A 57,671-nucleotide genomic window follows, 5' to 3' on the forward strand; every position below is an offset into this window, starting at 1 on the left:
GCGGTCGGTGTGCTCGTTGGCGGGCTCGGGTACCGCAAGCTGGTCGAGCGGGACGTCTTTCATCTTGTAGCTGGTATCGAGCGTGGCGATGACCGGATTCATGCCATAGCCGTCGGCCAGCGCGTGATGGACCGAGATGAACAGGAAGAATCGGTCCGGGCGGTCGACCACCGCGGCCAGCCGGGCGGGCCGATCCGGCCGCTCCGGCGCGCCGACCTCGCGCCACAGCCACTCCTGGGCCGCGGCCTCGGGATCCGGCGCACCGGTCAGATCGACGACCTCTACCTTCGGGATATCGTTCGAAATCCATTGGCGGAACTCACCGTTCTCGAACGCGAAGCGCAGTCGCAGCGCATCGTCGCTCATCAGGGCCCGCTGCCAGCACGCCTGCAGGCGCGCGATATCCAGCGGCTCATCCATGCGCAGGCTATAGGTCTGTTGTGCGACGGGTTCCGGCGCCAGCCGGAAGGCCAAGCCGAGTACATCACGCTGATACGCGCTGACCGGCCATGCGTCGATGGATCTTTCGGGGGTTGCGCTGGTTTCGGACGTCACAGTCACTCCTATCGCGACGGTCGCGGCACATACCGTGCGCAAACCTGTCCAGGACCCACCCCTGTTGACGCCGAACGCAAAGCTGTTACCACATATATCCAGTTTTCAGATAGCGCGAACTACCGACATCGCCATCGATGCCGGTACTTCGCGGTCGTCTGTGGGCGGGCTGACCCTTTCGAGCGACCTGCAAGCGGTCGCTGCTGGCCCGCGCTGTCAGATCACCGACAGCAGGGCACGCACACTCTCATCGGCGAGACGCTCGGCGCGCTCACGAGACACCGCGGGCTCGACATAGCCGACGTTGAACGACAATTCGCCGTGCGTGGCATTGGCGGTGGCCATGATGAAACCACTCACCGACATGCCCGAGACGAATTGCGCGCCCGACAGCTGCCAGGAGCCGATCTTGTCCGGGAACGTATAGCGGCCCAGGTAGGTCATACACAGATGGCCGGGACCGCGGGTGTCCATCAGCTTGACCGTGGATGCGCTGGCGGCCACCGACTTCGGCGCGGCGACCTGCAACAGATTCATGGCCGCGAGGTGGTCGCGGCGGTCCATCCGCGCGCCGTACTCGCGCTCGATCTCGCTGGCGATCTGCCACAGCGAGGACCACGGCGCGTACTTCGCCGGGGTCGCGATCATGCCCTGATAGGTTCCGACCTCGGTATCGGCGACCGCGCCGTCGAGATGACCGCGAAAGTTCACCGAACTGCCGACGGTGTACCAGGATTCCTTGTAGGTGCCCGACTCCCGGGCGGCCGCGATGAGCAGCGCCGCGGACAGCGCGGCCTGCAGGCCGACGCCGTTGCGCGCACAACCGGCGGTCAGCACGTCGAGCTGATCGGCGTCGAGGCTGCGGTGCACGACCCGGCTGCGCCGCCGCGCGGGCGGGGCCAGTTCGGTCGGCTCCAGTCGGCGCGGACGCTTCAGCTGCGACTTCTGATCGCGCAGCAGCGATCCCACGGTGCGGCCGAAGCCCTTGGCGCCCTGGAACTTGGCCGGGAACAGCGCCTCCGGCCCCGGCCGCACCGGTGCGGGTTCGAGTTCGACGCCCTCGCCCGCGGCGACCTGGAGCACCTGCTTGGCCACCGACATCGCGCTCTCGCCGTCGGCGATCGCGTAATGCAGGGTGACGATCAGATCGCTGGTCTCGTCGGTGGAATTGGCGATCAGCACGGCACGCGCGAGCGGGCCGCAGTGCCAGTCGAATGGCTCACGCAGTTCGACCTCGTCGACCTCGGTCAGCCAGGTGTCCGGATCCGCGCCATCGACCAGACGCAACGGAATCGGCGTCGGCACCGGCACGAAACGCGGTGCGGTGCCGTCGGGTTCGGCCGCCACCGCGACGCCGAGCAGCGGATGCCGCCGCTGCACCTCGTCCAGACCGGTCCGGACCTGCTCGGCGGTGATCGAGCCGTGCACCCGCACCCGGGCCAGAATGTGCAGCGGCGCAAGCTGATCGGCGATCCAGTGCCAGCGCTCCACCGGGGACAGCTGACGCGGCAGCCGCGCGGTCGGTCCCTCCAGCGGCGGGAACGACATCGGCTTGCCCAATTCGCGCAGGAAGAATTCGGTGGGTGCGTGCCGGAAGTAGGTGTCGCGCACCTTCACCAGCTTGGGATCGGTCGTCTGCTCGATCTTGCCGAGCGACCACGAGCCGTTGACGAACATGGCGGTCCGCTCGGCGCGCACCTGCTCGTAACGACGCAGGCCCGCAACGGGATCCAGCGAGGTCTTCAGCGTGTGGGCGAGCACGACCGCATCCTCGATCGCCGAGTTGGCCCCCTGGCCGAGGCTGGGCAGCATGGGGTGCGCGGCGTCACCGAGCAGGGTGACCCGGCCGCGGCCCCAGCCCGCGAGCGGCGGGCGATCCTGGCACGGCACGGCGAGCACATCGGCCCATTCGGTCTGGTCGATGCACGCGCGCACCTCCGGCGCCCAGTCGGCGTAGAGCCGCTGCAGATCTTCCTTGGTCCCTTGCCAATTGGCGGCCTCGTCGCCCGGCATGGTCATGGTGCCCCACCAGTAGACCCGGCCGTGGCCGATGTCGTGGATGCCGAAACGCATTCCGGTGCCCCAGTAGTGGGCGGAGTAGCCGCGCGGCACGGCCGGGTGTTCGAACGGGATGCAGGCCAGCCAGGCGACGAAATCGCCGGGGCGCGGTTCGGCGCGGCCGTGCAGTTGGGCGCGGACCATGGAGTGGATGCCGTCGGCGCCGATCAGCAGATCGCCCTCGGCTACGCGGCCGTCGGCGAATTCGACGCGCACGTGCTCACCGTCGTCGATGAACCGAGTCGCCTGTGCGCCAACATGAGTCGGGGTGTCGCCGATCGCGCGCAGCAGCACCGCGTGCAGGTCCTTGCGGTGCAGCGCGACGCTCGCCGCGCCGAGGCGGTCGTCCTGGCGGTGCACCGGGAGCACGCGAATGGGGGTGCCGTCGGGGTTGTTGAAGCGGAAGGTCTCGACCTTGCCGCCGCGCTCGAACAGTTCCTCTTCGATGCCGAGGCCGATCGCGCGCAGCGCCTTGATGCCGTTGGCCTGCACCGAAAGTCCGAATCCTTGGCCGCGCAGTTCGGGGGCCGCCTCATACAGTTCGACCGCGAAGCCCGCCTGTCGCAATGCGGCGGCCGTGGTGAGCCCTCCGATCCCCGCACCGAGCACGACAACCTTGACCGGACTACTCATTCGAACCTGCGCTTCCATCGACCCACTCGACAGCACAGGACGCCTTCATCTTTCGAAGCGGCCACCGAGCCACACTGCTCGCCGGCTCTCATCCCCCCGAGCAGCCCTGTTCGAAGACCATAGTCATCCCCGACCAGACAGGCGGGGCGGGATGCCTGTGCCTGACCGCCCCGAAGCCTACCGCTAAGACCGTGTCTGAAACGTTACTGAGTGAGATTCGCCCCAAAGGGCGGGTTTCGGCAGGCTAAATCTGTTGCGATGCGCCATAATTCGCGGTTCGCGGAAACATACGGATTGGTCGGATGCCCGAATTCCTCAGAGGTAGGAGGTGTCATTGACCAAGCGAACCGACGAGCCGCCGTCGGGATAGAACTCCGCGATCGACAGCGATGCCAGGTCCAGATGCAGTCGATACAGCAGCGACGGGCCGACGCCGAGCGCCAGCTGCAGCAGGGTCTTGATGGGGGTCACATGGCTGACCACAACGATGTTCTGGCCCGGGTACAGCGCGACCAGATCACGGCGGGCCGCCTCGACTCGTTCACGGACCTGGTCGAAGCTCTCGCCGTTCGGCGCGAATATCGAGGGGTCACCGAGCCAGCGGGCGTGTAGTTCCGGATCCCGTTGCGCCGCTTCCAGGAAGGTGAGCCCTTCCCAGTCGCCGAAGTCGGTCTCGATGAGGCCGTCGAGGACCCGCATGGGCACGTCGAGTGCGGTCGCGGCGGCCTCGGCCGTCTCGCGGGCGCGGCCGAGCGGTGAGGTGACCACGGCGGAGATGCCGCCCTTCGCGGCGAGCATCTTCGCGGCGCGGGCGGCTTGTTCGCGACCGAGGTCGGTGAGCGGCGGGTTGCCGCGGCCGGAATAGCGACGCTCCAGCGAGAGGGCGGTTTGGCCGTGACGCAGCAGCAGCAAGCGGGTCGGGCGGCCGGTCGCGCCGGTCCAGCCGGGGGGCTTTTCGGCGGCGGTCGGCGTGTCGCGTTCGGTGGCTCGAGCATTCGACGCGGTCGCATCCCTGGCTTCGTCGATCCAGCTCGGCAGTTGCTGTTCGTCGCCACGCGCTGAGGTCGGCTGCTCATCGGTCCAGCCGAGCAGTTGTTCTTCGGCCTCGCGGACCTCCTCCGCCAGGCTGGCGGCGGCCGCGCCGGCATCGAGCAGTTGCCGTTCGGCGGCATGCACCTCGCCGATCAGCGTCGCGTCGTCCATCGCCTCGTTGGCCAGTCGATCCGCACGCGAATTCTGTTCGCGCGGAATCCAGGTGAAGCTCACGCTGTCGAAACCGGCGACCAGCCTGCGTGCCCGGTCGGCGAGCGGAATCATGGCCGCGTGCTTGACCTTCCAGCGACCCGACATCTGCTCGACGACCAGCTTGGAGTCCATCCGCACCGCGACCGTGCGCGCGCCCAATTCGGCCGCCGCTTCCAAACCCGCGATGAGCCCGCGATATTCGGCGACATTATTGGTGCTGATGCCGATGTATTCCTTGCGCTCGGCGAGCACACGGGTGTGATCGGCGGCGAAGACGACCGCGCCGTAACCGGCCGGGCCCGGATTGCCCCGGGAGCCGCCGTCGGCCTCGACGATCACCTCGCGTTCGGTCATAGTTCCCCTTGCCTCATTCGACCTGCCGCCGGGAGCGGCGAACCCGAACCGGCGCGAGTACTGATACCCGCGCCGGGAACGTCACAAACCCGACTCTTTGGTTCGCACCAGGATCGCGCCGCATTCCGGGCAGCGCACGATCACATCGGGGGCGGTCTTGGCGATCCGCGCGATCTCGCCACGGTCCAGTTCGATCCGGCACGCACCGCATCGGCGCGCCTGCAACAGCGCCGCGCCCACGCCGTGCTGGGTGCGCTGACGGTCGTAGATGCTCAGCAGTTCGGCCGGGAACAGTGCGACCAAACCCTTGCGATCGGTATCGCAACGGCCCTGTGCCACATCGAGATCCGCCAGCGCCTCATCGCGCAGGCGCTGCGCGTCGGCGAGGCCCTGTTCGGTCTTGGTGAGCCGCGCACCCGCGTGATCGTGGTCGGAGGCCGACGCCTCGCGGCGCTCCATCACCTCCAGCAGCTCGTCCTCGAGCACCGAACGGCGCCGTTCCAAACTGCCCAGCTCGTGCTGAATCTCCGAAAGCTGTTTGGCGCCCACCGAGCCGGCGGTCAACATGCCGCGGTCGCGCTCCTCGCGCTTGCGCACCGCCTCGACCTCGCCCTCGAGCTTGCGAATATCGCGGTCGAGATCGTCCAACATGATCTCGACCGCCACCGCCGCATCCTTGTGCGCATTCCGCTCGGCCTCCAGCCGCGCCACCTCCTGCTGCTCGGGCAGCACGGTGCGCCGATGCGCGATCCGCGTCAGTTCGGCGTCGACGGCGGCGAGCTGAAGCAGCTTGGCCTGGACAGGTGGTTCGACATTCAACGCGGACAAACTCCTGGGCGCTATGGACGGATGGGGGCACGCGAACGCCGCGATGCCAGTGTTCAACCGTACCTCGGATGGCCCGCGATTCGGTCCCAGGACCTCGTTTCCTTCTGTTGGCGGCGTTTGCGTTGTCGCCGGTTCCCATGCCGGACCTGGTTCGACTGGTTCCCTGCATGGACGCCGCCGTCGCAGGTCGTGGCATGTTGGCGATGCCGAGATCCACTCCGCGGACCCCCGGTCGGGTCGGTGCGCTCCGGTTCAGCGATGTCGCAGGTCGCGGGCCGGCGCGGACTTTCACCACCGCCCTGAACGGGGCGGATGCACTAGCGCGGTAGCGACAGGGAAGACGTCGTATTCGGTCTCCGCATCAGCTTCCCTGTGCGCGGGGTTTGATGGCGTCGCGGGAAATGAAGACGTCGTAGGTGCCGGGGGTGGCGATCGCGGCGTTGCCGTAGGCGGAGCGGACGAAGGGGTCGGTCCACCATTTGTGGGTGCGCATATCGTTGAAGAAGTCTTGGTCGTCGCCATTGACGAAGATCTGGTTCTGGGTGGTGGCGACGCCGTCGAGGCGCTGGCCGTAGAGCCGGGTCACCTTGTATCCGGAGTGGAACCCGAGCGCGTTCACCCAGGGCTCCAACTCGACGATATTGGCCTGCAACACCCACAGATCACCCTCGACCTGATATTTCTCGTGCTTGTCGGGATGGTGCTCGTCGCCGTAGAGGGTGAGGTCGACCTCGAGCCGATGATCTTGGCCCGCAACCTGACTCACCACCACATGTGCCGCCTTGATCTCCCCGCTCAACCCGAGGAAGGTCTGCATGAGCGTCACGACCCACAGCAGCAGCACGGCGACGACGAGCAGCCCTAGTCCGCCCGCCCCGCGCCCGATCAAAACCCGCAATCCGACCTTGCGCACCATCACGAGCGCCGATATCAGCAACGCGACCGCGACCAGGATGATCAGCATCAGCCCGATCTGCACGATCCCGAAGTCCACCGGGAAATCCATGCGCTAGTTGTACCCCGCTCAGGTAGGTCGACTCACCCGAACCGGACACCCCTCCCACCAACAATCACGACACGCCCCGAACACGCCGCCGCAGTGCACACTTCGGGCGCGTGCCACCACCGCGGCCGATCTCCCTACTCGTCAGGTGTGCCAGCACCGAGCCCTTTGGTACGCGCTATCCCGACCACCGAGCCGCCCAGCGGCACGCGGGCGGTTACACGGTGGCGCTGATCGTCCAGGGATCGGTGCGCACGATGCAGACGCGGGTTTCGAGGTCGGGTAGCGCGGTCTGCACTACCGACTGCGCCTGTGCGCACCAAGGGAATTCGGTTGCCCAATGGGCGGCGTCGACTACGGCCGGGCCGCCGCGGCGCAGGTGTTCGTCGACGGGGTGGTGGCGCAGGTCGGAGGTGACGTAGGCGTCCACGCCGAGGCGCGCCGCGGTATCCAGGTAGGAATCGCCCGCGCCGCCGCAGACGGCGACGGTTCGGATCACGCGGTCCGGGTCACCGGCCGCACGCACGCCCCAGGTCGTCGCGGGCAACGCGGCGGCAACCCGAGAGGTGAACTCGCGCAAGGACTCCGGTTCGGGCAGGGTGCCGACCCGACCGATGCCGAGCCCGGATGGCAGCGCCGCGCGCTCGGTGACGTGGTAGGCGGGAGCTTCATAGGGATGGGCGGCCCGCAACGCCGCCAGCACGGCCGCACGCGCCGAGGGGGGCGCTATCACCTCGAGTCGATCCTCGTCGACCCGCTGCAATTCCCCGATCGACCCGACCGCCGGATTCGCCCCCGCCACCGGACGGAACTGCCCGACTGCCGGTACGCGCAGAGCGCAGTCACGATAGGTTCCGCTACCGCCGGCACCGGCCGCGAACAGCGCCGCCAGCACCGCATCGGTATGCGAGCGCGGCACCTGCACCACCCAATTGTCCACGGCGGCTACCGGTTTCGAATCCATCGGCCCGGTGACGGTGAGCCCGAGCGCCGCGGCAAGCGCATCGGAGACCCCGGGATCAGCGGAGTCCGCATTGGTATGCGCCGCGAACAGCGCACATCCGGACCGGATCAGCCGATGCAGCAGAGCACCTTTGGGCGTATCGGCCGCGACGCTGTCGACCCCGCGCAACAGCAGCGGATGATGCACCACCAAAGCCTGTGCCCGCCAAGCGATCGCCTCATCCACGACCGCGGCGGTGGCATCCACCGCGAACAACACCCGGGTCACCTCATCCCCCGGATCCCCGCACACCAACCCCACCGAATCCCACGACTCCGCCAACTTCGGCGGATAAGCCGCGTCGAGCACACCGATCAGTTCCGCCAGCGTCGTCACGACCCGCCTACCTCCACTCCATCGATGTCCCAATGACTTTCAACCGCACCGCGCGCACCGGCCATCGTTCGCCGATCGCCCTCATTCGCTGCCCGGCGCTGCACCATCCACCCGAACCGGCCGCAGCGACCAGCCGATCGACCTCAGCTCCCCCGGCTATGGGCCGGGTAATGCTCCCTGCGCAATGACAACCCGTCGGGGCCGACATCAGACCCCCGCCGCACGAATACCCGCGACCAATCGATCGACTTCGGCTGCACCACGGACGGCGACGCGCAGGTGGTCGGGTCCGAGTCCGGGGAACGTGTCCGCGCGGCGGACCGCAATTCCCTGCTCCGCCAAGTGCTTTCGCAGGAGCTCACCATCGGGTACGCGCAGTAGCAAGAACGGACCGTCGGCGGGCGTGTGGACTTGCACACCCAGTGCGGTCAGTCGTTCGATCATCGAATCCCGGTCGACGGCAATCGCCTGCGCTCGCTGCTGCGCGGCGGCGACCGCGCTCGGCTCGGCGGTCGCGGTGATCGCCTCGAGTTGCAGCGTCCCGAGGGGCCAGTGCGCGCGACCGTGATTCAGCCGGGCCAGCACGTCGGGTGCGCCGAGGAAGTAGCCGCAGCGCAGACCCGCCAGGGCCCAGGTTTTGGTGAGGCTGCGCAGGACGAGGATGTCCGGGGCGGTCGAGGCGGCCAGTGATTGTGGTTCGCCGCACATCGCGTCGGCGAAGGCCTCGTCGACCACGATGATCCGGCCGGGCCTGCGCAACGCGCGGATGGTGTCGGCGGGGTGCAGGACCGAGGTCGGATTGGTCGGGTTGCCGAGCACGACCAGGTCGGCCGCGCCGGGCACGAGCGCCGGGTCGAGCGTGTACGGCGGTTCGAGTACGACGCGGGCGACCGGGATATCCGCCTCCCGCAATGCCAGTTCCGGTTCGGTGAACGACGGATGCACCACCGCGGCCAGCCGGGGCGAAAGTCGAGGCAGCATCGCGAAACCTTCGGCCGCACCGGCCAGCAGCAGCACCTGCGCGACGGTGCGACCGTGCCGGGCCGCCACCGCGGTACGCGCGGCGAGTTCGTCGGCCGCGCTCGGGTACCTGCCGAGGTCGTCGAGTCGGGCGACCAGCCGGTCGCGCAGCCAATCCGGCGGGGCACTGCCCTGCACATTGACCGCGAAATCGAGCATGCCGGGATGCGCGTCGACGTCACCGTGGTGACGCAGTTTCGCGTGATCGACCCGTTCATCCGGCACGAGAAAACACCCTACGTGGCGGCCCATCGGGGCGACCGGCCAGAATGGCTGTCGTGGGTGAGCTGCACGTGTCCTTCGTCTGTACCGGCAACATCTGCCGATCGCCGATGGCGGAGAAGATGTTCGCGGTACATCTGTACCGCGAGGGGCTCGCGGACCGCGTGCGGGTCAGCAGCGCGGGCACCGACGGCTGGCACGCCGGACAGGACGCCGACGCCCGCACCAACGCGACACTGCGCCGCCACGGCTACCCGACCGGTCACGTCGCCGCAAAGTTCGGCAACCAACACCGCGACGCCGACCTCCTGGTCGCCCTCGACTCCGGCCACGAACGCCGACTAGCCATGCTCGGCATCCCGACGGACCGCCGCCGCCTGCTACGCAGCTTCGACCCGAACGCCGACTCCACCGACGTCCCCGACCCCTACTACGGCGACACCGCCGACTTCGACCTCGTCCACGACCAGATCGCCGCCGCCATCCCCGGGTTGTTGGACTGGGTCCGAGCCACCCTCGCCGCCCACAACGGCGACTCCCCGCGCAGCCAAGGGGCCGACCCGTTCGGCGACGCCGCGCGGACCCGGATTGCCGCGCCCGGCGACGAACCGAGCACGCCCCGCGGAGCACACCAGACCGAGCGCGAACCAGACCGGTCAGTCTCGTACGACCCGGTCCACGACGGACGCCCGTGATGCGCCGCCTGACCTTCCTCCTGCGCCCGAGCTGGCTCATCCTGGCCGTTCTCGTGGCGGCCTTCGCCTACCTCTGCTTCACCGTGCTCGCACCGTGGCAGCTCGGCAAGAACACCACCACCTCGCATCGCAACCAGCTGATCGCCGATTCGGTGGACGCCGCCCCGATCGACATCACCACGGTCCTGGACGACCAGGGCACCGACTCGCACTCCGAATGGCGGCGCGTCACCGCGACCGGCAGCTATATGCCGAACTCGACGGTGCTGGTCCGCCTGCGCCACCTCGACGGCGCCCCCGGCTACTCGGTGCTCGCCACCTTCAAGCTCGACGACGGCCGGATCCTGCTCGTCGACCGCGGCCTCGTCGCGGCGGTCGACGGATCCCGTCCACCGCAGATTCCGGACCCGCCCACCGGACCGCAGCGGATCGAGGCCCGAATCCGGATGTCCGAGGGTGTCACCCCCGGCAAGGATCCGCTGGTCCAGGACGGCTACCGCCAGGTGTACTCGCTGGACACCACCCAGGAAATGGCCGTCCTGCAAGAGCCGTTGACCGTCATCCCCACCGGCGAACGCGGCGGCTACCTGCAACTCAGCGAAAACCAGCCCGGCGCATTCACCCCCACTCCCCTCCCCCAACTCGACGCGGGCCCCTACCTCTCCTACGGCCTGCAATGGTTGGCCTTCGGCATCATGGCTCCCCTCGGCCTCGGCTACTTCGTCTACGCCGAAATCCGCGAACGCCGCAAGGAGAGGAACTCGGCCACCCCGGAACCGACGCCAACCGAAACCCCAACCCCCGCGCCGACTTCCACCAACGAACAACGTCTGGCCGACCGCTACGGCGGCACCCGCTAACCCTCGGGTCCATCAGCAATCACGCACCGGCCGAGACCGCTCCACGGTAGGTCGTGGATCGCCCGAGTTCGGCGCAATATTCGGCCGCGGCGACCCGGTTTCCGTCGATAGCCGCGATCGCACCGAGCAGGGGCATGGATACCAGGATCAGCGACGCAGAATCGACCAAAGGGCGGTCGTCAGAACAGCTCCCACTTGGACTGCCTCCGACATGCGTACGGCCCGACGAAGATCCGCCACCCCGGGCGCCGGGCCGTCACCGAGGGTGGGGCGCAGTTCGGTGCCGTAGCGGTACTGGGTGCGGCCGCCGAGGCGGACGCCGAGCGCACCCGCCATGGACGCCTCGACGACGCCCGCATTCGGACTGGGATGTCTGGACGCGTCTCGTTGCCAGGCCCGCAGTGCGTCCGCCGAGCGGCCGCCGACCATGGGAGCCAAGGCCGCGGTGAGCATGCCGGTGATCCGGGCGGGCAACAGATTCGCGAGATCGTCCACCCGGGCGGCGGCCCAGCCGAAGCGGCGATAGCGGTCGTTGCGGTAGCCGATCATCGCGTCCAACGTGTTGACCGCGCGATATCCGAGCAGCCCCGGCGCCCCGGCGACCGCACCCCACACCAGCGGGGCGACCGTCGCATCGGAGGTGTTCTCCGCGATGGATTCCAATGCGGCGCGGGCCAATCCGTCCGCATCGAGCACCTCGGGATCGCGCCCGCACAGCGCGGGCAGCAGCGCCCGCGCGCCCGCCAGATCGCCGGACTCCAGCCGGTCGGCCATCTCCTGCCCGGTACGCGCCAGGCTGCGTCCACCGAGCACCGTCCAGGTCGCCAGCGCCGTGGTCACCACCCCGCCACGCCGAAGCCCGATCCCGACCGCCGTCGCCGCGCCAACGAGCACCGCCGCGTGCACCACCCCCGCCGACCGTCGATCGGCATAGGTCACACACTCCAGCGCACTTGCCGCCGAACCGAATCCCGCCACCGGATGCCACCGGCGCGGATCACCGAACGCGCGATCGAGCACAAAGCCGAGCACCAGCCCGGCAGCGGTCGAGGTCCCCGTTTGCACCCGGCGAGGGTAGCGGGTCCGCCCTGATGTCACACTCGCCAGCCCTGCGTCGTCATCCTGGTGACGACCCATAAACTCGCCCCCGAGGGGGCCGGACGACCGAATGGCGAGACCAGTGACAGCAGAACAGCCCTCCTCTGAACCGATCGACCAAGCCGAGTTGGCTCGGCGTTTCGAGGAGCACCGGCCATATCTGCGCAGGCTCGCCTACAGCACGCTCGGCAGCCTCACCGACGCCGACGATGTGGTGCAAGACGCATGGCTGCGGTTGCAGCGCCAGTACGAGGCCGGGACCGCGGGCGAGATCGAGAATCTGCGCGCCTGGCTGTCCACCGTCACCGGCCGCCTCGCCCTCGATCACCTCGGCTCGGCCCGTGCCCGCCGCGAACAGTATGTCGGCGAATGGCTGCCCGAGCCGGAGGTCACCAACTGGGACGACCCGGCCGACCGGATCACCCAGGACGAGCGCGTCACCACGGCGCTGCTGGTCGTGCTGGAATCCCTTTCGCCCGCCGAGCGCACCGCGTTCGTGCTGCAGGATGTGTTCGGCATGAGCGGCCCCGAAGTCGCCGAGGTCGTCGGCCGCACCCCGGCGGCCGTGCGGCAGCTCGCCTCCCGCGCCCGCAAGCGCGTCGAGGATGGGACGCCGCGCTTCCCCGCCTCACCCGACGAGCAAGAGAAGGTCGTATCCGCCTTCGCGGTCGCCTGGCGTTCCGGTGATCTCAGCGCACTGCTCGGCGTGCTCGACGAGAACGTCAGTCTCACCGCCGACGGCGGCGGCAAGGTCCCCGCCATCCGCCAGGCCGTGCGCGGCGCCGAACTCATCGCGAAGATGCTGCTCGGCTGGTACCACGCACCATCCGCGGCGGGCGCCTGGGGCCGCGCGGTCCTGGTCAACGGTGCGCCCGGTCTGGTCGTCTTCGACGGCGCCCACACCGGCGTCTTCTCTTTCGTCGTCGACAACGGCCGCATCGTCGCCATCAATATCGTCCGCAACCCGGACAAACTGCACGACCTCCCCATCGAAGGCGCCCCCGACTGGTACCTCGGGCCGAACACCGAATAGCCCCACGCGGCCCGCACATTTCGATGTGCGGGCCGTCCCCGCAGACAGTGTCCGACACCTCTGCACCGGGTACCAACTCCAGCACGCCTCGGACCACCCATTGCACCTTCTCGCCCGAGCCACCGAGCGACGCCCCGGCCACTCGGCACACCTCTTCTCGCAGCCGCAAGCCCGTTTAGGCGGTGTGAGCCAGCGCAGAAGGCGTGTAGACGATCCCGCCCCCCGAAGTCACCGAGTTGCCCGCAGCACCGGTCCCAATGCTCAGGCAGGCGCTCCAGCCGCCGACTCCGCACGCTGGATATCGCCCCCAGACCGATTGCGTCGCAACATAATGAGCCACAACCCGCGAGCGAGGACAACGCTCACGCCCGCCAGCGCGGCGATGCCGAGGAACACCACGAGAGCCGGCCATACGTAGGCCACCTGCAGGAAGGTCGCGGCTCGACCGCGGAAGACGAGGGCCGCGAGTTGCGGCAGCACGGCCAGGATTCCGATCGGGGCCAGGTAGGGCAACTGCCGGAGTGCGATCAACCACGGGGGTCGGGCAGATTGCCGTTCGGCCCAGCGGCGCGATCGCACAACACAGAGCACACCGAGACCGAGAGTCACGAGCGTCAACGGCGCCATCCCCCAGTCCGCCCAAATCCCCCAGGGACGGTGCACATCCGGCGTCTCGCCGCGGGTCAGCTCGACCAAACCCTGCGCGATGATCCCGGGATCATCCTCGAGCGACATGCCGGTATTCGCAATGACGGCGATCCCATACCCCGTATCGGGCAACAGAACCTCATCGGCGGTATAGGTGAACCAATCGCCATTGTGCGAGAGCTGCACCCCGTGATCGGATTGCGCACGCCGCCAACCCATTCCGTAGTCGTCGTCGCCGATCCGGGATGGTGTGTGCATCTCGGTCACCGCCGCCGCGGATACCACCTGGCGCCCGTCGGGCGCTAGGCCGCCGTTGTTCTGAGTGATCAGCCACCTGGCCATATCGGCGGCCGTGGTGATCACGCCCTGGCTACCGCCGACGAACCAGTCGGGCTCGGCCATCGGTATCGCGAACCCGTACGCCCGAATGTATCCATGCGTCACGTCTTCGGCCGCACGCGACGTATCCACTGTCGCACTGTCCCGCATCCCGATGGGGCCGAACACATTCCGCCGCAGATAGTCCGCGAACGCTTCCCCACTGACCACCTCGACCAAGCGCGCGGCCACCTGATAGTTCGGGTTGTGATAGTTGAATCGCGTCCCCGGCTCGGCGGCCGATTTCGCCGTCCGCAGTCGCTCGACCGCCCCGGCCAGCGAATCCGCCTGCGGCCGCCGCAGATCGGGAAATGCGGTATCCGACATGCCCGATGTCTGATTCAGCAACTGCCGCACCGTGATCCGGTCACCGCGCGGATCGGCGAGCCGAAAGTCGGTGAGGTACTGACGCACTGGCGCATCGAGACGCACCTTCCCGGCATCGACCAACTGCATCACGGCCAACGCCGTCATGGATTTACTCACCGAAGCGATCGGCATTCTCGTCGTCGCGGCGACCGCCGAACCGGTGGAATCGTGACCATACCCCGCGACGTACACCACCTGATCCCCATGCGTAATGGCGATCGAAGCCCCCGGCAACCGGGTTCGCGAAAGGTATTCGGACATATACCGGTCCACCGCGGCCGGATCGACGCCCATCGGCGTCGCGACCGCCGCACCGGCGTACGGCAACAGCGTCAGGAGCAAGGCGATCACCATTGCGCAGGCTCGCCGCGGGTTGGTCACCGATGTCGCCCTTCTCACTGCGAGTCCGCGTCAGCCCGCCAACCCTACTGGTTTCGGCATCGAATACCCGTGCGCCGCCGCAACCTCCGCCGATAACAACCGCCCCTTATCCGCGGTAACCCCCTGCGCGAGATCGGGATTCGCGGTGCACGCCGCGCGCCACCCGTCATCGGCGATCGCACGCACATACGGCAGGGTGGCATTGATGAGCGCGACGGTCGCGGTGTGCGGCACCGCACCCGGCATATTCGTCACGCAGTAGAACAGCGAGTTCCGCACGCGGAAGGTGGGATTCGCGTGCGTGGTCGGATGCGAACCGGCGAAGCATCCGCCCTGGTCGATGGCGATATCCACCAGCACCGACCCCGGCCGCATGGCACCGACCAATTCCTCGGAAACCAGCTTCGGCGCCCGCGCACCCGGCACCAGCACCGATCCGATGACGAGATCGGCCCCCAGCACCGCCCGCTCGATCTCGACCGCATTCGAGGCGAGCGTCGCGATCCGCCCGTGGAACCGCGCGTCGAGGTCGCGTAGTCGCGCCGAATTCGTATCCAGCACAGTGACTTTCGCACCCATCCCGGCCGCGACCACGGCCGCGTTCGTCCCGGCGACACCACCGCCGAGCACCACCACATCGGCCGGACACACTCCGGGCACGCCGCCGAGCAGCACCCCGGCACCGCCGAGCGGCGACATCAGGTGATACGCGCCGACCTGCGTCCCGAGCCGGCCCGCGACCTCACTCATCGGTGCGAGCAGCGGCAGCGACCCATCCGCCGCCCGCACCGTCTCATACGCGATCGCGGTGATTCCCGACCGCAGAATCGCATCGGTGCACTCCCGCGACGCGGCCAGGTGCAGGTAGGTGAACAGCACCTGCTCGCGCCGCATCCGCGGATACTCCTGGGCGATCGGTTCCTTGACCTTCAGAATCAGCTCGCCCTCGCGCCACACCTGATCGGCGTCGGGCACCATCCGAGCACCCGCGGCGACGTAATCGGCATCCGGAAAACCCGACCCCACCCCGGCGCCGGTCTGCATCAGCACCTCGTGCCCGTGCCGCACCAGTTCCCCGGCGCCGGCCGGGTTCAGCGCCACCCGATACTCCTGCTCCTTGACCTCCCGCGGAACTCCGATCCTCATATCGCCATCGTGGACCACGGATCGGAGCTTCGCCATGAACGTCGCGATATCGAGGGCGTTCTCCTGCGCGGCTATACCGCGAACGGCTGACCCAATCGCGGGATCCGCAGCTGATCGGCGCGCCCGGCGTACTCGAAGGTGCGGGCCAGATAATCCAGCGGCTCGGTGAAGTGGTGCCAGCCCTCGCCGTGCACGGCGACGATCACCGCATCACCGAGCAATTCGGCGGCCTCGAGCGCGCTGCGTCCGTTCAGCGTCAGATCGGTATCGCCGAACCGCCCGACATTCGCGCCACCGACGTTCAGGATGGCGATATCGATCCGCCCGATCCGCTGCACGATCTGCTCGACCAGCGCGACCGAGGCATTGTCCCCGGAGACGTACACGGTCGGCTGATCGTCGGCCTGCAGCACGAATCCGGTCACCACCCCCGTCTGCGGCTCGCACCCTTCGGGTCCGTGCAATGCGGGCACACCGGTCACGCGCACGTCGCCCACGGTGACGGTCTCCCAGTTCTCGAGCCCCCGAACACCTTTGATGCGCCCGGCCGCATCCGGTGTCGAGAACACGGTCGGCACGGTCGTCAGGAATTCGCGGCCGGAGTTGTCGAGATTGTCCGAGTGCTGATCATGCGAGAGCAGTACTACGTCGACCGTTCCCACCTGGTCCACCGACACCGCGGGACCGGTCAGCTTGTGCAGTGTGATCGGGCCCGGGTAGTCGCCAGGAGCGTCGAAGGTCGGGTCGGTCAGCCACGTCAGGTTGCCGTACCGGAAGCGCAGGGTGGGCCCGCCGATGTGCAGGGCTTCGACAGTGGTGCGTTCGATCGTCTCGGTCATGCGATCAATATTGCTGGTCGCGATATCGCGATCAAAAGTGGCCCGCGAGCCGCCTAGCGATAAGATCGGGCCATGCGCACCGTCGCCGTTCTCGCCTTCGATGGCGTCATACCCTTCCATCTGTCCGTGCCGACGCTGGTCTTCGGCCGCGTGGGCGTCGAGGGCAGCCCCGACTACCGGGTCGAGGTGTGCGCCGAGCGACCCGGCACCCTGCGGACGCCAGCCGGATTCGACATCGTCGTCGAAACCGGACTCGACGCCTTCGAGCGCGCCGAGCTGGTGGTGATCCCGAGTTGGCTGCGTGGCATGGGCATCTCGGACGACCTGCGCGACGCACTGCATCGGGCGCACGCCAGGGGCGCCCGCATAGTCGGCCTGTGCCTCGGCTCCTTCGCGGTGGCGGCGAGCGGCCTGGCCGACGGCCGGGAAATCACCACCCACTGGGCCGCGGCCGACGAGCTCGCCGCCGCCTACCCCGCGGTCCGGGTCCGCGCCGATACGCTCTGGTCGGATCTCGGCGATATCGTCACCTCCGCGGGCGTCGCCGCCGCACTCGACTGCTGCCTGCACCTGGTGCGCGCCGACTTGGGCAGCCGAGCCGCCACCGAATTGGCCAGGTCGCTGGTGACCGCGCCGCACCGCAGCGGATCCCAGGCCCAGTACATTCCGGTGGCCGTGCCCGACGCCGCCGATGACGATCCGATCGAACGCGCAATGGTCTGGGCGCGAACGAATCTCGGCGAACCGATCGATCTGGACGGCTGGGCCCGCGTCGCCCACATGTCGCGGCGCACCTTCACCCGCCGCTTCCGCGATCGCACCGGCGGCAGTCCGCAGCAATGGCTGCTGCACCAGCGCACCGACCGGGCCAGACTGCTGCTGGAATCCACCACCGACACCATGGATCGCATCGCCGCCGAGACCGGCTTCGGCACCGCGGTCAGCCTGCGCCACCACTTCCACCGCATCCTCGGCACCAGCCCGGCCGCACACCGCGCGCTGTTCGCGGGGACGCCCGCGGTGCCGCCGATCGGCGTCGTCTAGGTTTTCGGCATGAGGATCGAGGTAAGCGGACACACGCCGGAGATCGACGAGACCGCGTGGGTCGCACCGAACGCGACCGTGATCGGGCGCGTGCGACTCGCCGCCGAGGTGAGCATTTGGTACAGCGCGGTACTGCGCGGCGATCTCGAGGCGATCAGTGTCGGCGCGCGCACCAACATTCAGGACGGCTGCGTGCTGCACGCCGACCCCGGCTTCCCGCTCACCGTCGGCACCGGAGTCTCGGTGGGGCACAATGCGATCCTGCACGGCTGTACGGTGGGCGACGATGTGCTCGTCGGCATGGGCGCCACGGTGCTCAATGGCGCGGTCATCGGCGCGGGCAGCCTGATCGCCGCCAATGCGCTGATTCCCGAGGGCGCACAGATTCCGCCCGGCTCATTGGTCGCGGGCGTGCCGGGCAAGGTGCGCCGGGAATTGAGCGAGGCCGAACAGGACGGCATCCGACTCAATGGCGCTGTGTACCTTCACAACATGGCCAACCACCGGGTCGCCAAGCAAGTGTGAGACAGGCCACACTGATCAAATGACCAGTCTGATTCGCTGATAACATTCTGCCAGCGTGCCCGGCGTCCCGGGCTCTCCCGCCGACACAGCTGTCGAGTGGCCAGTTACGCGGAGGGTGGGTCCGCCGGGATGGTGGCCGCGCAGCGTACAGGCAGGAGGTATCACGGTGGCGTACGTGCAGCAGAGCATGCACCGGCCATTGGGGCGGATCAGCGTGGCCGATATCGCGGCCCAGCCCGGCGGGGTCGAGGCGCTACAGCGACGGGTGCACGAGTTGCGCTCCAGCGGCGTGGATTTCGCGGCGAACGCGATCGAGCAAGAGATGGCGGCCCTGGATCTGCCGAGACAGTAAATTCACTTCGACCCTCCGGACACAGCAGTCCTGTCGGTCTCTGGTGCCGATCCCCGGCCGAACCGTCGCGACCCGGTGAAATAATGAACGCCCATCACCCGCACCGTCGCGACGCCAAGGCACCATCGGCGTCCCGAGCCGACCACTGGAGATTCGATGCCGACCGTCCCGCCCATCCTCCAGCGCATCCTGGAAAAGCCCGTCAGCGACGGTGAGAAGCTGCTGGAAAGCGCGCTGTCGGCGTTTCTGGACTTCGGCATCAAACGCACCAGCATGGGCGAGATCGCCCGGCGCGCCGGGATCAGCCCGGCCACCCTGTATCGCCGATTCGAATCGAAGAACGAATTGGTCGAGGCGGTCAGCGTGCGTGAGGCTCAGCGTTTCGTCGCCGAGATCGATAAGCGGGTGCAGAAGGTCGAGGGCGTCGAGGAACAACTGGTCGAGATCTTCGTCGCGGTGATCACCGAGATCGCGGGCAACGAACTATTGCGCAGGCTGCTGCGCACCGAACCCGACCTCATTCTGCCCCGGCTCACCACCGATGCCGGACCGATCATCGCGGTCGGACGCACCTATCTGGCGGAGAAGCTGCGTGAACTTCGCAGCGGCGCGGACGACGACTTCGACTTCGACCTCGTCGCCGAGATCATGGCGCGGCTGGCGCTCTCACTCGCGCTGACGCCCGATGGGCTCATTCCGATCGATGATGTGGCGGCCGGTCGTGATTTCGCGCGGCGCACCCTGCTGCCGATGGTCGGCGTCCGCACCACCGCATGACAATTCCGAACTCAACGCATTTCGAACATCCGCGTGCCGAACGCGGCCGCCACCCACTCATCCAGCAGCCGTAGCGAATTCGCGTCCGGTGCCCGCCCGCCGTCGACGAATTCCCGTACCAGCTCGACCACCCCGCCCGCCCGCATCGTCGTCGGATCCGGCAGCGGCAACCGCGACACATACTGGGTGATCCACCGCCGCCTACCCGAATACAGCCGATTCCCGCACACCGCATCGTAGAACCGCAGGCCCAACGCCGAATTCGCCACGCCCATCAGCAAATACGCCAGCCGCTCGGCCGCACCGTCCACGCCGAGATCGGCCAGCGACATCCAATAGCAGTCCCCGTTCACCACGGCTCCGGACCGATCCAACGCGAACCTCGGCCGCTCACTGATATCGGGAAATACCACCTTCGGCACCCGCCACAGATGCGGCCGCTGCGGCACCCAGATCTCGAACCACTCCCTGCCACTGTCGGCCAGATACTTCCGACCGGCCAACGTCTTGCGATGTGTCTCCAAATACGCTGCGGCCCCAGGAAACTCCCGCAGATCAACCGGCATCCGCGTGGCTTGTGCCGTGTCATACGGATACAGCACCCGGGTGTCGCGCTCCCGCGCGATCCGCCACGGATCGACATCCTGATGGGTGATCAAATCGAACAACAACTCCCCCTCCGGCCGCGGCCGCACCTGCGCCCACCGATCGGAAATGAACACCCGATCCGCGGTCGTCTTGATCCCCACCCGAATCCGCCCCACCTGACCGAATGTTCGCCAGGTCCCCGCCTCCACCTCCGCCAACCACCGGTCGACCTCCGGCCGAGACATTCGCCAAGCGCCCTTGTCCGCAGCCGACAGCGCTCCTGCGAACCCATCCGTGTCACGACCCGCCACTGCCGGATCGCCCGTCGCCAAGGTACCCACCTCTACCGCGAACGTGCGCCCACCGTGATCGACACAGTGACTGCGTTCGGCCGCCAGGGCCTCGAAGAGGTCTGTCCCACTGAGGATTTCGGCACCATCGACTTCATAGGCCGACACGTAGCGGCAGCTCGCCCTTGATGAGGTGCGGGTGGCGATGGTGACCGCGGGCAGCACCGCCGCCTCGAACAGCTTCGTGTCACCGAGGTCGTACAGTTCGACTGGAGCCAGCTCGGTGAGCAGCAGGCTGCGTATGTTCGCACCCGCCTTGGTGGTGAGAAACCGGTTGGCACACAACAACCCGAGCACCCCGCCCGAGCGCAGCAGCCGCGGCGCGACGGCGACGAACGGATGGGTGAGGTCGATGCGCCCCTGCAACCCGAACTGCTTGCTGAGCAACTGCGCGGTCGGCCCACCCAACTGCTGAGTCCGCACATACGGCGGATTGGTGATGATCGCATCGAACGATCCGGCCGCGATCCCCGCCGATTCGGTCAAGAAATCCCCGATATGCCATTCGACCCCAACCCCCGCCCCCGCCGCCCGCTCCCGCGCCATCGCCACCCCGGCCGGATCCAGGTCATATCCCACCAACTCCACCCGCACCCCCGGCAATACCTCACCCGCCACCCGATTCACCGCAAGCAGCAGTTCACCGTCCCCACAAGCCGGGTCGAGCACCCGCAACACCCCACCCGGCATCCCGGCACTCGAGGCTCCAACAGTTGACGTCGTAGCGCCCGCCACCGCCATCTCCGGCAGGCCCGCGCTCAGCGCACCGACCACCCCTGCACCCGCCACCGCGACATCCGGCGGGACGCTCGACCCCCGAGCACCGCCCACCCCCGGACCCGACGTCACCCCCGCACCGCCAGGCACATGCTCGAGCAGCCGCTGCGCGAGGAAGTGCGCCAAAGCGGGTGGCGTGTAGTGCCTACCGTGCCGTTTGCGGTCGCGCGCGGCAGGGTCCCCGGGATTCATGCCTGGGATTCTGCCTCGTCATGGCGCAGCCGCGGCGGTAACGCGGTCGACCGGTTCCCGCGTCGTCGTGAGCGGGCGCGCCGTGCGACGGCCGGAGAAGCGGCGCATGAGTGGTTCGTCGACCCATCGGTAGATCGCCGCGGCCGCCGCCGTCGCGACGATCAGGCTCAATCCGGCGAACCCGAGCCAGCCCAGCGGGCCGAACTGCCCGCCGCCGATGAAAAGCCGGGTGATCAGCACCATCACCGGGAACTGGATCAGATAGAACGCGAAGGAGATATTGCCGAGCCACACCATTCGCGGCGAGGCGTTCAGTCCGCGCATACCGGCCAGGTCCCGCGCCGCGAGCGTCGCGACCACCGCGGTCATCGGCGCCAGTAGCAGTGCTGACATTTTGTAATTGACCGGTACCACCCAGGTGGCGGCGAACGCGGCGGTCAAGGCCAGCAGCGGCCAGGTCAACCGCGTATTGCGCCAACGCCCCTCCAGCACCAGCCGCGCCGCGAGCACGCCGAGGAAGAATTCGGGCAACCGCGACACCGGAAATGTATAACTGAGCCAATAGGCCGGGGCGACAGGGATATCCGGCTGCGCGAACCACGCCGGTGACGCGTGCAGCTCGAAGAACGGCGACACATCCCCCGGAACCAGCCGTGGCGCAAAGGCATTCGCGATGCCCTTGGGTCCGGGCACCCACAGGAAGTACGCGGTATGCAGCGCGAGGATCAGCACGAGCAGCCCCGCCATCGCCCACCACACCCGATCGCCGCGAATGCGTCGCACCCATGGCAACGCGAGCGGAAAACTCAGGTAGAACAGCATTTCCGCGCCCAGCGACCAGGACGGCACATTGAGCCCACCGACCGTCGTCCACTTCGGCACCCAGGTGTGGATCAGCAACACATTCGGCACCCACACCACCAATCGCGAAAGCGGCACACTCGCTATCACGATGAATGCCACCGTCGCCACCAGATGCGTCGGATAGATCTTCAACACCCGCCGCCAATAGAACCGCGGCACCGAATTCCCCGGCCGGAACGACCAATAGATGATGAATCCGGAGAGCACGAAGAAGAACGTGACCCCGGCCGCGCCCAACTGCATCGGCATCACCTGATGGATGTGCCGGAACAGCTCGGACTTCTGAAACGGGTAGACGGGCAGAAATACCAAGGCGTGCAACAGGAATACCGCGAACGCGGCCCACCACCGCGCCCCGGTCAACGATGGCAACGCGGGCCGCTGCTCGGTCACTTGCCGTACCGCTCGTACAACGCTCCCGCGATCACCGAATCACCGTGCGCCGAGGGATGAAACGGAATCCCGACCAGATCCGCACGCGGATCGAGCGCACCGTTCAACCACGGCTGCGCCGAACACAATCCGTGCCCGGCGGTCTGCGCCCTGGAATCGAAGAACTCTATCCCGAGCTGCGCCGCCGCCTCCCGCTGCGCCGCATCGATGCGATCGAGATACTCGACCAGCGCCGCACCCCTCGGTTGCACGTACTGCCCGACGCCGAGCACGCTGATACAGGTGAAATCCTGTCCGGACGGGAACAATTCGGGATAGCCGACGAGCACGATCTTCGCGTGTGGCGCGTAATAGCGCAGATATTCGACCACCTCGCGGATGCGCCGGGCATAGTCACCGCCGGACACGGCCCGATAATCGGTGATCCGACCCTGTTCGGCCGCCTCGAGTCCGCATCCGTCGGCGAGGTTGAATACGCACGGCAGCAGCGAGGTCCACAGCGTGGTCCCGCTCGCGCCCCAGTTGTCGTTGAGCCCGAATTGCAACGCGATCAACTTGGTTCGCGGACCGAACGCCCCCGCCTTATCGGCATCGATCGCCTCTTGAACCAGCGAATATCCCCGAGCGGTCTCGATCGCCGCGCCGGAGCACGATGCGTCGACGAAGTCGGAACTACCCGCGACTCCCATCAGTCGACTCAGCTGCGTCGGCCACGAGGCCGGTCCGCGCAGACACTCCTTCGCATCCACTTCCCACCGGAAACCGTTGGCGGCGAAGGAATCCCCGAGCACCACCAAGGCGCTGCCGGGTGCGGCCGCCGGGGCCGCTTGTGCTGCCGCGGGCGCCCCGGCCGCAACCGCGACGGTCGCCGTAATCGCCCCGAGCCACTGGGCGCCACGGCGAGAGAGCTTGCTGCTCAAGACGATCCCTTCGCTGTCAGTAGCCCGCGCGCGGTTCGAATCCGGGTGCGGTCAACGTTGGTGCGGGTTTGGCCGGTTCGGGCTGCGGGGCGGTCTGAGCGGCGGGGGGCGCTTGCGGTGCCGGTACTGCTTGCGGTTGCGGTGCGGGCGGGGCTATTGATGTCACTTCCGGCGCCGGTACCGCCTGCGGAGCGGGGGCGGGCGGCTCGGGCGCGTTGGTCGACTGCGCGGCCGCACTGGTCGGCGCGGCCGTACTGGTCGGCGCGGTGGTCGGGGTGTGATCGCCATGCGATTCGGTCCCGCTACTGCATCCGGTGGCGCCGAAAAACACCACACCGCAGGCGAACACGGTGGCGAGACAAACCTTCAACACGTTCCCCGTTCTAGAGATCAGGAGCAATAGCATTTCACTCCAGGCCGGAGACTACAAGGCGACTCCGACCCGCATGGCATCTTTCACCGAATTGCCCGAGCAACCCGAGCCCCCACTTTCGACGTCTGGCGCACTGCGTATCTCACTGTGAGCCAAACAATTTGGCGATACCGCCGGATCGAACGCGGCGAGCCCATCCGCACTGCCAGTTCCAAAACGAGACCATAGCTGCTAGCGTTCAGTCTCGAAATAAGACCAGATCCGAGAGGTGCCTCATGAGCCCGACCAGCCTGCAGACCGACGAGTTCACGACCTTGAGCCGCATCCTCGACGACCGGTGGACCTGCCGACAGTTCACGACCGATCAGATCCCCCGCGATACCATCGAGGCCCTACTGCGACTGGCCCAGCGCACCCCCTCCTGGTGCAACACCCAGCCCTGGCAGGTCGTCCTCACCGAGGGCGCGGGCACCGACCGTTTCCGCAAGGAACTCCTCGAACACGTCGCAACCGCGACACCGGAACCGGATTTCGCATTTCCCGCGCAGTACACCGGCGCCTATCGCGATCGCCGACGCGAATGCGGGCTGCAACTCTACGACAGCGTCGGCATCGTGAAGGGCGACCACGCTGGCACCACGCGCCAGGCACTGCGCAACTTCGAACTCTTCGACGCCCCACACGTCGCGATCATCACCACCGAGGCCGACCTCGGCGTCTACGGCGCCGTCGACTGCGGCCTCTACATCGGCACCTTCCTATTGGCCGCCCAGAGCCTGGGCCTCGGCGCCGCACCCCAAGCCGCCCTCGCCTCCTACTCCCCCTTCCTGCGCACCTACTTCGACCTCCCCGAGCACCGCCGAGTGGTCGCCGCGATCTCCTTCGGCTATCCGAACCCCGATCACCCGGTCAACACCTTCCGCACCTCCCGCGAAGACCTCGACCGGGTCGCGACCTGGCACAACGCCTGATCCTGCGCGACGCGGGCGAAACCACCCGGCACGCCGGCCGGCTATCGACGGCGAGCGGCCGCGCGGCGCTAGGGTGTCGGGACGAATCGGGGGTGGATTCGGCAGCCCCTGCCGTTGATCGCACAGCACAGGAGGTCAGCTCTATGCGTTCCATCAGTGCACTCTCGACAGTCCTAGCGGCCGCCGCACTAGTGCTCGGCCTGGCGTCCTGCGGCAAGTCGGACAACACCAACGCCAAGGCCACGAGCACGACCGCTGGCGCGACAACCACCACCTCCGCCGCCACAACCACCACATCCCTCGGACCCGTCACCACCTCCCCCGCGCCGATCACCACCACCGCGGCGGCCCCCGAACCCACCTCGATCTCCTGCGGCATCGGGCCCTTCGGCCTAGGGGTCTTCGCCATCACCACCAACGGCGCCGCCGCCTGCCCCACCGCCCTCGCGGTCGCCAACGCCTATGCCCTCCAATCGGATCTGTGGGACCCCGCCGTCGTCCTCCCCATCACCGTCGGCACCACCGTCTGGGACTGCCAGGAGCGCATCGGCGTCCCCAACCCGTACCAGGAGTGCGTCAGCCGCGACAACCCGGCCGAAAAGACCCGCCTCACTTCGTAACTGACTGCCACGTAGTGCGAGCCTCGCACAGAGTGCAACCTGTGCGAGGCCCCCATTCGGTCTGCGGCAGCCCGATCACGCAGGCAGGCAATCCGGTATCGACGGCGTTGAGCCGCGACGAGCTCAGCCCGCCGCACGCTCACTTTCGGAAACCTCGGTCAACCCCGGACCCGGCTCCGGCGTCACGTCCCGAGCGGTGAGTTCGCTTCCACAGCAATCACATTCGAGCGATACATGCGCCTCACCGGTGCACCCACGATGCCGGTACGCGACCGGCGGCCCATCGGGCGCCATATACGCATCGCCCCAGTCCCGGATCGCCATCAGGATCGGGTAGATATCGTGCCCCTTTGGCGTCAGCCGATACTCCTCGTGCGCACCGACAGCCGCCTTCTGTTTGACCAGGATCCCGTGTTCGATCAGCCGGTCGAGCCGATCCTGGAGCCGACTCCGGGAGATGCCCAGCGCGGTTTGGAAGGCGTTGAAGCGCCGGACACCCGCGAACGCGTACTTCAGGATCACCAAGGTCCAGCGGTCGCCCAGAATCACCAGCGGCCGCGTGATCGAACACGGCTCATCGGCAAGTTCCTCGTAGCGCACCTGTCGATGCTACCGAGCGGCCGAGACCCGGCGGCGGCTTTCCCACCGCTGCCACTCAGCGCGCCTCGGCCGAGTAGGCGATCATCGGATCGGCGTCTTCCAGCATCGGCACCTGTTCCCCGTTCAGTACCTTGCGCATCCGCTCCGAATCCAACTGTCCCTCCCACTTCGCCACCACGAATGTCGCAACGCAATTGCCGAGCAAATTCACCGTGACCCGCATCGAATCCATCAGCCGATCCGCCCCGAGCAAGAGCGCGACCGCCGCCACCGGAATCGACCCGTGCCCGATCGCGGTGATCGTCGCGGAGAGCGCGAGGAATGACGAACCCGGCACCCCCGCCATCCCCTTCGAGGTCAACATCAGCACCCCGACCGCCGTGATCTGCTCCCCGAGACTCAGATCGACACCGAGCGCCTGCGCCAAGAACAGCACGCAGATGGACAAATACAGCGTCGCACCATCGAGATTGAACGAATATCCGGTCGGTATCACCAGCCCGGTGGTGGCCCGCGAACATCCGGCCTCGGTCAACTTGATCATGATCCGCGGCAGCACCACCTCGGTCGACGCGGTGCCGAGCGCCAGGAACAGTTCGTCCTTGATGTATCTGACGAGCTTCCACAGACTCACGCCCGCGAAAACCCGCACCACCACCGCGAGCACCAGCAGGAACAGCACCGCCGCCCCATAACAGCAGGCGATCAGCTTGCCGTAACTGCTGAGCGCGGAAAGCCCGTACTGCCCAACGATGTAGGCCATCGCCCCGAACGCACCCAGCGGCGCCAATTTCATGATCCAGCCGATGATCGTGAAGAAGATCTTCCCGATGTGATCGACGACCTCCAGAATCACCGACGGGCCATTCTTACCCACCCCGCCGGCTACCGTCCCCGAGTGCCCGCCGAACTTCGCCAGCGCCAACCCGAACAGCACCGCGAAGAACAACACCTGCAACAGCGCATTCTCCGCGAATGCCGAAATCACCGACGCGGGAATGATATTCAGCAAAAAGTCGACTGCGTGAGGCAACTCACCGTTCTTGGTGGTCTTCGCGATCTTCTCCGCACCGGTCGCCAAGGTCTGCGCGTCGACATGAAAACCCGAACCCGGCTGCACCAGATTGCCCACCAGCAAACCGAAGAGCAGCGCGAAGGTCGTGATCACCTCGAAGTAGATCAGCGCCTTCACCCCGATCCGCCCCACCGCCCTCATATCGCCGACATGGGCGATGCCGAGCACCACCGTGCAGAAGATGATCGGCGCGATCACCATCTTGATCAGCTTGATGAATCCATCGGCCAGTGGTTTGAGATCCGCACCGAAGTCGGGCCACAGCTTGCCGACCAGAATTCCGGCCACGATCGCCACCAGCAATTGCAGGAATAGCGACCGGTACCAAGGCGGTTTGCGCACAAGGTCGGTCGCTGCGGTGGTTTCGATCGTCACGCTCATGGGCGCAAAGTACGAGCAACGCGTATCGCCGAAGTTTCAACGATATTGCTGGGCGGAAAGCCGATCGATATATACCCGTCGCCCCAGGTCGCACGCCTAGAACAATACGAACGAAAAACGGGCCCCGGGAAAATCCCGAGGCCCGCTTCCGCCATCGGCTTTACAGCGGAATGTTCTTGTGGTGGCTCTTGCGCACCGGCGCGGCGGCAAGGGCGGCCGCGATGGTGCTGCGGGTCTTGGCCGGGTCGATGACCTCGTCCACCACACCGATCGCGATGGCGCGCTCGACACCACCGGCGATGCGCTCGTGCTCGACGGTCAACCGCTCGTGCAGCGCCTCACGCTCTTCCTCCGGCGCGGCCGCGAGGGCCTTCTTGTGCAGGATGCCGACCGCGGCCTTGGCACCCATCACGGCGACCTCGGAACCGGGCCAGGCGTACACCGCCGTCGCACCCAGCGAGCGGGCGTTCATCGCGATGTAGGCGCCACCGTAGATCTTGCGGGTCACCAGCGTCACCCGCGGCACCCGCGCCTCGGCGAAGGCGTGCAGCAGCTTCGCGCCACGGCGCACCACACCCTCCCACTCCATGCTGACACCGGGCAGATACCCGGGCACATCGGTGAGCACCACCAGCGGAATACCGAACGCGTCGCACAACCGCACGAAACGCGCGGCCTTCTCCGCACTTTCGGAGTTCAGGCACCCACCCAGCCGGATCGGGTTGTTGGCCAGCACACCCACCGTGCGCCCGCCGAGCCGACCCAGACCGGTGACGATGCTGCGCGCGTAACCGGCCTGCAGCTCCTCGAACGAGGACTCACCGTCGACGTTGTCGAGCAACTCGTGCACGATCGGCTTCACGTCGTAGGCACGCTTGGCCGACTCCGGCATCATCGCCTTCAGATCGACATCGCCGTGCGCGGCCGCGACCAGATCGAACTCACCCTGCTCGGCGAACATCGACACCAGACGACGACCACGATGCAGCGCATCGGCCTCGTCGGTGGCCACGATGTGGGTCACACCGGACTTCTTGCCGTGGGTCTCCGGACCACCCAGGGTCGCCATGTCGACCTGCTCACCGGTCACACTGCGCACCACATCCGGACCGGTCACGAAGACCCGGCCCTCGGGCGCCATGATCACGATATCGGTCAGCGCCGGACCGTAGGCGGCGCCACCGGCGGCGAAGCCGAGCACCACCGAGATCTGGGGCACCAGACCCGACGCGCGGACCATCGCCTCGAAGACGAGCCCGACCGCGTGCAAGGCCTCGACACCCTCGGCCAGACGAGCACCACCGGAATGCCAGATACCGACCACCGGGATCGCGGAATCGATGGCGGTGTCGATCGCGTCGACGATGTGCTTGCAACCCTCCACGCCCATCGCGCCGCCCATGACGGTGGCGTCCGAGCAATAGGCCACGGTCCGGACACCATCGACCTCACCGATCGCGGCGAGCACACCGGACTTATCCCGCGGATGTAGCGGTAGAACGGTTCCGGGGTCGAAGAAGCGTTGGAGTCGACCGAGCGGATCACGCGGATCGGTCGCAGTTTCTGGTTGAAACGCGGGAGCCATGATTGTCATCGCGTTTTCTCCTCACCTCAAGGACGTGCGCCGCTACCGCGGCTGCGTATGTAGAACGGCCGGTGGGGTCGGCACTTTCCGTTGGCCGACCCCACCGGGGTTCGTTGTGCGGTCTGCTCGGTCAAGCCCGGAGGAGGCAGCGCGTAACCACAGAGGGCTCCGCACAGACCAAATCAGATATCGGGCAGCTATGCCCGACCGAAGGCGAGCGCCACATTGTGCCCACCGAAACCGAACGAGTTATTGATCGCGTACTCGATCTCCTGGCGGCGAGCTTCGCCGTGCACCACATCCAGATCGATTTCCGGATCCTGGTTCTCCAGGTTCAGCGTCGGCGGCACGATGCCGTCGCGGATGCTGAGCACGGTCAGCACCGATTCGAGCGCACCGACGGCGCCGATCGAGTGCCCCAGTGCGGACTTCGGCGCGTACACCGAAGCATGGTTACCCACGGCCTTGTTGATCGCGTTCGCTTCGGCGGTATCGCCGATCGGAGTCGCGGTCGCGTGCGCGTTGATGTGGGTGATGTCCTTCGGCGTCAGACCCGCGGTCTGCATCGCCCGCGTCATCGCCCGCGCGGCACCGTCACCCGTGGGGTCGGGTGCGACCAGGTGGAAGCCGTCGGAGGTGATGCCGGCGCCGAGCAGCCGCGCGTGGATCGTCGCACCACGTGCCTTGGCATGCTCCTCGGTCTCGATGACCATCAGCGCACCGGCCTCACCGAAGACGAAACCGTCGCGATCCTTGTCGAACGGACGCGAGGCACCCTTCGGGTCATCGTTGCGGGTGCTCATCGCGCGCATCATGGTGAACGCCGCGATCGGCACCGCGTCGATGAAACCCTCCACGCCACCGGTGACGACCATATCGGCGTCACCCATGACGATCATTCGCCATGCATTGGCGATGGCCTCGGAGCCCGACGAGCACGCCGAGACCGGAGTGACCACTCCTGCCCTGGCCTTCAATTCGAGACCGACGACGGCCGACGGGCCATTCGGCATGACCATCTGAACGGCCAACGGCGAAATCTTGCGATAGCCGCCGTTCTTCAGCTTGTCGACCGAGTCGATGAGGGCGTCGCCGCCACCGAGCCCGGTGCCGATCGCCACACCCAGACGCTCCGGGTCGACATCGGGGGTGCCCGCGTTCTGCCAGACCTCACGACCGAGAACGGTCGCGAGCTGCTCGACGTAGGCCATGCGCCGACATTCGACCCGGCTCAGCAGGGTATCGGGCCGCACCTTCAGGTGACCGCCGATGCGGACCGGAAGGTCGTACTCCTCGACGAAGGAATCCTCGAGAACGTCGATACCGCTCTCGCCGTTGAGAAGTCCCTTCCACGTCGCATCGACATCACCAGCGATCGACGTGGTCGCCGCCAGGCTTGTAACGACGACGTTGGGGAAGTTCCCGTTCAAGGTGGAAGGAGTGGTCACAGTGTCGGCCCTACTCGGCGTCGAACTTGGCCTTGAGCTCCGCGGCCGCCTCAGCGTTCTCGGCCTCGAGCTTCTGGATGTAGGCGACAGCGTCGCCGACCGTCTTCAGGCTGGCCAGATCCTCGTCCGGGATCTTCACGCCGTACTTGTCCTCGGTCTGCACCGCGATCTCGACCATGGACAGCGAGTCGATGTCCAGGTCATCGACGAAGGACTTCTCGATCGTCACCTCGGAGGGCTCGATACCCGTCACCTCTTCGATGATCTTGCCGAGCTCCTCGACGATTTGTTCCTGGGTCAGAGCGGCCACTTCGTGGCTCCCTTCTTATCTACTTTGCAGGGCTTCACTGTTGTTTTTCGAGTCGAGTCAGCCGATGGTTACCGTCTGCTCGGTCACGATCGTGCGTATTTCTTTGCACGGCCGCGGGGGAAAGCTAGCCGGAGATGGTGAGCCCGGCCAACGCGGGGAGGTCTTCGGGGGTCTTCAGGGCCAGGGTTGGCGTACCCTTCAGTTCCCGTTTTGCGATACCGACGAGCGTGCCCGCCGGCGGCAGCTCCGCCACGGCCGAAACCGCCGCTTGCCGCGCGGTTTCGGTGCACAGGTCCCACCGGACGGGCCGGGTGACCTGCGCCGCGAGCTTAGCGACCGCATCGGCTCCGGACGCCACCGGCTTGCCGTCGAAGTTCGAAAGCAGGGTCCGGGTCGGCTCGTTCGGCGTGATCTTGGCTATGGCATTGGTCACAGCGTCCTGAGCCGGAGCCATGAACGCGGTGTGGAAGGCCCCCGCGACGGGCAGCGCCCGCACCCGCGCCTTCTCGGGCGGGTTCGCGGCGAGTTCCGCCAGGGCGGTCAAAAGTCCGGCGGCCACGATCTGTCCCGCGGCGTTGCGGTTGGCCGGGACGAGGTCGAGCTCTTCGAGCCGCGCGAGCACGGCGGCCTCATCGCCACCGAGCACCGCGGACATGCCGGTCGGTTCCAGCGCGCACGCCTTGGCCATCTCCGCACCGCGGATGGCGGCCAGGGTGACCGCTTCGTCGGCGGAGATGACTCCGGCGACCGCGGCGGCGGCGAGCTCGCCGACCGAATGTCCGGCCACGATGGTATCGGCCGGAAGTGATTCCGACTCGATTTCGGCGTACGCCAGCAACGCGGCAGCCACGACGAGTGGCTGTGTCACGGCAGTGTCGGTGATCTCCTCCGCCGTCGCGGTGGTGCCGAGACGGACCAGATCCAGGCCGGAGGCCTTGGACCAGAGGGCGAGGCGATCGGTCGCGCCTGGAAGGTCGAGCCAAGGCGCGAGCATGCCGGGTGTCTGGGACCCCTGTCCAGGGGCGAACAACGCGATCACATCTCTAAGAAAACACTGTGAGGTGCACCGCACGAGATGTCGACGCGAATGAACCTTTTTGCTCGCTTTTGTGGGGGTCCCACAAAAGCGCATGTGGGTTGTCCCGATCGACTGGTTCGCCGGATCCGTTACAGGCCCTCGTGACCCATCGAGAATTGAGCGGCCTCTGGGGCGGGAGTTGACGGTTCGTTACGTGTTCGTGTCAAACGACCCACAGTTGCCGCGATTCGGAGCACATAGGCATCCCGCGGATTCATCGGATCACGCCCGGTGATCTCGGCAATCCGTTTGAGGCGGTAGCGAACCGTATTTGGATGAACGTACAGCTGCCGGGCGCATGTCTCGACGGCTCCACCGCAATCCAGATAGGCCTCGAGCGTGTCCGCCAGCGAGGAACCCGCGGCGGCCAACGGAAGCACAAGATACTCGTTCAACGCGTCGATTGCAGCTCGATCACCGAGTAATGCGCGCTCGGGTAACAATTCCGCAGCGTGCACCGGCCGCGGAGCCCCACGCCAGCCGACAACGGCCTCCATTCCGGCCAGCGCCTCCACCGCGCTGGCATGCGCCGCGCCGAGGGTGCGCATGGTCGGGCCGATCACCACCGGACCGTCGGAGAACACCTCGGCCAGCAGATCCGCGAGAAACGGTGAGACATAAGAGGTATCGCCGAGGTTTCCACTGACCACCATCACCAGTCGCGAACCCTGGACGACGGCCAGCGCCGCGCGACCGTGCCGCGCGGCGATGGTGTGCACCGAACCGACCATCGATACGCCCTGATCCCCCGGCGGGGTGCCGACCAGCACCGTCGCCGGAGCGGTGGCGTCCCAGTTCAAGGTCGCGGCCCGCGAGAGCATGTCCGGACCGGTATCGCCGCGCACCACGGCGTCCACGACCAACGCCTCGAGGCGGGTGTCCCATGCGCCACGGGATTCCGCGGCGCTCGCGTACACCGAGGCGGCCGCGAAGCCGAGCTCACGCCCGTATCGCAGCACCGCCTCGGTGAGCGCGACCAGCTGCCGGTCGTTGCGCGCGAGCGCGGGCAGCCATTGTTCGAAGAACTCCATGGCCACCCGGACCATGTCCACGGTCTGGCGCAGCGTCAGCCGCCGCGCCAGATCCTGCGGGATCACTTGGAAGGCGTCCAGGCTGAACCGGATATCGCTTTCCGGATCCTGCAGCCATTCCAGGAAGTTCACCACCGCGGTCTGCACCAGCATCTGCACGCCCGCGCGCTGCGCGGCGTCCAGATCGGCGAAGAACGGCAACCGATCCTGCATCGACCCGACCGCCTCGGTGGAGAGGCGTCCGGAGAACTGCTTCACGCGTTTGAGCAGCGTGTCCGGAAGTGGGTCACGGGTCTGCCGGTTCGGGGAGAGCGCGCCCGTCGGCAGATACACCTCGTGCTCGGAAGAGCCTTCGGAGATCCGACGCGGCCGCGGCGGTTTACGTTCCACCATCCAATCGTCCGCTATGCGAGTTCGTCTTCGGTGCCGGGAGCCGACTTCGGCGCGGCGTCGACATCATCGATGCGGTATTTCGCCGCCGCCTCGGTGACCTTGGCGGGATCGATCTTGCCGGTGCGTGCCAGTGCCGCCAAGGCCGCGACCACGATCGATTGCGCGTCGACGTTGTAGACCCGCCGCGCGGCCGGGCGGGTGTCGGAGAAACCGAAACCATCCGTGCCGAGCGTGGTGAAGTCGCCGGGGACCCACTTGCGGACCTGGTCCGGCACCGCGCGCATCCAGTCCGTCGCGGCCACGTACGGACCATCGACCCGGGCCAGCGCCTGGGTGACGTACGGAACCCCGGCGTCGGTGCCCGGGTTGCGCAGCTGGGCGATCTCCTTGTCCAGCGCCTCCTTGCGGAGTTCGCCCCACGAGGTCACCGACCAGACATCGGCCTGCACACCCCAGTCCTCGGCGAGCAGCGCCTGGGCGTGCACACCGTCGGGCACCGTGACGCCCGAGACCAGGATCTGGGCGCGCACATTGCCCTCGCCGCCGCGCTTGTACAGGTAGATGCCCTTGAGCAGTCCGGCGATATCGAGATCGTCGGGCTCGGCGGGCTGTACATACGGCTCGTTGTAGAGGGTGATGTAGTAGAAGACGTCCTCGCCACCGAAGTCGCCGGCGGACCCGTGCGGATGCGTGCCCGGCAGTGCGCCGGGTCCGGGCTCCGGGGTGCCGCCGCCGTACATCCGGCGCAGGCCGTCCCGCACGATGTGCGCGATCTCGAAGGAGAACGCGGGATCGTAGGTGACCACGGCCGGGTTGGTGGAGGCGAGCAGCAGCGAATGGCCGTCGTTGTGCTGCAGGCCCTCACCGGTCAGCGTGGTCCGCCCGGCGGTTGCTCCGAGCACGAAACCGCGCGCCAGCTGATCCGCGGCCGCCCACAATCCGTCGCCGGTGCGCTGGAAGCCGAACATCGAATAGAAGATGTACAGCGGGATCATCGGCTCGCCGTGCGTGGCGTAGGAGGTGCCCGCCGCGGTGAACGACGCCGTCGAACCGGCCTCGTTGATGCCCTCGTGCAGGATCTGCCCGACGGCGCTCTCTTTGTAGGCAAGCATCAATTCCGCGTCGACGGAGGTGTACAACTGCCCGTTGCGGTTGTAGATCTTCAACGAAGGGAACCACGAGTCCATACCGAAGGTGCGGGCCTCGTCCGGAATGATCGGCACGATCCGCTTGCCGATCTCCTTATCCCGCAAGAGCTCCTTCATGAGCCGGACCAGGGCCATGGTGGTGGCCACATTCTGCTTGCCGGAACCCTTGCGCACCGACTTGTACGCCTCGTCCCCGGGTAGTTGCAGCGGCTTAGCCGCGGTGCGCCGTTCGGGCAGGAAGCCGCCGAGCGCCTTGCGGCGATCGAGCATGTACTGGATTTCGCGCGCCTGCATGCCCGGGTGGTAGTACGGGGGCAGGTACGGATCCTTCTCCAACTCGGCGTCGGAGATCGGAATCCGCTGCAGGTCACGGAAGTCCTTGAGGTCCTGCAGGGTCAGCTTCTTCATCTGGTGCGTGGCATTGCGACCCTCGAAGTGCTTGCCGAGGGTGTAGCCCTTGATGGTCTTGGCCAGGATCACCGTCGGCTGACCCTTGTGCGCCATCGCGGCCGCGTAGGCGGCGTAGACCTTGCGGTAGTCGTGACCACCGCGCTTGAGGTTCCAGATCTCCTGATCCGAGAGATCCTGGACCAGGGCCTTGGTGCGCGGGTCGCGGCCGAAGAAGTGGTCGCGGACGTAGGCGCCGTCATTGGCCTTGTAGGTCTGGTAATCACCGTCCGGAGTGCTGTTCATAAGGTTCACCAGCGCGCCGTCGCGGTCGGCGCCGAGCAGCGCGTCCCACTCGCGGCCCCAGATGACCTTGATGACATTCCAGCCCGCGCCACGGAAGAACGACTCCAGTTCCTGGATGATCTTGCCGTTGCCGCGCACCGGGCCGTCGAGACGCTGCAGGTTGCAGTTGATCACGAAGGTCAGGTTGTCCAGTCCCTCGTTGGCGGCCACCTGGATCAGGCCGCGCGACTCCGGCTCGTCCATCTCACCGTCGCCGAGGAAGGCCCAGACGTGCTGGTCGGAGGTGTCCTTGATGCCGCGGTCGTGCAGGTAGTGGTTGAACCGCGCCTGGTAGATGGCGTTCATCGGGCCGAGGCCCATGGACACCGTCGGGAACTCCCAGAAGTCGTTCAGCAGCCGCGGATGCGGATACGACGGTAGGCCGTGGCCCGGGCCGCCGTGGCTGTACTCCTGCCGGAAGCCGTCCATCCGGTCGGTGCTCAACCGGCCCTCGAGGAAGGCGCGGGCGTAGATGCCCGGCGAGGCGTGACCCTGGATGAAGATCGAATCGCCGCCGCCGGAATGGTCCTTGCCACGGAAGAAGTGGTTGAAGCCGACCTCGTAGAGCGCCGCCGAGGACGCGTAGGTCGAGATGTGGCCGCCGACACCGATGCCGGGACGCTGGGCCCGGTGCACCATGATCGCCGCGTTCCAGCGGATCCAGGCACGGAAGCGCCGCTCCACCTCTTCGTCGCCGGGGAACCACGGCTCGTTCTCGGTGGGGATGGTGTTGACGTAGTCGGTGGAGGTCAGGGATGGGATGGCGACCCTACGCTCACCGGCGCGTTCCAACAGCCGGAGCATGAGGTAACGCGCGCGGCCCGGACCTTCTCGGTCGAGCATGTCATCGAACGATTCGAGCCATTCGGAGGTTTCCTCCGGGTCGATGTCCGGTAGGTAGGACGCCACTCCTTCGCGGATCACCCGCACCCGGCCGCCGGTCGGCGGCACATGCGATCCATTCGAATCGCGCGCGGAGTCGGTACCAGCGGATTTCGCTGGTACGGAAGAGTGGATCAGGTCGGTCAAATCTGCTCCTCGTACAGGGGTGGACAAGCTGATGGGCGTCTGTTTCCCCGGGCGGACACGCTTGGTTGGCGGACCACCCGTCTACGTTAGGTTCGGGCGCACCTCCATCCTTGCGGAAGATGTGGCCCAGGTCATCATGTCAGGGGCATCTGCAGTACGGTTCCGCAGGGAACGTGAGTCGAGTACCGCCGACGACAAAGAGGGGCGAGCAGAACAATGAAGGTGCTGGACCCACGCGGGTTCGCAGCGGTGTGCGCGGTAGCGGCGGTCGCGTTCGGCCTCACCGTCGCCGGATGCGCGAAACACGTTGAGGGAGTTGCCAATCCGAACACCTCGGAGCTGGCGGCCTACAAGGCCGATGCGGCCTCCTCCTCCGCCGCGGCCACCTCTTCGCGCAAGGCCGCCGCACAGGCACAGGCGATCAGCGACAACTGCGGTCAATTCCCCACAACTACGGGCGTCGGCGTCTCGAAGTACAACGAATTCGTAGATGCGCACGATGCGAACGCGCCGGACTACAACGCCAAGCGCGATACCGCGGCCAAGACGCTCGAAGACGCCGCGAACAAGGTCGAAACCGGCGTGAACAACGCCAACGGCGCGCTACCGGCCGATCTGCAGGCGAAATTCACCGAATACATCGCCGCCGCACGGCAGCTGGCCGCCGAAACCCGCAAGATGACCTACACCGCGCCGGTCGGCGCGCTCAACGATGCGAGCAAGCGGGTCAACGACGCCCGCAACGCGGTCAAGGACGCCTGCCCGAAACGCTGAAATTCATCCCACGAACCGAGGGCGGTTGGCGAAAATCGGTCAACGACACGAGGTTGTCACGCGACATTCCATGGGTATTTCATCGGATCAGCTTGCGCTCGAGGCGATAACCATGTTCGCTTGCAACTACCTATTGTCTGGAGTTGAGGAGGACACCACCGTGGTCGCCGCGGCGGACGCGCAGAACTACGCTCAGAAGCTTGGCATTACACACGGCATGGTTGTCCAGGAGCTGGGCTGGGACGAGGACACCGACGACGACCTGCGGGCCGATGTCGAAGAGGCCAGCGGCGGGGAGATGGTCGACGAAGACTCAGACGAGGTCGTCGACGCCGTACTGCTGTGGTGGCGAGAAGGCGACGGCGATCTGGCGGATGAGCTGATGGAAGTCATCAGCCCGCTGGCCGACGAAGGCTTCATCTGGGTGCTCACCCCCAAGACCGGACAGCCTGGCCATGTCGACCCGAGCGATATCGCCGAAGCGGCGCCCACGGCGGGTTTGACGCAAACCTCGGCGATCAGCCTGGGTGCCTGGTCCGGCAGCCGCCTCGTGCAGCCCAAGGCACCCTCGAAGCAGCGCTGACCGCTTTCGCTATGGTTTCGCCGGGTGGTGTTTCACCACCCGGTGCAGCCCGACACGATGGAGGATCAGTGATGCCATTCGAGGTTGGCCCGCTGGAAGTCGGCACGCCCGCGCCGGATTTCACGCTGAAGGACCAGAACAACCAGGCCGTCACGCTCTCGGACTACCGCGGCAAGAAGAACGTCCTGCTCGTGTTCTATCCGCTTGCCTTCACCGGAATCTGCCAGGGCGAGCTGTGCAGGGTCCGGGACGAGCTACCCAAATTCCAGAACGACGATGCGGAAATTCTCGCCATCTCGGTCGGCCCGCCGCCCACTCACAAGATCTGGGCCGCCGAACAGGGCTATGTCTTCCCGCTGCTATCGGACTTCTGGCCGCACGGCGCCGTCGCCCAGTCCTACGGCGTCTTCAACGAGAAATCCGGATACCCCAACCGCGGCACCTTCGTCGTAGACCGCACCGGCGTCATCCGCTTCTCCGAAATGAACGGCCCCGGCGAGGCCCGTGACCAGGCGGCTTGGGAGAAAGCGCTCGCCGCGCTAGAGTCCTAGACCGGCCCGCCGGTAACCCACCGGCGGATCCCGGGCGTATAGCTCAGTGGTAGAGCTCTGGTTTTACACACCAGCGGTCGGGGGTTCGAACCCCTCTGCGCCCACTTGCAAGTACCGAGATAGATCCATGTTTTTGTGGGGCAAGCCCCGTTGCGCAGCGGGTTGCGTGGGGCAAATGTGGGGCTGGCAGGCTGATATGCACCATCTTGCGACGATGTACGGGGAGATTTCGACGTGGTTGTGTACGACGACAACACGAAGCCACGGACCGTCGCACAAGGGATCGAACCCAACAGCCCTGCTGGTCAAGCGCTTGAGAAGTACTGCGGGACGGTGGACTACCACGATGGCCACCGCTTGCTGCGCTGGGAAAGCCGAGATCTTCTAGTCAGTATCGGGAAACCGGAAGGTTTCGGATTCGCCTCCATTGAACACCTGCGGGTGATTCAGTTCGGAGGGCAGCCAACGGGGTATATCCCCGTGACCAGTGTCTCCATGCCCCTTCCTCAACTGTTCTATGGACACCCCTGCGCTGGCGAAGAACTCGTAGTACCAGACGAACTGGATGGCGACTGGCGCGAGCTCGCCAAAAAGGTGCTCGTGCCGCTCCTCAAACCGATGCGCGAGCGTCCTGGATTCAGCTGCGGAGTCAAGTGGGACGAGTCGGAGGAGTCGGCGTCATACACACCGCTCATCCATGATCTCGACGGCAATGTCTTCGCCATGCGGTACCGACCCCCGCGGGGTGCTCTCGAATGCTTGTACCTTCCGGAGGCGATTGAGGACATAACGCCCTGGTTGTTGGCGGCATTCAAGGACTGGTCGAAGGAAGACTCGGCAACCTTTCCTGCGGAGCCAGCGTGGACGTCCGATCCAATGTGGATGACCCCTGCCGAGCTTGCCGCCCGCGCTGCGCTGGACCGTCAGCAGGAGGAAACGCAGCGGATCATCGCTGAACAGGAACGCAAAATCGCTGCCGCCCAAGCGCAACTGAAAGTCGAGCAGGACGCGGCCGATGCTGACGAACGTGTCCTGCTGACTTCCGGCGATGACGAACTCGTCGATGCTGTCGAATCCGCCCTGTGTCGGCTCGGCTTCACAGTCCGCAACATGGACAGGCAGGAACGTCGACAGCAGAAACGAGAGGACCTTCGTGTGGTTCTCGATGACTGGATTGCGGTGTGTGAGGTTAAGGGGTACACATCAGGCGGCAAGCCGTCCGATCTTCAAAAGCTCAGCCGATGGGTCACCCTCTACGCACAGGAGAACGGCGGCAAGCTCCCATCGGCCCAGTGGTACGTCGTAAACCAATTTCGGGAGCGCGATCCAAGCACTCGACGTCTGTTACTCCACGGACATCAGGAGGATCTTGACGCACTCGCTGAAGCGGATGGCCTGGCCATCGATACTCGAGACCTCTTTCACCTTGGCAAAGCAGTTGCGCTAGGACAAATGACCGCAGAAGCGGCGCGACAGCGCTTGATCAGTGCAACGGGACGATTCACCTTCTCACAGACCGACTGATCTAACTGTTCGGAACAGGAACCGCGGTAGACCGAGAACCGTCTCATTCGCACCCTTGTCCCTACCTCCGGGTGGGCCGGGCCCGCAGCATCTGGCACGGACCCTCTTCGATACCAGCGTGCATGAACGGCGCTCGTTGGTCATCCCCGGTGCCGGCCTGTACGTCGCCGCGGTGGCCGGCCTGGATGCGGCCGATTTCGATGCCGATGACTACACCGTCACCCCGGTCAGCCAAGCCATCGTGTCCGGCATGGTGATCGTCGCGAAAACCGCCACCGGCCCATCGAATTCGGGATATGCCTCCCACGGAAATCCCAAGTGGGCGACTGATGTAGCGGTATTCGCGGGTTTATCTGTTTGCCCAGTTCAGAGGGTAATCCCAGCCACCGCAGTTAGTTATGACACTGCCACCACTGCGGGTGGCCAGTCTGCCGGCTCAATGTTCGAGGGTTTCCGATCACCGTCGTCAGCCCAATCGAACTGCGGCGGTGGCGGCCCCCACTGGCGCGGAGTTCTGAAGACAACTCGACCGGAGCCGAAATCGGCGGCCCGGAAACTGGCCCAGCTCTCAAAAGAAACATTTGCGAACGTGGCCTTGCTAGTGAACGTAGATTTGTCGAACCTGGCGTTGCCGGTGAATGTGACTTCGTAGAAGCCGGCGTTGCTGGTAAATATTGCTTCGTCAAACCTGGCGTCGCCGGTGAATATGGCTTCGTCGAACCTGGCGTCGCCGGTGAACGTCGCCCCGACGAACCTGGCGTCGCCGGTGAACGTCGCCCCGACGAACCTGGCGTCGCGGGTGAACGTGGCCCTGCCGAACCGGGCGTAACTGGTGAATGTAACGCTACCGAACCCGGCCTCGCGGGAGAATGTGACGCCACCGAACCTGGCATCACTGGTGAAAGTGGCACTGCCGAAGCGGGCGTTGCTAGTGAATTTTGCTCTGCCGAACCAGGCCTCACCGATGAAGATAGCTTCGACAAACCTTGCGTCGCCGGTAAATATGACTTCGTCGAATCTGGCGTGGCCGGTGAATGTGGCTTCGTCGAATCTGGCGTGGCCGGCGAATTTGGCACTGACAAACTTGGCGTCACCAGTGAAGATGGCCAAGTCGAACTTGGCATCGCGGGCGAACGTGGCACTGCCGAACCTGGCGTAGCTGGTGAATGTAACGCTACCGAACCCGGCTTCGCGGGTGAACGTCGCTCTATCGAACTCGGCGCTGCTGGTGAAGGTGGCCCTGCTGAACTCGGCGTCGCCGGTAAAGGTGGCCTCGACGAATATGGCGGTACCAGTGAAGGTGGTGTTGTCGAAACGGGTGGCGCCGGAGAATGTGGCTCGGCTGAAGTCGACGTTTTCGAGGTGGGCGGTACGGAAGTCGAAATTACTTGTCGACCAGCTGTATTCGGCTTCGGATCGAAGGTGGTCGGCGATGACGCGGACGATAGTCGCGCGGACTTCGCGGTCGTTCTGCCGGTACTCGATATGTTCCTCGGTCTCCCCACGTACTCGCCCGTGTTCGACGCGGGGTGCCTTGACCACGAACTTGGTCCGTCCGCTGGCACCGTGCTCGGCGTCGTAGGGCAGTCGCAGGTAGCCGCAGAGGACGTCGATACATTGCTGCCGACGTAGTCCGTCGGATTCGTCGGCTACACCGGCCATGGCGTAGACCCCGGCGATGCGGACCGCGACGTCGGTCGCGCCGAGCTGGGCGGCCGCGGCGCCGAATCGTTCGACGAACCGGCTCTGCTCGAGATCGCGTTGCCGGCGGTAGGCGATCACCAACGCGACGACCCCACCCACGCCGGCGACGACGGTCAATGCGACCCGGGTGACGTCGATCGGCGCGGCTTTCGCCTCGCTGGTCGGGGTGATCCATCGCAGGAACCCGTACGCAGCCATCGCCAGGACCAGACCGACACCGAGCGCGCAGCCGACCGCAGCAAATAATCCGATCCGCCCAGCACGGCGACCTAGCGCCGCCCTGTCGGTCCTGCTCATCCGCGCCCGCAGCGCGATCGACTTCGTACGTGCCTGCGCGCCAACAGCGCTCACCCACCCAAGCATCGCTCGATTCTGATCGAAACCACGGCGTTACGTACAGCATCCGCCGGTTCTCCAGCCGTGACTGGCGTCGAAGAGTCGAATCGTGCGCTGCGTCCGAATCAGCTTGCTGGCTCACGACACGGACGACCTATCGCAGAGGCCGGCACTGGTACCGACCTCACGCGACAAGCGCGCCAAAGCGATACGGCATGAACCATGCACACCGAACGAACTGACGTCGCCACCCGATAATCACTTGCTGCAGCCAACTATCGCAACCCGACTGCTACTCCCCACCCGACCCATCTCCTCACAGACACCGACTCTCCCAACTCATCCCAACCCGACCCATCTCCACCATGACGGACATGGAGCAGACCAGCGGCAGCGTGGAGCAAAACGTGGAGCAGGCGCATGTTTCAGCCTGTCGTTTCGTGTCGTTGAGTGTCGGCTACCCGACTCGCCGAATTACGCTGGCCTGCATGGATTTATGAATGCATCCACAGTGGCCACGGGCTCACACAACCATTTTCGGCTGTGCTGGTTTACACACCAGCGGTCGGGGTTCGAACCCCTCTGCGCCCGCCGAAGAAGTACCGGCTGGACAAGGGTTTTCGACACCCGACCTTCTGCTTCATGCGCATTCCGTGGAGCGTGACCATTTCAGCTGAGCCGCCTGCCACTGGCCGCGCCATCGTCCACTGCCACCCCGGATTCCGAACGCTCACACAATTCAGCCGACCGGGAGTTTCACCACCGGATCGGGGCCCAGGTCGGTGACGTATATGTCTCCCGCCGTATCGACCGCCACACCCTGGGGATTCTTCAGGCCGGTGAACGGCAGCGGGGTCGGCGTCGACGCGCCCGCCGCCAACATCACCACCCATTTGTTACCCCAATCGACGACGTATACGTCTCCGGCCGCGTCGACCGCCAAACCCTGGGGATCCTTCAGGCCGGTGAACGGCAGCGGGGTCGGCGCCGACGCGCCCGCCGCCAACCTCGTCACGTGCTCGGTACCCAATTCGGTGACGTATACGTTGCCCGCCGTGTCGACCGCCACACCATCGGGACCTTGGAGCCCCGTCAACGGCAGCGTCGTCGGCGCCGACGCGCCCGCCGCCAATTTCATCACCCGATCATTACCCCGGTCGGCGACGTATACGTCTCCCGCCCTGTCGACCGCCACACCATGGGGAGCCTTCAGGCCGGTGAACGGCAGCGGAGCCGGCACCGACGCGCCCGCCGCCAATTTCATCACCCGATCGTTACTCGTGTCGCTGACGTATATGTTGCCCGCGGTGTCGACCGCCACATCCTGGGGATTCTTCAGGCCGGTGAACGGCAGCGGGGTCGGCGCCGACGCGCCGGCCGCCAATTTCATCACCCGATCGCTACCCATGTCGGTGACGTATACGTTGCCTGCCGTGTCGACCGCCACACCGGTGGGTAGGGTTACGCCGGTGAACGGCAGAGGAGTCTGTGGCGAGTAGGCCCCGGCAATAGGTGGGGGCGAGTTGCCACCGCCACCTGATTCCCGTTGGACACCGATGACGACAGCTACGGCGGCCACCACTGCGACCGCGACCGCGGCGGCGAGCAGCCCGGCCGTCTTGGGCGAGAATCTGATTCGCCGCCCAAGGCGTGCGGCCACGCCCCCGGTGGTGCTGACCGCGGAATCGCCCACCGCGGCGCGGGCCGCCGCGGCCAGTTCGCGCACGGTCTGGTAACGATGGTCGGGATCTTTGGCCATTCCTTTGGCGATGACCGCATCGAACGCGGTCGGTACATCGGGTGTAGTCGTGCTCGGACGCGGCGGCGGGGTGTGCAGATGATGGGCGATCACACCCTGCATCCCCAATGCGCTCGCAAACGGCGGCTGGCCGGTCAGGCACTCATACAGCACGCACGTCAACGCGTACACGTCCACTCGGGCATCGGCCTTGACCTCCGCGCCGATCTCCTCCGGCGCCAGGTAGGCGACGGTGCCGATGGTCTCGCCGGTCGCGGTCAGCGTACGGTCGTCGGCGGCGTGGGCGATCCCGAAGTCGATCAGCGAGGCGAACTCATCGGCCCCTAGCAGGATGTTGGTGGGTTTGACATCACGGTGGACCAGCCCGGCGTCGTGGGCCGCCTGCAGCGCGCCGGCCACCTGCGCGATGATCGCCACTGCCCGCTGCGGCGACAAGGCGCCTTCTCGCGTGATCACCTTGCGCAGGTCGGTGCCCTCGATCAAGCGCATATTCAGATAGAGCCGACCGTCGATGTCGCCGAAGTCGTGGATGGGGATCACATGCGGCTCGGTCAACTGCGCCACCGCCCGGCACTCCCGGCGGAACCGCTCGCGCAGCTGCTCGTCATCGGCGAAGCGCTCGGGCAACAGCTTGAGCGCCACCTCGCGGTTGGTCAGCGAATCATGCGCCCGCCACACCTGGCCCATGCCGCCCTGACCCAGCAGCGACAGAAGCCGATAGCGTCCGAACACCTGCGCTGGCCCCCAAGTGGCGTCCATGCCACCCACTGACTTGTCATCCATTGTGCCGTCCCGTGACCACCCGACTCGAGAGTTGGCGCTATCGTCGGCGCGCGAATTTCCCAGCAATGCTCATGCCGGCAAGTACGCAGCCGGGCACTGCCCCGCCACCGGTGCGAGTGCGCGGATTGTGCCCAGAAATCCGCCAGCAAACCTGTCGCAGATTCAGCGTACCTCTGAGCCATACGCGGCCACCGGGACGGCTAGCGGTGCCGAATTTGCTCGCCGCTGCCAGCGCGCCTATTCCGGCCGCAGCTGTAGTGCGCCGGTCGCGGGCGAGTGGCCGCATTACGACTGCAAATGCGTCGACTGCGGCGCGCGCTACGACGTCGTTCACGAGCGCCGATACGACAGCAACTCCGGGTGGCAGTGGACGCCGCGCGAACCGCGATGGCGGTTCTGGCGCAGCCGCTGACGGAGCCTACGAAGACGGAAATCGGCTCCGCAGTCACCTTGCGTCGGACCGTGGGCCTATTGCCTGGTTGCGGGGCCGTTGTCGGTGCGGTGCAGGACCCAGGTGCCGCGGCCGGCGGCCTTGGCGCGGTATAGGCCGACATCGGCGTCGTCCAACAGCTTTTCGGCATTCGCGCCGGCGACCGGGGTGACGACAGCGCCGATGCTGGCCGACATCGACAGCAGATCGCTGGGACCGACTGGAACCGGATCTCGCAGCGTCGCAAGCATGGTTTCGGCGGCAGCGTGGGCCGTGTCGTCATCGCAGGGCGGTGCGAGCAGCGCGACGAACTCGTCTCCGCCGATGCGGGCCAGCGTGACCGTCGGCGAGGTCAGGTTCGCGTCGAGCCTGCGGCCGACCTCGGTCAGTACGCTGTCCCCCGCGCGGTGGCCGTAGCGGTCGTTGATCAGCTTGAACGCATCGAGATCGAGGAAGCACAAACCGATTTGATCGGCGGGGCGGGCCGCCGCGACAATGGCCTCCAACTGCTCGAGCAGGCAATGCCGATTCGGCAGACCCGTCAACGGGTCGTGACGGGCCTGCCACCACAGTTTCTGCTGTATAGCCCGCCGTTCGGTGATGTCCTCCCCGACGGCGAGCACGCGCACGTCACGTCCGCTCGCGCCGTGCACCAGCGTCATCGTCCACGCACCCCAGCAGACGCTGCCGTCGGGGCGACAGAAGCGGCCTTCGAAGTGCGCGGTGCCGTGTCTGCGCCTCAGCAAACCGATGACCTCCTGACGGAGCTTCTCGCGGTCGTCGGGGTGCATGAAGTCCAGACCGGACACCCCCGGCAGGTCCTCCCGGTTCATCCCGATCATCCGCGCCGTTGTGGGATTGGCCTCGAGCGTGATGCCGTCGCTGTCGTAGAGCGCGATGGCCACCGCGGCGTTGTCGAACACCACGCGGAAGCGATGGTCGGCAGCCTCTTGGCTGCGGGCATGGACGTTCAACAGCTCGGTGGTGTAGCCGCGGCCCAGCTCTCCCAGGAGCGCGCCGAACCGCTGTGCTCGATCCGGCCGCGGTGATCGCTCCAGCAAACCGGCCAGCACCGCCGCGGTCGGGGTCATCATGGCGGGGACCGTCAGGTTCGACTGGACCATCTCGACCCCGACTCGGCATGCGGACGCCGGGTCGAACGACTCGGCCGACAAGGCAGCTTCCAGCTCGATGATCCACCTTGTCGTCAACTGGCGGATGTCGTGCGGCAGCGGCGTCGGCACGCCACCGCAATCGACCAGGGCTGCCGACCAGTCCCGCGCCATGTCGGCAACCTCGCGACTGTCCATAGGCGCGGACCTTTCTCCATCGCTGGGACCATCAACACTGACGACCCTCCCCGACTCGCTAACAATGAGCATACGAAAGAACCGCTGTGCATGTTGTGTCGGTGGCGGCCGCTACTTCCTGCTCAGTCCAGCGTCTGTTGGGCGCGGCGGAGAAGAACGGGATCGTGCGCGTTGACCAGGAGCAGGTCGGGAGCGTGTGTGGTCCATAGTTCGGTGAGCCGTTCGTGGTTGGCCCGGACCTGAGACATGTCGTTGGCGATGAAGCGTTCCATGATGGTCAGGGCTCGGGGCGCGCGGCCGGTGCCATCGATCTGTCCGTGGTGGTAGAACGCGTCGCCGGCGTGCAGGATCCATCGTTTGCCGGTATCGATGGCGACGGCGGCGTGGCCGCGACTGTGGCCGGCCAGACCGATCATCAGGAGGCCGGGTGCGATGTCGGTGAGCTCATTGGTGGCGGGGAAGCCGTTCCACGGCTCGCCGTAGCCGGGGAGGTGGCGAACCAGCGTCGGGTGGTGGTCACGTTGGGTGGGTAGGTATCGGCCCTTTTCGACGAAACCTCGCGGGTGCAGTGCCGCGTCTGCTTCACCAGCGCTGAGGTGAACTCTGGCCCAGGGGAAGTCCGCGAGCCCGCCGGTGTGGTCGGCGTCGAAGTGGGTGAGCACGATATCGCGGACATCACGCGGGTCGAAGCCGAGGCGTTCGATCTGCCGGATGGCGGCTTCGTTCTCGTCGAACCGCGGCCGCACGTAGTAGCGGCCCGGCCCGAACCGGGGGCCCGGATCGGCCGCGTCGCGCAGGCCGAGTCCACTGTCCACCAGTACGAGGCCGGTGTCGGTTTCCAGGAGCAGGACATGGCAGACCAGGCCCTCGGGGGTGCGCGGCGGGCGCATGGTGCCGCGCGGTTGAGACCCGCGGCCGTGACCTGGATGCGGATGGCGCCCAGTTGTTCGGGCAGGTCGCGGTCCTCGAGGATCCAGTCGGTGCCCTTGCCACCGACTAGTGCGCGCATTGTCACGGTCTTCTCCTGAGTTCGTTCGAGTTGAGGGCGGCGGTCAGTCGCCGAGGTTCGGTGGTGTGGTGCTCAGCAGGCGGGGGTCTGGTTCGTTTCCGGCTGTGGCGGCGACTCCGGCGAGGGCGCGCGCGAGGGTGAGCAGGTCGCGGGGGTTGCGTTTGTCCAGCCCGCCCAGCAGTTGCTTCAGGACGGTGAGCTGGTCGAAGTAGATCCGTTCGATCGTCAGGTTCTCCTGCTCGTCGAACACGAAGTAGGCCGTCATCCTGGTCCGGTGGGTCGATCCGGTCGGCGGTATCTTGCCCAGCGGCCCCAGATGTGTTCCGAGCAGCCAGAATTCGACGATCACCGCATCGTGACTGTGGCGCATCGCGATGATCTCGTGGTCCTGGTCGGGAAAGGCGCGGCGGGTGTCGCGGTAGTAGTCGCGGACCTCGGCGTCGCCGTCGTGCACGACCATCGGCGCGATCAGCTCGTAGTGCGGGTGCGGGAACGTCGAGAGTGTCGCGTCCCAGTCCTGGGCCACTTCGTCGTGGAAGTGATCGAGGACGAGTTTCTCGCGAGCGCGCAGGATGTGTTCGGGGGGCAGGGTGAATCGTGCGGACATGGTTGGTCGCTCCTCAGTGCTGAGAGCCGTGGGTGATGTGGCCGTGATGGAAGGTGGGGTGGGTGCCCGGGCTGGTCCATACCCCGGTGAGCTCGCTGGAGGGGAAGAACTGCAGGAAGCGGGAGTCGGCTTGGCTGCGGTCGGCCAGTGTCTTCTCGAGGATGATCGAGTTGTACTGGTCGGCGGTGGTTTCGATCGTGTTGGCGTTGAGCACGATCTCCTGCTGCCACTGCCGCGCCCACCGGGCCAGCCCCGGTAATCGAGAATGTTCCGGTGTCAGCGCCTCGGTCGCGATCACGTTCTCGCTGCTGACCCAGATTCCGGTCGCGGTGTTGAGCACCAGGCTCTGGTTGCCGAACACATGCCCTGGTGTCTTGACCACGGCGACACCGGGACCGAGGACGATCGAGCCCTCGATGGGCAGGAACGCTTCGGCGGGCACATCGCGGTAGGTGGCGGGCTGATACCACGGCTTCTGCAGCGGGTGCAGTTCGGCCATTCCCGCCAGCTCGTCCCGCTGGACGATGACTTTGGCGTTGGGGAAGATCGCCGCCGGCTTGGTGTTCAGGTCGGCCTGATGAGTGGTGGTGCCGATCCAACGCCGCAGATCCTGGGTGTGCAGGTGGTCGAACATCAGGTAGTCGACCTGCTCGCGGGCGATCCCCAGACGTGACAGATGCTCCAGGACCGTGCCGTGCTCGCGGACCATGCGCCGTTCGATCACGGCCGGGGTGCGCTGGGCGAGATTGTCGAAATACGGTGTGTAGCGGCCCAGTTCGACATCCGAGGGCTCGAACAGCAGAGTGCGGCGGCGACCGTCGGAGTCGTGCCAGCGGATCACGAGCATGCGGTTGGTGATCGACAGGAACGGCGCGATGGCGCGTGCGGCACGGAACAGGCCGAACCGGGTGGGATACGGCAGTGTCACCAGATCACAGGTGGTGATGCTGTCAGGCGTGCCGGTACTCGGAAACTCGCGGCGGAATGCTGCTGCCTGTTCACGAGCTGCCCGCAAGCGTGCGCCCGGACCGCCCTCGACGTGAGCGAGATCGGTGAATGTGTCGATGCGTTCGCCGACCGTCGGAAGATCGGCTACGTCGGCGGCGCCCCAGGGAAAACGCATATCGGACTCCAATATCCACAGCGTGGGTTTACGTGCACGCTATACCCACGATGTGGATTTAATCAAGGGGTTTGAGGCAGAATGGCCGCATGACCAGCCAAGCTCCCTCGACGCGCCGCGGACGACCTCCGAAGGGGTCCGGTCAGCTCACCCGTGCGGCGATCGTCGAAGCGACTCTCGAAGTGATCGACCGCGACGGGGTCGGCGCTGTCGGTATGCGAGGGGTTGCGCGAGTGCTCGGTGTCGATCCGAAAAGCCTGTACAACTACGTCGACGGCAAGGACGGGCTGCTCGATGCAGTCGCCGAGCATCTTTTGGGCTCGATCGAGTTGCCGTCGCAAAGTGGCGACCTCCGCAGCGATCTGCGTGCCATCGCGGATGCGTTCCGCGATCGCGCCCTGCTCCACCCTGCGGCCGCGGCGCTGGTGCTCACCAGGCAATTGGCATCGCTGGAGGGCCTGGCGCCGATCCAGTCGGTGCTGGCGGTCCTGCGCGCCGCGGGTTGCCCACCCGAGGAAGCGGTCCATCTGCTGCGAACGTTGTTGGCTGCCCTTATCGGCACCCTGCTGCGTGAAGTGAACGCTGGCCCCACCTACGGAACCAGCGATACCGCCGGCATCGCCGCGCGCCGGGCGACACTGGAACAGTCGGGACTGCCTGCCGTTGTCGAGGCCGCGCCGTATCTGGCTCGATTCGACAGCCAGGCGGAATTCGACTTTGCGATGAACCTGGCGCTCGATGCGGTCGTCGCCCGCATCAATGGTTCGACGCGGGACCGCTGAACGCTTGTCTCATCTCAGACCGACCTTCATCTCCATGAAATTTCTCGAGGTGCTGGGATCTGACATTGTAGGGATTTACGCCTACTTCATTTCTTGTATAACTGTTCAACTCGGCCACTTTTATGTAGCGGTTCTGAAACAAACCGCTGAGAGCGCTGATCTGTTTCGGGGGTTGCGATAGCCTGTCCCGGCTCTGGCGGGCGTCGTGGACGACTGCTGCGGGGCGTGAAATCCAAGAGCATGCCTAGAGGCAAATCCCCGAGGTAGAAGGCCCCCCGAGGGCTCCGCATTCCGCTTGCGGGCACAGACCAGGAAAGGCCGGATGAGTTAATCGCGCTCGGTCGCAGTTTCCCAATTATATTTTTGCGCTTCTGGCCGCGGATCTTAGTTCTGGCTAGATCAAAGGCGCTATCTTCATTGCGGAGTACTGGTCAAATCTGCATGGCGCAATCGCTCATCTCATGGCATATCCGGCCCCGAGAGGATTCGACTATGACGACGTATGCACCGGTCACCATCCAGCAAGCACAGTTCCCGATCATCGAATCGTTCACCCAGGAGACCCTGATCAACCCGCACTGGCAACTGCTGGGCAGCGCGCGGCTGAACGACGGCAGCCTGGAGCTCACCCCCAACGCCAATTCCAAGGCCGGGACGGCGTTCCTCGATCAGCCGTTCTCGTCCGCACTCGGCGTCACCATCGACTTCGACTACGCCTGCGAGGGCGGGGCAACACTCGGCGACGGCTTCAGCGTCTACGTGATCGATGGTGCGCACACGACGCAGCCCGGTGGCATCGGCGCCGCACTCGGCTACTCCATCACGAAGTCCTCGCCCGGGCAGATCGTCGCGCCGGGAGTCACCGCCGGGTTCGTGGGCGTCGGCTTCGACAACTTCGGGAACTTCGCCACGCCGCTGGCCGGTACCGGAGGCGGCGCACAACGGCCCAACACCGTCGGGGTTCGCGGAGCCGGCAATCTTCGAGAAGGGTTCGCCTGGCTCACCGGCGTTCAGGTGCCGAATGGATTCCACGCGTCGTGGGAGCGCGGCGCGCACATCCAGGTCTCCATCATCGGCGGTCGGCTCACCGTTCGCCACGCCGACAAAGCCAACCCGAACGGCACCTTGCTGATCGACGACTTCGATCTCGCCGGCGCAGACGGTCAGCCACCCGTGCCCGAGACCTTCAAGCTGGGCTTCGCGGCCGGAACCGGCGCCGCGACCGCCTACCACCGGATCAGGAACCTCAAGGTGACCCTGCCCGCGGAAATGCCTCTGGAGATCAGCGGCCCGCAGACAGCGCAGTCGGGACATCGGATCACCTACACCATCGGCGTGCAGAATCTCGGCCCCAACGACGCCCCCGACGCAGTGGTGGACGCCGCTGTCCCGACAGAGCTGACCGATCTGGAACTGACCTGCCAGGCCGAGAACGGTGCCGTCTGCGGCACCGGTTCGGTCCGCGACGGCTTACACATGCCGATCGACCTGCCCAAGGGCAGCAAGGCAGTCATCAACCTGACCGGCACCATCGACCCGCAGTACGAGGGCCGACTCACCTGCACCAGCCTCATCACCTCACCGTCACGGGCCAATACCGCCGAACGGCACTCCGGATCGGTCACCACCGAGGTCGATCGGCCTCCTGTCACCGTCTCCCCCGTGATCGTCGGGCAATGGGCCCAAACGTGGCCCGAGGACGCGAAGGGGTGGGTCATCAGCTACGAACTCACTCTGGCCGCCCATGAGCAGCGGGTGGTGTGGTGGGAGATCCGCTTCGACGTCCCGCCACGAACCCGCATCAATCCCCAGCAGACCCAGTGGTACAGGGTGATCAAGGACGGCACCGACGGATCGGTCGTCATCACTACACCGGATGACAAGCACACCATCGAGCCCGGCACACCCCTGACCGTGGCCGTGCAACTGCTCTACCCATCCCAGCACGAGGCCGGTGATGGCACCCTGCGCAACCTGCACGCCACCGAGGTGACCCGCCCATAGCCCCGTCTCCGAGCACTTCCACTCGTAGCCGGTGCCCGTCGAATCCCCAGGGACCGTCGGAACGCGGCGAAACAGAGTCGAGCGGGCCGGGACACGGCATCGGGATGCCCCCCAATCCATTCCCCGACCCCCTCGCAGCTTCCCACATATCGGTCACCTTCCTTCTCCGCAGTTGGTCGGCCGATCAGGTGGAACTGGTGGCGGCATCGGCCGAGAGCGTGCCGCCGTCAGTTCCACGTGATCACTTGTCCAGTAGTGCATCTCGGGCGGACCGCAGCGGCGGACGGAGGCATATGCGTCCTACGCGGTGTCCGGACGCATCCGATCCGACTTCGGCGGTCGGAACTCCGTAAGGGGCCGTTAGTCGCGGTCAGTGGGCCAGAAGATCATGGCGGCGATGACCGCCAGGGCAGCGCGATCACGAACACGAGTCGAATTGAGTCGCGCTCATCGGTGAACCCCACCGATCGCGGACCAGCGGGCGAAAGACTCACGCGGCGCGGCGCATTCGACGTCGGCGACCGCGATCAGTCGATTCAGTGTCTGCGCGTCCACGTGCGCCGACGAGGTCAACAGCACCACGTCGACCCCGTACGCGACAGCCTGTTCGACCAGACCGAGCACCGAACCCGCGTCGGCCCAGAGCAACACGTAGCCGAGCCGTCGAGCCAAGCGGCGCATTCGGGCCGCGTCCCATTCCGGTGTCGGTGATGACGGGTCTATCCAGCCGAGCGCGCTCATGCCACATCCCCTCCTGTCGTTGGCAGGCGCCCGCCACCGAGGACTTCCCGTCGACCCGGAGGCGGGGCTGAAAACGACGCTAGGCGTATGCATTTGGCCCCACAGCTGTCCTGCCGTCCACAACCGTCTACATCGTGGCCAGCACGTGCCATGTCGACCTGGGTGAAACCGCCGCCGCGGCGGCGCGCGGGCACCTGGCGTGGAAGCTCGCGGACGAAGCCGGGCACCGTGAGATCGCGGCGTGGTGCCTGGAAACACGGGCGTGGCAGCAACTGACGGACGGGGTATTCGTGGCAGCGGCGCAACTGTCGCGCGCCGCGCAATCCCTTGCCCCGGAAGACAGTTCGGCATTCATCCAAGCCACTGCCCAGGAGGGCCGCGCGCTGGCTCGGCTCGGGGACAGCAAGGGCACATACGACGCGCCGCGGAGGGTCGCCGGGCTGGTATCCGGGCTGAGCACCCCCGACCGGCCGGAGCACCATTTCCGGTACGACCCGGCGAAGTCGGATGCCTACGTGGCCACCACGTTGGCATGGCTCGGCGATCCAGCGGCGGAGTCCTACGCGCGGCACGTTCTCGCCGATCTGGCTGGCGCTGCGTCCGTCCGCCCGCGTCGAATCGCTTCGGCGAATCTGGACCTGGGGCCTGGCGCTGGTGGCGGCCGACAACCGGACGAAGCGGCGCACGTCGCGCTGGCGGCGGTGGAATCCGGGCGTCTGGTGCCGTCGAACTACTGCGTGTGTCCGAAGTTGTCACGAGGATCGAAGGCCGGGGCGCGCCTGACGCGGCCGTGGTGCGCGAAGCGTTCCGCGACACCTATCGGGCGTAGCGGCGAAAGGCTAGTGCGCGGCAGCAGCTGCACCCGTTCCTGCGGCAGTTCGTACATCACCTGCTGCGCCAGTTCCGGCGCGAGAAGACCCCACTCCCTTCCACTTTCAGCTTATAGCGGACTGGGGGGCTTGCGGCAAGACCCCCGTCGTGCCGCAGAATCACCGGCCGAAGGTCAGAATCTGCGGAAATGGGGAGTTGCGAAGTGCGCGTGTTGTTGACGACGTGGGGATCGCGCGGGGACGTCGAGCCGCTGGCGGGGCTCGCGGTGGCGTTGCGAGGGCTCGGCGCGGAAGCGCGGGTGTGCGCGCCTCCGGATGAGGATTTCGCGGCGCTGCTGGCGCGTGTGGGTGTGCCGATGGTGCCGCTGGGCCCGACGGTGCGCTCGGTGGTCGCCGGCACGAAGCCACCGACTGCCGAAGATGCGTTCCGGCTCGCTGCCGAACTGGTCGCCGCGCGGTTCGAGACGCTCACCGCGGCGGCCGAGGGGTGTGACGCGCTGCTGGCGACCGGTCTGATGCCGGCCGGCGCACGAGATGTGGCCGAGAAACTGGGCATCCGCTATGTGCTCGCGTGCTTTCAAATCTATGGAATGCCGTCGCGGCACCGCCCTCCGCTGAGGCGGCCGGGCACACAGTCCCCGCAGGATGAGACCGACATCCGGGTGCTGTGGGAGCAGGATGCCCAGAGGGTGAACGCGTTGTACGGCGAGGCACTCAACAGCCATCGGGCGGCGATCGGCCTGCCGCCGGTGGACAACGTCCGTGACTACGTTTTCACCGACCAGCCGTGGCTGGCGGCGGACGCGACGCTGTGCCCGTCGCAGGGCATGACGGACCTCGACGTAGTGCAGACCGGGGCGTGGATCCTGCCGGACGACCGTCCGCTCCCGGAAGGGCTGGCATCGTTCCTGGACGCGGGTGAACCACCGGTGTACGTCGGCTTCGGCAGCATGGCCGCGCACGCCCCGAAAGACATCGCCCGGGTGGCCATCGAGGCAGTCCGGGCACACGGCCGCCGCGTCGTCCTCGCCCGCGGCTGGGCCGAGCTGACCCCGATCGACGGCGCCGACGACTGCTTCGTCGTCGGCGAGGTCAACCAACAGGCACTGTTCGCCCGAGTAGCCGCCGTCGTGCACCACGGCGGCGCGGGCACCACGACGACGGCCGCCCGCGCTGGCGCGCCTCAGGTGGTGGTCCCCCAGATCGCGGACCAGCCGCATTGGGCCGCCCGAGTGGCCGAGCTGGGCATCGGTGTGGCACACGACGGCCCGACGCCGACCTCCGACTCCCTTTCCGCCGCGCTCACAACGGCACTGGCCCCCGAGACTCGCGCGCGAGCCAGGGCCGTGGCCGGCACGATCCGCGCCGACGGGGCGACAGTGGCCGCGAAACTACTCCTCGACGCAGCCAGCCCGAAAGGCCGCCCGTAACCGTGTGAACCACGGAATCGTCGAGCCGTGGCTGGACTCGATGCCCTTTCCGGCGGCCTTGCGCCAACATGTGCCGAAGCTCATGCTTCATCAATAGGAACACCGCGCACGTTGAGGGCGATCATTCGGTCCGAATTACCTCCGGCGGACGGTGCTGTCGGCCGGAGTCGGCGTGTTCTACGGCGTGCGCGAATGCCCCGAGGAGGACCTCGCTCAGATCGTTCTCGGCTCCTGCCCCGTCGATGCCGACGGGAGCAACACGGGCCCAGCCGCCCACGGTCTCCACTGCTGCGGACGCGACGCCCGAACCGCGACCCCTGAAGCAGTCACCCCAAAGCAAAGGAGTAAAGATGTCCACCATCCACTTCAAGGAGACCACGAGCTCGACACCGGAGCAGTTCGTGTCGGCACTCACCGATTTCGGGCCGGGTCGCTCCCAACTGTTCGGCAACAGCGCCGACGAATACCTCGAGGTGCACGACCGGGGCCGACGTGATGCTGACGTCACGGAGGGCTCGCGCGGCATCTGGGAACGCCTGCACTACGACTGGTCGAACCCCGACCGCGTCGTCATGACGACCACCGATTCGAACGTATGGGGCGGCCACTCGGGTCACACCTACACCTTCACACGGCGACCTGACGGAATGACCGATGTGGATGTCGTCATCGTGCGCGAGGGCAAGAATCTCAAGGGACGGGTCCTCGAAGTCGTGGTCGGGACCGTCGGCAAACGCGTCCTGAAACAGGCCCTCGACAAGACCGTCAAGGCTATCGAAACCCGCGGCAACGACGGGGGAACGCCAGAACCCTCGTGACGCGACCGCTCCGCCGGACACCATTCGCAGGCACCACGACACTCGCCACCGGCCGCGAACGGACGAGACACCAACCTCGCCAAAAGTCTTCCGCGTCAGTGACTCGACCTCACAGGGGGGTAGCGGGGGCGTGTGATAGCGGCGCCCTGGATAGCATCGATCGTCGTACAGATCGAGGAAACCCCGAGGACTTGTGTTGATTAACGACCATCTTGACCGCTGGAACGCTCACGAGGCTTCGGCGGAGGCGATGATTCCGATCATTGGCAGGCTGTATCGCGAGAAGGGGGTGACCATCCTTCTGCACAGCCGGTCGCTGGTGAACAAGTCGGTGATCAGCATTCTGCGGACGCATCGGTTCGCGCGGCAGATCGAGGGTGAGGAGCTGTCGGTCGAGGAGACGCTGCCGTTCCTCGAAGTGCTCAGTGGGCTGGATCTGGGGGCCTGCAAGATCGACCTCGGCCGGTTGGTGATGGCGTATCGCGCCGACGATCGCGGACTGTCGATCCCCGAGTTCACCGCCGCGGTGCTGGCCGATGTCACCGATGGCAACAAGGCCGAGCCGCAGGGGCCCCGGGACGTGGTCCTGTACGGCTTCGGTCGGATCGGTCGTCTGGTCACTCGCCTGCTCATCGAGAAGGTCGGGTCCGGCAACGGGCTGAACCTGCGGGCCGTGGTGGTGCGCAAGGGCGGCGAGGGTGATCTGGCCAAGCGGGCGTCGCTGCTGCGGCGGGATTCGGTGCACGGACAGTTCAACGGAACGATCAAGGTCGACGCCGAGAACGACACCATCATCGCGAACGGCAACGTCATCAAGTTCATCTACAGCGATGATCCGACGACCATCGACTACACCGAGTACGGGATCAACGAGGCGATCCTGATCGACAACACCGGCAAGTGGCGTGACCGTACGGGCCTGTCGCAGCACCTGCGTCCCGGCATCGCGAAGGTCGTGCTCACCGCGCCCGGCAAGGGCGACGTTCCGAATATCGTGCACGGCGTCAACCACCGCGACCTCGATCTCTCCGAGCAGATCTACTCGTGCGCTTCGTGCACGACCAACGCGATCGTGCCGCCGCTCAAGGCGATGGATGACGAGTACGGCATCGTCCGCGGTCACGTGGAGACGGTGCATTCGTTCACCAACGACCAGAACCTGCTGGACAACTTCCACAAGGCCGACCGCCGCGGCCGCTCCGCGCCGTTCAACCTCGTACTCACCGAAACCGGCGCCCAGTCCGCCGTGGCGAAGGCGATGCCGGACTTCAAGGCCAAGATCACCGGCAGCTCGATTCGCGTTCCCACGCCGGATGTCTCGGTCGCGATCCTCAACCTGCAGCTCCAGCAGGAGGTCACGAAGAGCGAAGTGCTCGAGTACCTGCGCCAGGTATCGCTGTCCGGACCGTTGAGCCGCAACCTCGACTACACCGCGGCCACCGATGTGGTCTCCAGCGATTTCATCGGATCCCGCGCGGCATCCATCGTCGACGCCAACGCCACCATCGTCGACGGCGACACCGCGATCCTCTACCTCTGGTACGACAACGAATTCGGCTATTCGTGCCAGGTGGTGCGGACGGTGCAGTACATCTCGGGCATCGAGTATCCGACGTACCCGCAGGTGGGTGCACAGCATCGCGCCGCCGTTCCCGCGGCCGCCGCGCGTTAGTCCGCACACCCGTACTTTCGGCCGAAACCTGTTCGGCCATCGGGGTTTTCCGCGACCGATCATCGGCAACTCACGCGCCGCGCGAGCAGCCGGTATCTCGGCAACACTGCCATTCGGGTTGCCGGTCGAAGCGGTGGGCAAGGGCTTGCCGTCGGCGCCATGCCGCCGGCTTGCCGTCGGCGCCATGCCGCGACCGGCGACCGCGGACCGCCGATAACGGTCCCACATCGGCGGTCAGGATCGGCCGGAATTCGGAGTTTCCGACCTCGGCAGCACCGCGTGGCATCCGGCTTGATCCGACGACGGCCGAGGGCAGTCCGATCACGACGACGTAGCCGAGCATGAGCAACTTGCCCGTGCGACACTCCGCGCTCGGCCACGCCTCGAAGGTGAGCGATCACAACGTACCAAACGGGCGAGTCCTTGACACGGAGCAAATGTTCGCGCTAACAATGTTCGCGTTAACATTGTTAGGAGCGTCACAGTGGCGGACACGTATGTGGTGGGTGTCGACTTCGGCACGTTGTCCGGGCGGGCAGTTGTTGTCAGGGTGCGCGATGGGGCCGAGTTCGCTAGTGCGGTAAGCGAATACCGGCACGGGGTCATCGATCGGAAGCTGCCGGTGAGTGGCGTCGAGCTGC

50 protein-coding genes, 1 tRNA gene and 1 pseudogene (2 of these 52 running past the window's edge) are annotated in these 57,671 nt (G+C 66.4%); 22 read left to right on the top strand and 30 right to left on the bottom strand.

Going from position 1 to position 57,671, the window contains the following annotated elements:
- The 7 genes from ACHQ4I_RS31925 to cobC form a co-directional block, all read right to left on the bottom strand.
- Positions 1–555: the beginning of an amino acid adenylation domain-containing protein gene (locus ACHQ4I_RS31925; RefSeq protein WP_420775595.1), read on the bottom strand. It extends 6,714 nt beyond the left edge of the window; 555 of the gene's 7,269 nt are visible here — the first part of the coding sequence; it begins with the start codon at positions 553–555; its stop codon lies beyond the left edge, outside the window.
- A gap of 216 nt (positions 556–771) precedes the next feature.
- Entirely contained in the window at positions 772–3,246 is a 2,475-nt protein-coding gene (locus ACHQ4I_RS31930; RefSeq protein ID WP_420775596.1) for an FAD-dependent monooxygenase, read from the bottom strand.
- 315 nt (positions 3,247–3,561) lie between these two features.
- Entirely contained in the window at positions 3,562–4,845 is a 1,284-nt protein-coding gene (locus tag ACHQ4I_RS31935) for a bifunctional RNase H/acid phosphatase (RefSeq protein ID WP_420775597.1), read from the bottom strand.
- A gap of 81 nt (positions 4,846–4,926) precedes the next feature.
- Complete coding sequence (locus ACHQ4I_RS31940; protein ID WP_420775598.1) at positions 4,927–5,664, bottom strand: zinc ribbon domain-containing protein; 738 nt, start codon at positions 5,662–5,664, stop codon at positions 4,927–4,929.
- A gap of 370 nt (positions 5,665–6,034) precedes the next feature.
- Positions 6,035–6,679: a hypothetical protein gene (locus tag ACHQ4I_RS31945; RefSeq protein ID WP_420775599.1), complete on the bottom strand. Its 645-nt coding sequence runs from the start codon at positions 6,677–6,679 to the stop codon at positions 6,035–6,037.
- Positions 6,680–6,893: 214 nt separating this feature from the next.
- On the bottom strand, positions 6,894–8,015 hold the full coding sequence (locus ACHQ4I_RS31950) for a Nif3-like dinuclear metal center hexameric protein (protein ID WP_420775600.1): 1,122 nt from the start codon (positions 8,013–8,015) through the stop codon (positions 6,894–6,896).
- A 207-nt stretch (positions 8,016–8,222) separates the two neighbouring features.
- Positions 8,223–9,260, bottom strand: a complete 1,038-nt coding sequence (gene cobC, locus ACHQ4I_RS31955; RefSeq protein WP_420775601.1) for an Rv2231c family histidinol phosphate aminotransferase CobC — start codon at positions 9,258–9,260, stop codon at positions 8,223–8,225.
- A 44-nt stretch (positions 9,261–9,304) separates the two neighbouring features.
- On the opposite strand from cobC, the pseudogene ACHQ4I_RS31960 reads away from it, so the two are divergent.
- Both ACHQ4I_RS31960 and ACHQ4I_RS31965 read left to right on the top strand, forming a co-directional pair.
- Positions 9,305–9,766 (top strand): annotated as a pseudogene (locus tag ACHQ4I_RS31960) (low molecular weight protein-tyrosine-phosphatase); the annotation flags it as partial.
- A gap of 185 nt (positions 9,767–9,951) precedes the next feature.
- Positions 9,952–10,812, top strand: coding sequence for an SURF1 family cytochrome oxidase biogenesis protein (locus ACHQ4I_RS31965; protein ID WP_420775602.1), 861 nt, complete (start codon positions 9,952–9,954; stop codon positions 10,810–10,812).
- A gap of 147 nt (positions 10,813–10,959) precedes the next feature.
- Here ACHQ4I_RS31965 and ACHQ4I_RS31970 read toward each other — a convergent pair whose 3' ends face one another.
- A complete protein-coding gene (locus ACHQ4I_RS31970) occupies positions 10,960–11,877 on the bottom strand; it encodes a cobalamin biosynthesis protein (RefSeq protein ID WP_420775603.1) in 918 nt (305 codons plus the stop codon).
- A 115-nt stretch (positions 11,878–11,992) separates the two neighbouring features.
- On the opposite strand from ACHQ4I_RS31970, the gene sigJ reads away from it, so the two are divergent.
- Positions 11,993–12,943, top strand: a complete 951-nt coding sequence (sigJ, locus tag ACHQ4I_RS31975) for an RNA polymerase sigma factor SigJ (protein WP_420775604.1) — start codon at positions 11,993–11,995, stop codon at positions 12,941–12,943.
- A 261-nt stretch (positions 12,944–13,204) separates the two neighbouring features.
- Here sigJ and ACHQ4I_RS31980 read toward each other — a convergent pair whose 3' ends face one another.
- The 3 genes from ACHQ4I_RS31980 to ACHQ4I_RS31990 all read right to left on the bottom strand — a co-directional run bounded on the left by ACHQ4I_RS31980 (position 13,205) and on the right by ACHQ4I_RS31990 (position 16,704).
- Entirely contained in the window at positions 13,205–14,719 is a 1,515-nt protein-coding gene (locus ACHQ4I_RS31980) for a serine hydrolase domain-containing protein (protein ID WP_420775605.1), read from the bottom strand.
- A 30-nt stretch (positions 14,720–14,749) separates the two neighbouring features.
- Positions 14,750–15,865 (bottom strand): alanine dehydrogenase, encoded by a 1,116-nt coding sequence (gene ald, locus ACHQ4I_RS31985; protein WP_420775606.1) that lies wholly within the window; start codon positions 15,863–15,865, stop codon positions 14,750–14,752.
- Positions 15,866–15,936: 71 nt separating this feature from the next.
- Positions 15,937–16,704: an MBL fold metallo-hydrolase gene (locus ACHQ4I_RS31990; RefSeq protein ID WP_420775607.1), complete on the bottom strand. Its 768-nt coding sequence runs from the start codon at positions 16,702–16,704 to the stop codon at positions 15,937–15,939.
- A gap of 72 nt (positions 16,705–16,776) precedes the next feature.
- Here ACHQ4I_RS31990 and ACHQ4I_RS31995 point away from each other — a divergent pair, with 72 nt between their 5' ends.
- The 4 genes from ACHQ4I_RS31995 to ACHQ4I_RS32010 all read left to right on the top strand — a co-directional run bounded on the left by ACHQ4I_RS31995 (position 16,777) and on the right by ACHQ4I_RS32010 (position 19,402).
- The gene (locus ACHQ4I_RS31995; protein WP_420775608.1) at positions 16,777–17,748 is read left to right on the top strand and encodes a GlxA family transcriptional regulator; all 972 of its coding nucleotides are present in this window, start codon (positions 16,777–16,779) and stop codon (positions 17,746–17,748) included.
- Between the two features lie 9 nt (positions 17,749–17,757).
- On the top strand, positions 17,758–18,273 hold the full coding sequence (locus tag ACHQ4I_RS32000) for a gamma carbonic anhydrase family protein (RefSeq protein ID WP_420775609.1): 516 nt from the start codon (positions 17,758–17,760) through the stop codon (positions 18,271–18,273).
- 166 nt (positions 18,274–18,439) lie between these two features.
- The gene (locus tag ACHQ4I_RS32005) at positions 18,440–18,625 is read left to right on the top strand and encodes a hypothetical protein (protein WP_420775610.1); all 186 of its coding nucleotides are present in this window, start codon (positions 18,440–18,442) and stop codon (positions 18,623–18,625) included.
- Positions 18,626–18,781: 156 nt separating this feature from the next.
- Positions 18,782–19,402 (top strand): TetR/AcrR family transcriptional regulator, encoded by a 621-nt coding sequence (locus ACHQ4I_RS32010; protein WP_420775611.1) that lies wholly within the window; start codon positions 18,782–18,784, stop codon positions 19,400–19,402.
- 11 nt (positions 19,403–19,413) lie between these two features.
- On the opposite strand, the gene ACHQ4I_RS32015 is transcribed toward ACHQ4I_RS32010, so the two are convergent.
- From ACHQ4I_RS32015 to ACHQ4I_RS32030, 4 genes are read right to left on the bottom strand one after another with little or no spacing between them, the layout of a single operon-like run.
- Positions 19,414–21,309, bottom strand: a complete 1,896-nt coding sequence (locus ACHQ4I_RS32015) for an Eco57I restriction-modification methylase domain-containing protein (protein ID WP_420775612.1) — start codon at positions 21,307–21,309, stop codon at positions 19,414–19,416.
- An 18-nt stretch (positions 21,310–21,327) separates the two neighbouring features.
- The gene (locus ACHQ4I_RS32020; protein ID WP_420775613.1) at positions 21,328–22,566 is read right to left on the bottom strand and encodes an acyltransferase family protein; all 1,239 of its coding nucleotides are present in this window, start codon (positions 22,564–22,566) and stop codon (positions 21,328–21,330) included.
- Positions 22,563–23,486, bottom strand: a complete 924-nt coding sequence (locus tag ACHQ4I_RS32025; RefSeq protein ID WP_420775614.1) for an SGNH/GDSL hydrolase family protein — start codon at positions 23,484–23,486, stop codon at positions 22,563–22,565. Before ACHQ4I_RS32025 ends, ACHQ4I_RS32020 begins: the two co-directional genes overlap by 4 nt.
- A 16-nt stretch (positions 23,487–23,502) precedes the next feature.
- Positions 23,503–23,859 carry a hypothetical protein gene (locus tag ACHQ4I_RS32030; RefSeq protein ID WP_420775615.1) on the bottom strand — a complete coding sequence of 119 codons (357 nt, stop codon included), beginning with the start codon at positions 23,857–23,859 and terminating at the stop codon, positions 23,503–23,505.
- A 275-nt stretch (positions 23,860–24,134) separates the two neighbouring features.
- Between ACHQ4I_RS32030 and ACHQ4I_RS32035 the strand changes: the two genes are divergently transcribed.
- Positions 24,135–24,830, top strand: coding sequence for a nitroreductase (locus ACHQ4I_RS32035; RefSeq protein ID WP_420775616.1), 696 nt, complete (start codon positions 24,135–24,137; stop codon positions 24,828–24,830).
- A gap of 143 nt (positions 24,831–24,973) precedes the next feature.
- Positions 24,974–25,450: a hypothetical protein gene (locus ACHQ4I_RS32040; protein ID WP_420775617.1), complete on the top strand. Its 477-nt coding sequence runs from the start codon at positions 24,974–24,976 to the stop codon at positions 25,448–25,450.
- Between the two features lie 123 nt (positions 25,451–25,573).
- Here ACHQ4I_RS32040 and ACHQ4I_RS32045 read toward each other — a convergent pair whose 3' ends face one another.
- The 8 genes from ACHQ4I_RS32045 to aceE all read right to left on the bottom strand — a co-directional run bounded on the left by ACHQ4I_RS32045 (position 25,574) and on the right by aceE (position 36,182).
- Positions 25,574–26,050, bottom strand: a complete 477-nt coding sequence (locus ACHQ4I_RS32045; RefSeq protein WP_420775618.1) for a winged helix-turn-helix transcriptional regulator — start codon at positions 26,048–26,050, stop codon at positions 25,574–25,576.
- A gap of 55 nt (positions 26,051–26,105) precedes the next feature.
- Positions 26,106–27,506 carry a C4-dicarboxylate transporter DctA gene (dctA, locus tag ACHQ4I_RS32050; protein WP_420775619.1) on the bottom strand — a complete coding sequence of 467 codons (1,401 nt, stop codon included), beginning with the start codon at positions 27,504–27,506 and terminating at the stop codon, positions 26,106–26,108.
- A gap of 160 nt (positions 27,507–27,666) precedes the next feature.
- On the bottom strand, positions 27,667–29,100 hold the full coding sequence (locus ACHQ4I_RS32055) for an acyl-CoA carboxylase subunit beta (protein WP_420775620.1): 1,434 nt from the start codon (positions 29,098–29,100) through the stop codon (positions 27,667–27,669).
- Positions 29,101–29,288: 188 nt separating this feature from the next.
- Complete coding sequence (locus ACHQ4I_RS32060; protein ID WP_420775621.1) at positions 29,289–30,539, bottom strand: KasA/KasB family beta-ketoacyl-ACP synthase; 1,251 nt, start codon at positions 30,537–30,539, stop codon at positions 29,289–29,291.
- Between the two features lie 10 nt (positions 30,540–30,549).
- Positions 30,550–30,849, bottom strand: a complete 300-nt coding sequence (gene acpM / locus ACHQ4I_RS32065; RefSeq protein WP_040688302.1) for a meromycolate extension acyl carrier protein AcpM — start codon at positions 30,847–30,849, stop codon at positions 30,550–30,552.
- Positions 30,850–30,973: 124 nt separating this feature from the next.
- On the bottom strand, positions 30,974–31,888 hold the full coding sequence (locus ACHQ4I_RS32070; protein WP_420775622.1) for an ACP S-malonyltransferase: 915 nt from the start codon (positions 31,886–31,888) through the stop codon (positions 30,974–30,976).
- A 128-nt stretch (positions 31,889–32,016) separates the two neighbouring features.
- On the bottom strand, positions 32,017–33,351 hold the full coding sequence (locus tag ACHQ4I_RS32075; RefSeq protein WP_420775623.1) for a PucR family transcriptional regulator: 1,335 nt from the start codon (positions 33,349–33,351) through the stop codon (positions 32,017–32,019).
- An 11-nt stretch (positions 33,352–33,362) separates the two neighbouring features.
- Positions 33,363–36,182 carry a pyruvate dehydrogenase (acetyl-transferring), homodimeric type gene (gene aceE, locus ACHQ4I_RS32080; RefSeq protein WP_420776064.1) on the bottom strand — a complete coding sequence of 940 codons (2,820 nt, stop codon included), beginning with the start codon at positions 36,180–36,182 and terminating at the stop codon, positions 33,363–33,365.
- A 294-nt stretch (positions 36,183–36,476) separates the two neighbouring features.
- On the opposite strand from aceE, the gene ACHQ4I_RS32085 reads away from it, so the two are divergent.
- The 5 genes from ACHQ4I_RS32085 (at position 36,477) to ACHQ4I_RS32105 (ending at position 39,692) form a co-directional block, all read left to right on the top strand.
- Positions 36,477–37,034: a hypothetical protein gene (locus tag ACHQ4I_RS32085; protein WP_420775624.1), complete on the top strand. Its 558-nt coding sequence runs from the start codon at positions 36,477–36,479 to the stop codon at positions 37,032–37,034.
- Between the two features lie 160 nt (positions 37,035–37,194).
- Positions 37,195–37,617 (top strand): DUF3052 domain-containing protein, encoded by a 423-nt coding sequence (locus tag ACHQ4I_RS32090; RefSeq protein WP_040688342.1) that lies wholly within the window; start codon positions 37,195–37,197, stop codon positions 37,615–37,617.
- A gap of 71 nt (positions 37,618–37,688) precedes the next feature.
- Positions 37,689–38,168, top strand: coding sequence for a peroxiredoxin (locus tag ACHQ4I_RS32095; protein WP_420775625.1), 480 nt, complete (start codon positions 37,689–37,691; stop codon positions 38,166–38,168).
- 32 nt (positions 38,169–38,200) lie between these two features.
- Positions 38,201–38,272: transfer RNA gene (locus ACHQ4I_RS32100), tRNA-Val, on the top strand.
- Between the two features lie 130 nt (positions 38,273–38,402).
- Positions 38,403–39,692, top strand: a complete 1,290-nt coding sequence (locus ACHQ4I_RS32105) for a hypothetical protein (protein WP_420775626.1) — start codon at positions 38,403–38,405, stop codon at positions 39,690–39,692.
- Between the two features lie 396 nt (positions 39,693–40,088).
- On the opposite strand, the gene ACHQ4I_RS32110 is transcribed toward ACHQ4I_RS32105, so the two are convergent.
- The gene (locus ACHQ4I_RS32110; protein ID WP_420775627.1) at positions 40,089–41,513 is read right to left on the bottom strand and encodes a pentapeptide repeat-containing protein; all 1,425 of its coding nucleotides are present in this window, start codon (positions 41,511–41,513) and stop codon (positions 40,089–40,091) included.
- A gap of 593 nt (positions 41,514–42,106) precedes the next feature.
- Between ACHQ4I_RS32110 and ACHQ4I_RS32115 the strand changes: the two genes are divergently transcribed.
- The gene (locus tag ACHQ4I_RS32115; RefSeq protein WP_420775628.1) at positions 42,107–42,232 is read left to right on the top strand and encodes a hypothetical protein; all 126 of its coding nucleotides are present in this window, start codon (positions 42,107–42,109) and stop codon (positions 42,230–42,232) included.
- Positions 42,233–42,471: 239 nt separating this feature from the next.
- On the opposite strand, the gene ACHQ4I_RS32120 is transcribed toward ACHQ4I_RS32115, so the two are convergent.
- From ACHQ4I_RS32120 to ACHQ4I_RS32140, 5 genes are all read right to left on the bottom strand, one after another.
- The gene (locus tag ACHQ4I_RS32120; protein WP_420775629.1) at positions 42,472–44,274 is read right to left on the bottom strand and encodes a serine/threonine-protein kinase PknD; all 1,803 of its coding nucleotides are present in this window, start codon (positions 44,272–44,274) and stop codon (positions 42,472–42,474) included.
- Positions 44,275–44,742: 468 nt separating this feature from the next.
- Positions 44,743–46,014: a diguanylate cyclase domain-containing protein gene (locus tag ACHQ4I_RS32125; RefSeq protein ID WP_420775630.1), complete on the bottom strand. Its 1,272-nt coding sequence runs from the start codon at positions 46,012–46,014 to the stop codon at positions 44,743–44,745.
- Positions 46,015–46,136: 122 nt separating this feature from the next.
- Entirely contained in the window at positions 46,137–46,904 is a 768-nt protein-coding gene (locus tag ACHQ4I_RS32130) for an MBL fold metallo-hydrolase (protein WP_420775631.1), read from the bottom strand.
- A 162-nt stretch (positions 46,905–47,066) separates the two neighbouring features.
- Entirely contained in the window at positions 47,067–47,630 is a 564-nt protein-coding gene (locus tag ACHQ4I_RS32135; RefSeq protein WP_420775632.1) for an ester cyclase, read from the bottom strand.
- Between the two features lie 13 nt (positions 47,631–47,643).
- Entirely contained in the window at positions 47,644–48,753 is a 1,110-nt protein-coding gene (locus ACHQ4I_RS32140; protein ID WP_420775633.1) for an MBL fold metallo-hydrolase, read from the bottom strand.
- Between the two features lie 89 nt (positions 48,754–48,842).
- Here ACHQ4I_RS32140 and ACHQ4I_RS32145 point away from each other — a divergent pair, with 89 nt between their 5' ends.
- Both ACHQ4I_RS32145 and ACHQ4I_RS32150 read left to right on the top strand, forming a co-directional pair.
- Entirely contained in the window at positions 48,843–49,535 is a 693-nt protein-coding gene (locus ACHQ4I_RS32145; protein WP_420775634.1) for a TetR/AcrR family transcriptional regulator, read from the top strand.
- Between the two features lie 492 nt (positions 49,536–50,027).
- Positions 50,028–51,539: a hypothetical protein gene (locus ACHQ4I_RS32150; RefSeq protein WP_420775635.1), complete on the top strand. Its 1,512-nt coding sequence runs from the start codon at positions 50,028–50,030 to the stop codon at positions 51,537–51,539.
- Positions 51,540–51,986: 447 nt separating this feature from the next.
- On the opposite strand, the gene ACHQ4I_RS32155 is transcribed toward ACHQ4I_RS32150, so the two are convergent.
- Positions 51,987–52,280: a hypothetical protein gene (locus ACHQ4I_RS32155; protein ID WP_420775636.1), complete on the bottom strand. Its 294-nt coding sequence runs from the start codon at positions 52,278–52,280 to the stop codon at positions 51,987–51,989.
- A gap of 134 nt (positions 52,281–52,414) precedes the next feature.
- On the opposite strand from ACHQ4I_RS32155, the gene ACHQ4I_RS32160 reads away from it, so the two are divergent.
- The 5 genes from ACHQ4I_RS32160 to araB all read left to right on the top strand — a co-directional run.
- On the top strand, positions 52,415–53,329 hold the full coding sequence (locus ACHQ4I_RS32160; protein WP_420775637.1) for a hypothetical protein: 915 nt from the start codon (positions 52,415–52,417) through the stop codon (positions 53,327–53,329).
- Positions 53,314–54,540 carry a glycosyltransferase gene (locus tag ACHQ4I_RS32165; protein WP_420775638.1) on the top strand — a complete coding sequence of 409 codons (1,227 nt, stop codon included), beginning with the start codon at positions 53,314–53,316 and terminating at the stop codon, positions 54,538–54,540. Before ACHQ4I_RS32160 ends, ACHQ4I_RS32165 begins: the two co-directional genes overlap by 16 nt.
- A 350-nt stretch (positions 54,541–54,890) precedes the next feature.
- Positions 54,891–55,358: a hypothetical protein gene (locus ACHQ4I_RS32170; protein WP_420775639.1), complete on the top strand. Its 468-nt coding sequence runs from the start codon at positions 54,891–54,893 to the stop codon at positions 55,356–55,358.
- 196 nt (positions 55,359–55,554) lie between these two features.
- The gene (locus tag ACHQ4I_RS32175; protein WP_420775640.1) at positions 55,555–57,030 is read left to right on the top strand and encodes a glyceraldehyde-3-phosphate dehydrogenase; all 1,476 of its coding nucleotides are present in this window, start codon (positions 55,555–55,557) and stop codon (positions 57,028–57,030) included.
- Between the two features lie 484 nt (positions 57,031–57,514).
- Positions 57,515–57,671, top strand: partial view of a ribulokinase gene (gene araB / locus ACHQ4I_RS32180; protein WP_420775641.1) — the beginning only. The gene runs 1,514 nt beyond the window's last position; 157 of the gene's 1,671 nt are visible here — the first part of the coding sequence; the start codon lies at positions 57,515–57,517; its stop codon lies off the right edge, out of view.

Origin of the sequence: Nocardia nepalensis (genome assembly GCF_048910785.1) — a bacterium.
Classification (GTDB): Bacteria; Actinomycetota; Actinomycetes; order Mycobacteriales; family Mycobacteriaceae; genus Nocardia; species Nocardia nepalensis.

Excerpts from the sequence above, each read along its gene's own strand:
- ACHQ4I_RS31930 (WP_420775596.1), bottom strand. The coding sequence starts at position 3,246 with ATGAGTAGTCCGGTCAAGGTTGTCGTGCTCGGTGCGGGGATCGGAGGG.
- ACHQ4I_RS31935 (WP_420775597.1), bottom strand. The coding sequence starts at position 4,845 with ATGACCGAACGCGAGGTGATCGTCGAGGCCGACGGCGGCTCCCGGGGC.
- ACHQ4I_RS31945 (WP_420775599.1), bottom strand. The coding sequence starts at position 6,679 with ATGGATTTCCCGGTGGACTTCGGGATCGTGCAGATCGGGCTGATGCTG.
- ACHQ4I_RS31965 (WP_420775602.1), top strand. The coding sequence starts at position 9,952 with ATGCGCCGCCTGACCTTCCTCCTGCGCCCGAGCTGGCTCATCCTGGCC.
- ald (WP_420775606.1), bottom strand. The coding sequence starts at position 15,865 with ATGAGGATCGGAGTTCCGCGGGAGGTCAAGGAGCAGGAGTATCGGGTG.
- ACHQ4I_RS31990 (WP_420775607.1), bottom strand. The coding sequence starts at position 16,704 with ATGACCGAGACGATCGAACGCACCACTGTCGAAGCCCTGCACATCGGC.
- ACHQ4I_RS31995 (WP_420775608.1), top strand. The coding sequence starts at position 16,777 with ATGCGCACCGTCGCCGTTCTCGCCTTCGATGGCGTCATACCCTTCCAT.
- ACHQ4I_RS32000 (WP_420775609.1), top strand. The coding sequence starts at position 17,758 with ATGAGGATCGAGGTAAGCGGACACACGCCGGAGATCGACGAGACCGCG.
- ACHQ4I_RS32010 (WP_420775611.1), top strand. The coding sequence starts at position 18,782 with ATGCCGACCGTCCCGCCCATCCTCCAGCGCATCCTGGAAAAGCCCGTC.
- ACHQ4I_RS32015 (WP_420775612.1), bottom strand. The coding sequence starts at position 21,309 with ATGAATCCCGGGGACCCTGCCGCGCGCGACCGCAAACGGCACGGTAGG.
- ACHQ4I_RS32035 (WP_420775616.1), top strand. The coding sequence starts at position 24,135 with ATGAGCCCGACCAGCCTGCAGACCGACGAGTTCACGACCTTGAGCCGC.
- ACHQ4I_RS32040 (WP_420775617.1), top strand. The coding sequence starts at position 24,974 with ATGCGTTCCATCAGTGCACTCTCGACAGTCCTAGCGGCCGCCGCACTA.
- dctA (WP_420775619.1), bottom strand. The coding sequence starts at position 27,506 with ATGAGCGTGACGATCGAAACCACCGCAGCGACCGACCTTGTGCGCAAA.
- ACHQ4I_RS32055 (WP_420775620.1), bottom strand. The coding sequence starts at position 29,100 with ATGACAATCATGGCTCCCGCGTTTCAACCAGAAACTGCGACCGATCCG.
- ACHQ4I_RS32075 (WP_420775623.1), bottom strand. The coding sequence starts at position 33,351 with ATGGTGGAACGTAAACCGCCGCGGCCGCGTCGGATCTCCGAAGGCTCT.
- ACHQ4I_RS32085 (WP_420775624.1), top strand. The coding sequence starts at position 36,477 with ATGAAGGTGCTGGACCCACGCGGGTTCGCAGCGGTGTGCGCGGTAGCG.
- ACHQ4I_RS32095 (WP_420775625.1), top strand. The coding sequence starts at position 37,689 with ATGCCATTCGAGGTTGGCCCGCTGGAAGTCGGCACGCCCGCGCCGGAT.
- ACHQ4I_RS32115 (WP_420775628.1), top strand. The coding sequence starts at position 42,107 with ATGGAGCAGACCAGCGGCAGCGTGGAGCAAAACGTGGAGCAGGCGCAT.
- ACHQ4I_RS32120 (WP_420775629.1), bottom strand. The coding sequence starts at position 44,274 with ATGGATGACAAGTCAGTGGGTGGCATGGACGCCACTTGGGGGCCAGCG.
- ACHQ4I_RS32125 (WP_420775630.1), bottom strand. The coding sequence starts at position 46,014 with ATGGACAGTCGCGAGGTTGCCGACATGGCGCGGGACTGGTCGGCAGCC.
- ACHQ4I_RS32130 (WP_420775631.1), bottom strand. The coding sequence starts at position 46,904 with ATGCGCCCGCCGCGCACCCCCGAGGGCCTGGTCTGCCATGTCCTGCTC.
- ACHQ4I_RS32135 (WP_420775632.1), bottom strand. The coding sequence starts at position 47,630 with ATGTCCGCACGATTCACCCTGCCCCCCGAACACATCCTGCGCGCTCGC.
- ACHQ4I_RS32140 (WP_420775633.1), bottom strand. The coding sequence starts at position 48,753 with ATGCGTTTTCCCTGGGGCGCCGCCGACGTAGCCGATCTTCCGACGGTC.
- ACHQ4I_RS32145 (WP_420775634.1), top strand. The coding sequence starts at position 48,843 with ATGACCAGCCAAGCTCCCTCGACGCGCCGCGGACGACCTCCGAAGGGG.
- ACHQ4I_RS32150 (WP_420775635.1), top strand. The coding sequence starts at position 50,028 with ATGACGACGTATGCACCGGTCACCATCCAGCAAGCACAGTTCCCGATC.
- ACHQ4I_RS32155 (WP_420775636.1), bottom strand. The coding sequence starts at position 52,280 with ATGAGCGCGCTCGGCTGGATAGACCCGTCATCACCGACACCGGAATGG.
- ACHQ4I_RS32170 (WP_420775639.1), top strand. The coding sequence starts at position 54,891 with ATGTCCACCATCCACTTCAAGGAGACCACGAGCTCGACACCGGAGCAG.